This is a genomic window from Paenibacillus sp. MAH-35 (assembly GCF_058135425.1).
Map to the genome: position 1 here is coordinate 16,282 of NZ_JBYUPU010000015.1, position 57,671 is coordinate 73,952.

Below are 57,671 nucleotides of genomic sequence, written 5' to 3' on the forward strand. Positions count from 1 at the left end.
GGAGCTTTGGGAGCTTTGGGAGCTTTGGGAGCTTTGGGAGCTTTGGGAGCTTTGGGAGCTTTGGGAGCTTTGGGAGCTTTGGGAGCTTTGGGAGCTTTGGGAGCTTTGGGAGCTTTGGGAGCTTTGGGAGCTTTGGGACAATCGGATATGGCGGAATAGGACCAGGAATCGCTGTGGGAGGGAGTTTTCCGGCAAAAGCGGAAATCCTGCTTCCGTTATTGTGACTATTGGGGGTAAAAGCATCTGTTAGCGGAAGAATCGCTTCCTCTATTCAGGAAAAAAGGCCGAGTTTGTGTTGAAACTCAGAAATAACGGAAGCCTTTCTTCCGTTTTGCCCGTTCTAACCGTTGATACGATCGAATAAAGGAAGTTACTCTTCCGTTTCATTCTCCAATCTCCAATCTCCGCTATCTAATCTCCAATTTCCGCTCTCTCCCCGCTTTGTTTGTTGATCAGGTGCATCTGAACCCTCCAGAACCGCCCCGCTCGCTGAATCCCCTTAACCGATCCTATGAACTTTCTCATGCGCCGAAATGCAAAAAAACTGCCGGAAAGCCTCTAATCAGGCTTAACCGACAGTTTTCGTTTTTGTTGCGAGTTCCTCCGGAACCGCTTCTGCATCCGGTCAGTTAGCAGCAGCCGGGGTTGCAGTCGTCTGCTTGCGGCGCTTCATTCTGCGGTGAGCCGCCGTGAAGTAGGCATACGTCATCGCCGCACACAGTACCGCGAACACGCCGAGCAGCGCCGCCTGCTTCCACATCGAGCCGAAGTCCCCGCTCGAGATGACGTCCTTGAAACCGGCAACCGAATACGTCATCGGCAGCCAAGGCGTTACGTGCTGCAGCCATCCCGGGATCAGCTCCAGCGGGAACGTGCCGGCCGAGCTCGTCAGTTGGAAAATGAGCAGCACGATCGCGATAAACCGGCCCGGATTTTGCATTGTAGCGACCAGAAATTGAATGAGCATCATAAAGGTAATGCTAGTAATAATCGAGAACAGAAGGAACAGCGGAACGCTCTTCACTTCCAGGTTCAAAATAAGCAGCAGCGCCGCATCGGAGATCAGCGCCTGAATCGTGCCGACCAGGGCAAGCGTCAAAGCTTTGCTCCAGAACCAGCTGCGTCCGTTCGCCGGAACGACGGCCGGCTCGCGAACCGAATACACGATCGTCAGCAGCAGCGCCCCTACGTACAAGCCAAGCGACAGGAAATAAGGGGCGAAGCCCGTGCCGTAGTTGGGCACCTCATTAACCTTCTGGACGTCCAGCCCTACCGGTTCGGTGAACAAGTCGTACATCGAGTCGTTTACTTGAAGTCCCGACGTTTTGGCAGCCGCCTCGCCCAGCTTATCGGACAGCTCATGCGAACCGTCATCCAGCTGCAGCAGTCCCGAAGCGACCTGCCGGGCTCCGTTCTCCAGTTGGGTGGAGCCTTCTACGAACGGCCCGATGTTCACAGCCAGCCGGTTCAGACCTTGCTGAAGCTCCGCAGCGCCCCCGGCCAGCTGCCCGGCTCCCGCCGCCAGCTCGGCTCCGCCGTTTTTGGCTTCGGCCAGCTTGGTACCGAACATCGTCATGCCTGCCGTCCACTCGCGGGCGCCGGCCGACAGCTTCTTTCCTCCGGCGGCGAGCTGCTGCCCTCCGGCCTGCGCTTCCTTCAGCTTGCCGTCGAATGTGGCCATGCCGCTCTTCATCTGATCGAGACCGGCGTGCAATTGCTCGGCTCCGCCGCTTAGCTGCTGCTGCGCCGCCTTGGCTTCGGCCAGCCCCGCCGAAAGCTGCTTGCTTGCCGACAGCAGGCTTTGGAAGCCGGCGTCCTGCGCCAGCCGCGGGTCGGCCACGGCGAGCTGCTCGAGGCCCTTCGCCAGCCCGGCCGCGCCTTCCTCCAGCTTCGCAGAGCCTGCAGCCGACTGCGCCAATGCCGCCGCGAGCCGGCCGGACGCCTGCTCCGTCTGCGCAGAGCTTGCCGACAGCTTGCCGCTTGCCTCGGCCAGCTGCATCAGCCCGCCGCTCAGGCTCTCCGAGCCGGAGCGCAGCGATTCCGCGCCTTCGCCGATCGTGGCGGCGCCCGCGCCAAGTTCCTGACGGGCCGCGTCCAGCTTGGCGAGCCCGTCCGCCAGTCCGGCTGCGCCTCCGCCGAGCGCGGCGGCGCCGTTATTAAGCTGGCCGCCTCCCGCCTGGAGCAGGGAGACACCTTCCTTCAGCGCGACCGAACCGCTGACGAGCTTATTCAGATTTTGCTCGATCTGCACCGCTCCGTCCTTCGCTTTCGTCGTGCCTTCGGCGAGCTTGCCTGCGCCGTCGCTCGCCTGGCCGATGCCGTCGACGAGCTGCTCCATTTGTCCGAATACCGTTCTAGCATAAGCTTCCGTCACTTCTTTATTCAGCAGAGCCTTCATCTTCTCTACGGCAGTATTGCCGATTTGCGACGCCAGGAAGTTATAGCTTTCGTTCGGGAGAAATGCCAGCTTCGCCGCCGCAGGATGATCGGACGTGAGCGTCGTCGTTTTCTCCGAGAAATCTTCCGGAATCTCGATCGCCATATAATACGTATTGTTCTTCAGACCGGCGTCCGCTTCTTCCTTCGTTACGAACCGCCAGTCAAACTGCGGGTTTTTCTTCAACTGCCCCTCGAACTCCTGACCGATCTGCAACTGCTTGCCGTTAAACTCGGCGCCCTTGTCGGCATTAACGACAGCAACCGGCAGGTCGCTCAGCCGGCCGTACGGGTCCCAGAACGCTCCAAGAAACATCGCCGTATACAGCACCGGGATCATCAGCACCGCAATAACCGGAATCAACACCCTGCGGTTGCGCATAACGGCGGTCAGTTCTTTGCCGAACTGCTTCCAACTTTTAAACATCGTTCCCCACTCCTATAGCTGAATATATATAGTCGGACGAATTCATCCGTTTCACCCAATAAACCGACGCATTTTCCTCACTTTGTCCAATTGACCATTTTGGTCATTTAGTCATTTTATCGATAAAAAAACGGCATCCGGCTTAGTCCGGAGCCAGTCCTTCCTGTAAGTAAAACCGAAGAAGCTCGGCCACACGCGTTTTGTCCAGCGGGGGGTGCGACTTCTTCCAGTCGGCCGTAAGCGCCATGTACAGCTTCAACATGACGAACGCAGTCATCTCTGGATCGCACGGCTTGATCTCGCCTTTATCGACAGCCGCCTGCACCTGCTGCTGAATGTAGCCGACGACCGCTTTCTCGATCTGGTAGATGCCGTCCTGCGCCATCTGGGTCCCGATCTCCTTCACTTCCTGGGATAGCTTGATCGCCAGCTCATGCTCCTCGCGAAAATCGAGCAGCTGATCGAGCACGAGGTTCAAGTTATCGAAAAACTTGCGGCCCGGATCGACCACCTCCTCGGCGACACGCTTCATCTCCCCGATCAGCCTGTTCATAATTTCCTGAAACAGCTCTTCCTTGTTCGAGAAAAACGTATAAATCGTCCCTTTGCCCACATTGGCGATCTTCGCAACCTGATCCATCGTAGTGCCTTTATAACCGAATAAAGCGAAAGACTTGGCCGCAGCATCGATGATCAATCTTCTCCGGTCAATAGACATCAAACTCACCTCCCGACCGATTGACCAAAATACCATTTTAGTCATTTCGTCAGAAATTATTCTATCACGCTCTTGCGCGGATGGCAAGAGGCACGTTTCAGCCTTTTACCGCCAAAACAGAAATAGCCCCATCTGCGGCACAGCAGACGAAGCTATTTCTTGAGTATTCGATTCACTGGTCTTTCGTCTTTCCTTTCATCCAACATGCTTGGCACGCTTTATTTTTCCAATCCTTTACCTTTCCCGTTCAGAAGATTGTGCTGCAATTCCTTTACAATCCGGTCGGTTGATCAAATTGGTTCACGATTCTCTGAGGTCCCGCATACCGTGACGATTACGGATAAGCTCGTCAGCTTCCCTTGGATTGTAACCGATGCACGATTATGCTTCGCTTACCTTCTTCATTGGACTATCCCCTCTCTGTGTTGTACCCTCATTATACTTGCCTGCACATGTTGTGTAAATATTCTGATTTTTCTGTTATTTAGGTTTTGTCCATGTTTATCTCGGGTTTCCTTAGGCATTCGCCGGAATTTACAATTTTTTAACGTTTTTCTCCTTTTCGTTCGAACGTCCGAACTTGAGTCCCGAATGGCCCAAAAACTTTTTTGCAACTAATCCCCCGCTTAAACGTATGAATAAGAGAGTATGCCTTTTTTGCGAAAAAGAGAAAAGAGGATGCATCATATGAATCCGAAGCAAATCATCATAGCCGGTACAATCGCTATCGTCATATCCATAAGCACTGTCTTTCAAAATGAAGAAGCCAATGCCTCCTTGGGCTTGCCGGGTCAAGCCGATCCTGCCGTCCATACCCGGGATTCCTCGCGTCCGGAGACCGTCGCCTCGCTGCAGCATGTGCTCGGCGGGTTGTCGGACGAGGAGATTCACGACGCCCTGTACAACGGCCGCACGCTGGCCGACCTCGCCGAGGAGCAGCGTGTGGATGTGGAGGACGTCATCGATCTCCAGGTCGCCGAACTATCCCAGCAGCTCACGTCGCGCCTGACCAGCGGCAGCATAACCGCCGAACAGTACGAGACGCATCAGGCCGAGCTGCGCGAGATGATTACAAGAAGCGTGCACGGCTTGTCCGGCTAACCGAGAAACGCCGACCTTCTCCAAGGGGTCGGCGTTTCTCTTGATCGATCAGAACGTTTCATCATCGCACTAGAGTGCAGGGACGGGGCCTCCTTCCTTGTCGAGTCGGCAAGGGGCGCTAATCGTCCGTCGCCGGGCAGCCTCGTTTGGAGCTTCTGCCCTGGTTCAAGCAGGGATGGAACCGAATAAGAGCGGTTCGTGAGGCTGTCGATTCATTGTGTAGAAGTGTTATCAGTCCGTTCCAAGTGAAAAGTTACCTTCTTCTGCTCAAACAGGTTGTCCGGAATCCCTTGATTGAATAAGGATTGTAAGGTAGGGGATTCCAGACAAAACTCGCCAGAAGCTAATCTTTTCCCTTTCCACTTGGTTGTCCACATTGAATCGACAGCCTAGTTCGTACCCTTTATTTTGTCCGAAACCCCGCTGGGACACGGAATAAGAACGGTTTGTGGCTGTTATTATCCGCGAAAAGGGTGCAGACGCGATAAGTTGGTGGAAATAAGGGGTGCAAACCGCCTCTATTCGTGCCAGTCCGCCCAACATGCCCAACATAGAAGATACCAAAGACTCCTATTTTGCTCAGAGCCCGCGTGCATACGTTTTGACGAAGGCGAACATAACCTGCACACAATAACCTGCACCCAAGAATGAGGGGAACGGAAGCAGGCAGGGCTGCTTTGCCAAATGCAAAAAGCCCGACCTCGTGCGGCCGGGCTTCTTCATGAATCTCCATTTTATTTTTTGGATGAATTGGGGCTTGTATTAGCGATCACAGTGATCATCTTTTCGCTTTTCGCCATGGCGGATTGACATTGGGGACAGATCGGCTGATTCGAAAAGGAGAAGTTATCTCGAATCCAACCGTTACACTTTTCGTTCGTACAAGACCATACGAGCGTTAGCTCCTGTGGAATTTCATCCAGCGGCTTTCTGCGTGAATAGTACATGACGTCCCTCTTTTCCCTCTTTTTGTGATCCCTCGCCAGTATGAGAAGCTCCGGTTTACCACTCATTACAGCTCGCTTTGACAAGTCACCGCTTATCGAACTACAGATCGCAATGAAGTAATAAAGCCCCAAACGCAAGGTTCGGGGCTTTATGGGTTCGTGCTTCTTACAGCTTAACTACGTTCTCAGCTTGCGGTCCGCGGTTGCCTTGAACAACGTTGAACTCTACGCGTTGGCCTTCGTCCAGCGATTTGAAGCCGTCGCCAACGATTGCGCTGAAGTGAACGAATACGTCGTTTCCGCCTTCAACTTCGATGAAGCCGAAACCTTTCTCCGCGTTAAACCATTTTACTGTTCCTGTTTGCATATTGAATTACCTCCTAAATAAATTACATGACCTTTATTTTGCTTTAAAATAAAAAATCACATATTGGACAAGGTTATTCACAGAAAATAATAACCCTCTACAATATGTGAGTTCAGGTCAAAATTTCAGTATCTACATCATAGCACATGCGATTTCAAAAAGCAAATCCGATTTATCGCCGCACCCAAACGAATGCAAAAACGACAAATCGTTGGCAGTTGGCAAAATCTATAGACAAAAGCCCGACAATGAAAATATGATGGTACCATACCTAGATTTTACATGACGAATGTCCTACAGGAGGCTACAGCTATGCGTAAAGAACATACCGTTTACTTTAAAATTTTCCGTAAGGACGAAACCAAACTGCTGCGCGGACTTATTTATTTGGAACCCGGTACGCAGCCTACGCTTCAGGATTTCGAACAATGCTTGAAGGCTTGCGGCCACAATGTGCGTATCGAAGATACGGAAAAATTCATTTTTAGAGCGACCGAGGCCGGTGAAGAATATGTGATCGATGTGCTGGAGGATTACGAGAAAACGAACCGGGACCTTCATATTGAAAGCTTGGCCAAAACCTTCATCAAAAACGACATTCCCCTTTAAAGATACAATTGTCCCGGTTCGCCTGCCGGATCTTTCGTGTTAACAATTCAGCCGGCTGAACCGATCGCAGAACGATTTTCCGCAGCCTGCCTACACTTTAAACTTGCCCATCAGCCGCTCGAGCTGCCCCGTCATCCCGTTCATCGCCTCCAAGGACCGCGAGATCTCATCCATCGATGCAAGCTGCTCCTCCGAGGCGGCAGCCGCTTCCTCGATGCCGGAGGCGGATTGTCTGGCGATTCTGGCAATTTCCGTGATGGAGGCGGCGATCTGCTCCGTTCCGGCCGACAATTGCTCGGACGCGGCCGATACTTCCTCGATCTGGGCCGTTACGTCCTTCGTCGAGGCTACGATGCTGGCAAACGTGCGGCCGGCCTGCTCCACCCGATCGACGCTGATGCGGACCTCCTCCATCCCTTGCGTCATCTTGGCCGCTGCGCCTGTCGTAGCCGTCTGCATCCGTTCGATCAGCCCGGTGATCTGCTCCGCCTGCACGCCGGCCTGCTCGGCCAGCTTGCGCACCTCGGCAGCGACGACGGCGAAGCCTTTCCCGTGCTCCCCGGCTCTAGCCGCTTCTATGGCCGCATTCAAGGCCAGCAAATTCGTCTGCGAGGAGATGCCTTTAATTACTGCGGCTATCTGCTCCACTTCCGCGGAGAGCCGGGTCAGCTCACGGATGGCTTCGGATACGTCCGCGATGGACCGGCTCATAACCTCCATCTGGGTGACGGCGGTTTGGACCGAGTCGTTGCCGGCGTCCGCATGCCGTACCATCTCGCCGGAGGCTTCATTTACGTAGGAGGCCGATTCGGCGATTTTCTGAATGCCGGACGCCATCTCTTCCATCGCCCTCGCGCTTTCATCCGCGGCCTGGACCTGAACTTCCGCACCGGAGGCCATGCCTTGCATCGTATCCGTAATATCGGTGGCGGACGCCTTGGTTTGCTCGGCGCTGGCGGCGAGCTGAGCGGAGTAGCCGGCTACTTGCCGGACCGCCTGGTGAATATGTCCGATCAACTCGCGCAAGCTGTCGATCATCCCCTGAACCGAGCCGTTCAGCTTGCCGATCTCGTCTTTCGAGCGCAGCGGATCGGTCTTCGCCTGCAAATCGCCCGACGCCACTTGGGCGGTTACGTCGGCCAGCCTCGTGAGCGGCCTCGTAAACTTGCCGCTGCCGAACCAGACCAAGACGACCAGCACGATTACGCCGAGCAAGCCCGCTGTGATCATGTGGCGGAGAAAGCCGTGCTGCGCCTCCTCGAAGATCCGGTTCGGGATGCCGATGAACAAAATGCCGATGGCCTCTCCTTTTCCGTCCAGGATCGGCTCATAGATCGCCTGATAATCCGCCCCCACAACTTGAGCGAGGCCGAGAAACCTCCCCTTCTCCACTAACGTCTTCTGCCTCACCTCATCCGACACTTTCGTGCCTACCGCCCGCTTGCCGTCTACCGTCACATTCGTCGAGACGCGGGTATCGCCGAGAAATACTGTCACCGCCGCCTCGTTGCCCAACAGCTTGGCAAGCTTGTCGACGAATACGAAGTTGTCGTTCAGCAGCGTATGCCCTTTATATAAACCGCCGTCCTTCTCGCTCCATTCTCCGGGGACGTCCTCCTGCAGCAGCACTTTGCCGATCTCGAGATCCGCTTCGAGCTGCTTGGTCACAATCCCGACCACTTCCCGGTTCATCGAAATCGACGCATAACCCGACAACGCTACGATGCCAAGCGCAACGATGACGGAGTAAATCAGTACAATTTTCCAGCGAATGCTTAGATTCATGGCTGCACCTCTAGTCTCAGAACTGATGGCCTTTGAAGGAATATATACCAAAACACGTTACATGCCCAGGTATTTATTAGGAAATAAGCACGATGTTCGGAGTTTCGACACACAATTCGTTCCGCAAAGCTTCCGCGTAAGAGCAGACCCATTCGGCCAGGCCCCCCATCAGCCGCGGCCGATGGCCTTGCATGACTTGCGCAGCTGCACAAAAAGACGCATGCGCTCCTGCGCATACGTCTCTTGTGCCCCTCTCAGGCCCATCCCGGGTTCCGGGCGGGGCTAGCGCTAGGGCAACTGCTTGACCGCAAAATGCACGACAGCGGTGTACAGCATCTTGTCGGCTTGCGGGTGAAACGTCGCCTGATGCTGAACCGACTTGACGTCCAGCAGCAGCGCCTTGTTATTATGAATCTGCTCCTCGATCTTCCTCTCCAGCGTACGAAGATCGAAAGCTTCGAAAAATTCGATTTTGGTCTCGATCCGTTCCACGATAAAGCTCATGCGCCGCACCTCCCTCCGTTTACCGGCCGAGAAGCTTTACAGCAGCTCTTGGCGAAGCTGAGCCCCCGATTTTGGAGACAAATAGCTGAACGGAATATCGAATACCGTCTTCGCCCCGATAAAGCCTTCCTTCGCATAACGGTGGATCGCTCTCGCGTAAGCGACCAGCACGCTGCCCGTAAATTCGGGGTTGCTGTCCAGCTTCAGGCCGAATTCGATGATCTGCTTGCTGCTCTCGCCGGTTTTGCCGCTGCGGAATACGAGGCCGCCGTGCGGCATCGCCGAATGATTCTGCTTCAGTTCCTCTTCGCTGATGAAGTGAACCCGCGTCTCATAGTCGGCAAAGTAGTTAGGCATCGTCGTAATCTCGCGCTCGATCCGCGCCAAGTCTTCGCCCGGCTCTGCCACGACGAAGCACTCTCTCAGATGTTTCTCCCGGGTGGACAGCTCCGGATTTTCTCCGTCTCTGACCCGCTGGACGGCCTCGTCGCTAGGAATCGTATACTGCACGCCGGCCTTCACGCCCGCTATGCGGCGGATCGCGTCGGAATGTCCTTGGGAAACCCCTTTCCCCCAGAACGTGTAGTCGTTTCCTTCCGGCAAAACCGCTTCGGCGAGCAGCCGGTTCAGCGAGAACAAGCCCGGGTCCCATCCGGTGGAGATGACGCTGGCGTGTCCGCCTTTGCGGGCCGCTCCGTCAACGGCGTCGAAATACTCGGGGATTTTCGCATGGCGGTCGAAGCTGTCTACGGTGTTGAACATGGACGCGAGGAACGGCCCCTGCTCCGGCAAATCCGTAGCGGAACCCCCGCACAAGATCATAACGTCCACTTTCCCGATATAGCTCTCGATCTCGGACATATGAACCATCTGAACGGAAGACTGGATGCCTTCGGGCTGACGTCTTGTGAAGATTGCTACAAGCTCCATATCCGGGTTTTGCACGATCGAACTTTGCACACCGCGGCCCAGATTGCCGTACCCTACAATGCCTACTCTGATCTTTTCCACGAAAATACCTCCATCGTATGTATACCGTATAGGGTTTAAGTATAGCAAACTTGATCCAACTATCAAAAAAAAATTGTCGTTACGCGGCCGTGCCAACATGTGAAAAGCACCGCCCGGGCGTCGTTGGGAACGCTTGGATGGACGGTGCCGGTTCAGCCCTATTTCTCGCTGGCGCTGCGGTGAGACAGCTATTCGGATTCGGTATCGGAGGCGGATTCGACCGCTGCCCGGAGTACATGAACTTTGCTAATCCGCTTCTCGTCGACTTCCTCGACCTTAAAGATCAATCCCTCGTACTCCACGACCGGCCTCTCGTCCTCAAGCGGAATTCGGCCCAGCTGGCCGACTACGAAGCCGCTGACCGTGTCGTAGTCTTCGACCGGCAAATGAACGTTCAGCACGTCCTTCAGCGTCCGCAGACTGAGACTTCCGTTGATGACGTACGTACTGTCGTCCATCTGCTCGAATTCTTTCTCTTCCTCGTCATGCTCGTCGAAGATGTTGCCGACGATCTCCTCGAGCAGATCCTCGATCGTGACAATACCAGCCGTGCCGCCGTACTCGTCGATGACGACCGCCATATGCACCTTGTTTTTCTGCAGCTCCTTAAACAACTCGTCGATCCGTTTGGATGTCGGAATGAAGTAAGGCGTACGAATAATGTCGCGAATGACGAACGTCTCTTCGCTGCCTTCTTCGATATATTTCATGATGTCCTTCACGTGCAGGATGCCTACAATATTATCGATATTGTCTTCGAATATCGGATATCTCGAATATTTCTCGATATTAACCATCCCGGCCACTTCTTTCAGTGACAAATTCAGCGGAAGGCCGGTTACCGAGCTGCGGTGGGTCATAATATCCGAGACCGCCTTGTTGTCGAATTCGAAGATGTTGTTAATCATCATTTTCTCGGTTTCCTGAATCGTCCCGTTCTCGTTGCCGACATCGACCATCATCCGGATTTCTTCTTCCGTCACCTGTTCCTTGTTCTCATGAGGGTCGACCCCCATGAGACGGACGAGCAGATTCGTCGAGTGAGTCAGCAATTTGACGAACGGCGCCGATATTTTCAGCAAAAACGTAAGCGGTGTGACCGCAAACATGGAGATCGATTCCGACTTCTGCATCGCCAGCCGCTTCGGGACGAGCTCGCCCAGGACAAGCGTAAAATAAGACAGAAGCAGTGTAATCAGGATAACCGATATCGTCTCCAGCATGCTTTGCGGCAAAGGGACTCCCGCCGAGTACAAGTACTGCGCCATTCTGCCGGCAAAACTTTCGGCCGCGAAAGCGCTCGCCAAAAATCCGGCTAGCGTAATCCCGATTTGGATAGTGGCCAAGAAACGGCTCGGTTCGCTCAGAAGGCTCTGCAACAGTTTCGCTTTTTTGTGCCCCGCGTCGGCCATCGATCGGATCTTGTTATCGTTCAACGAGATCAAGGCGATCTCCGAGGCTGCAAAAAACGCATTCAGCACAATGAGTACAATAAGAACCAAAATTTCTGTAAACAAGCTGCTCCTCCTCCATCCCGGTAATCAGGTCATTGTCTTTTCCTGCAGCTCCATGAATAGCCGGACGAAAAGTCAATCCCGAGGATAGTAACTTGTTTTCCCGTAAATTTTGATTTTATTATGCAACCCTGCCGACTGAATCCTATCGCCCGCTTCCTCTGGCTCATCGTCCATAATCTCAGTCACCTCCTTGAACCGTCGAAGTATACACCTATTCCTCATTATATGGAATTATGCCTTCGCAGGCAAAAGGCGGTTGATCGGCTTTCGGCAAAAAAGGCGGCAGGCCCGCCGTCTAGCGGAACCATTCAATCATCCACGGGGCGGCGCCCAGCGTAACGAATGCCGTCAGCAGCATAGCGACACCCGCGATCGATCCGGCTGCCGTGCCATACTCCGACGCCCTGCTGATCCCGGCCGAATGAGCGCTTGTCCCGAACAGTATCCCTTGGGCAATCGAGTTCCGGATCCCGCACCATTTTACGATGAGCGGTCCGATCACTAAACCAAGCAGCCCGGTGATAAGCGTTGCTACGGCGGCAATAGTCGGGATGCCGCCGATCAGCCCGGTTATCGACACCGCGATCGGCGTCGTCGCGGAACGGGGAGCGAGGCTGCCGATCAGCTCCGAGGTCAGGCCGAACAGACGGGCCAGTCCCGCCGAGGTGACGATTCCGGTCAACGCCCCGCAGCCGACGCTGACTGCGATGACGAAGGCGTGCTTTTTCAGCAGATCGATATGCTTATACATCGTGACCGCTAATGCGATAGTGGCCGGTTCGACCATGTTCGAGAGCCAGACGCCTCCCTCGTTGTACGTTTGGAACGAAGCTCCGCTAATCGCTAGCAGGCCGATCAGGACGACCGGCGTAAGAAGCAGCGGCGACATATAGATTTTCGGATATTTCTTGTACAGCCGTTTGGCCGCCCAGTAAACCGCGATCGTACAGCCCAACCATAATACCGCGTCCATCATGACGCCTCCCTTTCCTTGCGCGCGGCGATCCGTTCGCCGATATAACCCGAACATATCATGACAGCCGCCGTACTGATTACGATCGTGCCTACAATCCGGAGTCCGCTCGTCATAAACATGCTTTTATAGTTCATAATGCCGACCGTAGCCGGTATAAAAAACAGCAGCATCTGGGCAATCAGCCAGTTGGAGCCCTGCTCGATCCACCCGAGACGGACGATCTTCAGCTTCAGCAGAACAAATAAAAGAACGATCCCCACAATACTTCCCGGTACCGGGATAGGAAGGATCGAAGCGAGAACGTCCGCGATTTGGGCTATGCCTACAAAAAATAAAATTTGAAGCGCGATCCCCGCCATTTTTCTCATGCTGTCCAGCTCCTTTGTAAAAAGTATACAAGATCGCCTTTCATGCGTAAAATCAATATATAGAATGGTTTTCATTCCTTCTATCTATGGAAAGGAGCAACCACTTTGGACATCCGCCACTTGCAATACATTACCGAAATCGTCAGGCATAACAGCTTTACGAAAGCAGCGGAGGCGCTGCACCTGACCCAGCCGACGATCAGCAAAATCGTTAAAAATTTGGAAAATGAGCTCGGAGTCGAAGTATTCGTCCGGGAGGGCAGGCATATCAAGCTGACGGCCGCCGGAGAAACGATCGTGAGCCACGCCGGGCCGATTCTCCAGCTGTTCGACGGGCTGGAGGCGGCTCTGCATGATCTGACGTACCTGAATACGGGCAGCATCCGGCTCGGCATTCCGCCGATGGCGGGCTCGAGCTTTTTCCCGCAGGTGATCAAGCAGTTTCGGGAGCAATACCCGAACATAGCAATCAAGATGATGGAGAACGGGGCCAAGCGAATCGAGGAAAGCTTGTCCGAAGGCATTCTCGATGTCGGGGTCGCGCTGTGGCCGATCGATGAGGTCCTGTTCGACTCCTTCACCCTGGTCGAAGACCGGTTAAAGGTCATCCTGCCCCCTGCCCACCCGCTGGCGGATCGCGAGCAGATCCTGCTGGCGGAGCTTGCGGGGGAGCGGTTTATTTTGTTCAACAGCGACTTCGCTTTGCACGACCGGATCATCTCCGAATGCCGTACGGTCGGCTTCGATCCTCATATCGTCTATGAAAGCTCCCAGTGGGATTTTATCGGAGAGATGGTGGGCGCCGATCTGGGGATCGCCATGCTGCCCGAGACGATGTGCCGGCAGTTGAATCCGGGCAAGGTGAGAGCGGCCGTCCTGACGGACCCGGTCATCCCTTGGCGGCTCGATATGGCCTGGAGGCGGGAAGGGTATATGTCCCATGCAGCCAGGGAATGGATCAAGTTTACGAAGGAGCTGTTCACACGCGCCGCCAGGCGATGACAGTCGCAGAACCTGACCGGTGCGGGACAACGCCTGAATACGATGGGCAGCCGGGGCTTGCGGGAGAGCTTCGCGTCCATGGACTTGTGGGACCGGAATTAAGCCGAGGCGCTCGGCAGGAACCGTTTACAGCATGAATAATCTACGGTAATCTATGGGTACTGGAAGGCGGCGATTTGAGTTGAGTTTAATCAAGATCCTCTTGCACCAGCTTAAGCGCTATAAGCTGCTGAGCGGCATTTTCATATTCAGTATTTTTGTCGAGGTCGCCTATTCGGTTGCAGCCCCCCTGAGCCTCAAATATTTAGTGGACGAAGCGTTTACGCCCAAAGATTTTCAGGTTTTCCTTCTCATCATGAGCATCTTGATCGGCGGCGGGCTGTTCAACATCGCGGCGGGCCAATTCGGGGATTACTCGCTCGGGAAGCTGAGCGGCGGAGTGATCCGTCAGCTCAGAACCGACTTGTTCGCGCATCTGCAGAAGCAGTCCCTTCCCTTCTATCAGCGCTATAAAGTCGGCGATCTGGTCACCCGCTTCTCGTCGGATATGTCGTCCATCGAAAACGCCATTCGGTTCACCAGTCCTTTCTTCCTGAAGGAATTGTTAAATATTCTGCTCGGCCTGGGCATGCTGTTCTCGATCGAATGGAAGCTGACGCTGGCCGTGCTGGCCGGCTCTGCACTGATGTTTGTCGGCCCCCGGCTGCTTCAAGGACGTGCCGAAGCTGCCAACCGGGACTACAAGGAAGCTCAGGAGCGCTTCTCCAATACGATCGACGAGATGGCCAAGGGGCATCGGACCATTAAAGGGCTGCATCAGCAGCAGCGGTTCCGGGAGCGCGCGCGGGGGCAAATTCTCGAGCTGTTTTCGTTCGGCCTGCGCTTGCACGTAACCAACTCTCTGATGGAACGTATGCCTTTGACCGCTTTGCTGATTTTGAACGGGATTATGATGGGCCTCGGCGGTTATTTCATTTTCCAAGACGAGATGACGATCGGCGGCTTTATGGCTTTTTTCACGCTGTTTATGAGCGTCGGGCAGGCCGGCTCCAACTTATCGTTTCTGATTCCAAATCTGATTGATTCGAGCACCAGCTTCCGCCGGGTCGGAGAACTGCTCGACCATCAGCCGGACATCCCTGAAGCGGCCGGAGCCGTAGAACTGCCCGCCTCCGTCTCTTCGGTCCGGATGGATCAGGTCACCTTCGGCTATACCGAAGAGTCCGATCAGCTCCGTAACGTCAGCCTGCACATCCCGGCCGGCAGCTACGTGGCCTTCGTCGGGCCGAGCGGCTCCGGCAAAAGCACCGCTTTGCAGCTGCTGTCCCGTTTCTACGATCCCGGTCAAGGGACGGTGACGATTAACGGTCACGACCTGCGCACGGTCAGCGAAGCTTCCTTAAGAAAGCTGGCAACGCTCGTCACTCAGGAAACGTTTCTGTTTAACGCGACGGTTCGCGACAACTTGCTGCTGGATAACCTGGATGGAGGCGAAGAAGCGATGATCGAAGCCGCCAAACAGGCGAAGATTCATGATGTCATTACCCGCTGGCCGTCGGGGTATGAGACATGGATTCATCAGGAAGGCGGCACGTTGTCCGGCGGCGAACGCCAGCGGATCGCGCTTGCCCGGGCGCTGCTGAGAAAACCGAAGCTGCTGCTGCTCGACGAGGTGACGTCGGCGCTCGATCCTGCGACCGAAGCCGATATTAATGAGCTGATCCAGCAGATCCGCCAAGAGATGACGATTATCTCCGTCACCCACCGGCTGGCCTCCGTCGTTCATGCGGACCGGATCTACGTGTTCCACGAGGGCCGGATCGCGGAGTCCGGCACCCACGAGGAGCTTGTGCAGCACAGCGGATTGTACCACAGCCTATGGGAGAAGCAGCACGGCTTCCATCTGTCCAGCGACGGGCTTCATGCTACCGTGGAAGTTCAGCGGCTGGCGAAGCTGCCCTTCTTCGACGGCATCGACCGGCGGCTGCTTCAGAATATCGCCGGCTTGTTCTCGACCGAGCTGTGTCAGGAGGGGGAGGACGTCGTTCGCGAGGGCGAGGAAGCCAATAAGTTTTACATCATCGTCCGCGGCAAATTTGAGGTCCGGAAGCAGTTCCCCGGTGAAGGAGAGAAACAAGTTGCCGTTCTGCAGGACGGCGACCATTTCGGGGAAATTGCGCTGCTCAAAAACATTCCGCGCACCGCTACAGTAAGAGCGTTGGCGCCTTCCGTGCTGATTGCGGTGAGACGGGAGTCGTTCGATCGGCTGACGGCCGAATATCCTCAAATTCTCCAGGCGCTGGAACAAACGCTGAAGAAGCGATTATGACGGCTCGGCCGGAAAGGAAAGCACGATGTCTGCACACTTCCAACATTGCGTCGCTGATGACGATTATGCCAAAATCGGGTTGTTTTTACTGCAAAACAAACAAGACGTACACCCTTCCTTTACAACGCTGGATGCAATCTCCCTGCTTTATTCCTATCTGACGGACGGGCATCTGTATCTGGCTCTCGATACCGACCAGCGGGTCATCGCCGCCTCCGCTTATTATCACGGGACTGCGGAGCAGGAGTTCCAGGATACAAACATCGCGCTGATCGACATCGTCATTGTAGATCCGGCTTACCGGGGAACCCGTCTGTTTCTGAACGGGTTCCGGCGTATGGTGCACGACATCGCCGCGGCCCATCCGGAAGTAGAGGAAATCCGGTTAGCCGCCTTGGCGGAGAACGAATACTTGTGCAGGCTGTATGCCAGACTTACCGAAAGCCGGTATGAGCGTGAAGGAAACCTCGGCAAAGAAATCGTTTTTTGTGTCAAAATTAACAGAATCAAAGCTATTTTAAATTCGTTTCTCAAGGTATAATTAGGATAATAAACCTATTACATTTCAATCTCATATAGGAGGTGCGGCACATGATTCCACCACTCGGATTTGGCAAAAAACCTACAAAAGGCAGCGGATTCGGCAAAATCGTTATCGCTAACGATTCCCTGAGAGCACAACCGAAATAATGACGTTTCTACTTCGTCCATGCGAACTGGAAATGAACTTTAAGTCGTACATTGAATTTCTGCTCCAGCATCATGCGGAGCTGAACCTGCCTTATTCGTTCGCCATGAAGCTCAGCTTCGTCGGCAGTCCTCTCATCTTCGGCAAAGCTATGCTTGCCTACGAGGAAGAGTCCTACGAAACCGTCGGCGCGGCGGGTTTCGTCTACGGCACCGGTGCTAACGGGTATGAGGATCGGCACATCTGCCAGGTGGAGGTTGCTTTCATTTTGGCGGAATACCGGCGTACCTCCTTGTTCGTACAGGGCCTGCGCGCCCTTATCGATCTGATTCGGGAGGGCAACCCCGAGGTCGAGCAGGTTCAGTTCTGGACTGCCGCGGACCCGACGGATACGGATAAGCTTTTCGCCAAATTCAGCGCGCTGCCTGGCTCGACCCGGTCGGTCGTGAACGAGCTGGCGTTTTATACGATTTCCTTCCGCGAGCTGGAGGCGTACTGTCGTCGATTCGAGAGACGCACGGGGCTCGCGTGAGCGCATCAGGCGACGAATGAAACAGGAAAGGCACCCGGGGGGCGGGTGTCTTTTTTCGTTGAACATGGTCATTCCGCCACTACCCGGGCATGCAAAAAGCACCCTTGCGGGTGCTTCTTGACGCTTACGGCCGTTCCGATGAACGGAGGTGTGCGGCATGATCTTAATAATGATGGGATGCGGGCGGTTTGCTTTTCTGAGCGGCGGTAACCATAAGGAAGATCCCGGAAAGCAGGTGGAGAATCCAGCCTACAAGCGGAATCCAGGCTACCAGCGAGGTGATGATTCCGAGCACCGAACCGTATATGGGCTCGTTATTTTGCTTGGACAGGACCAGGGTCACAATATGGAGAACGAGCATGGCACCGAGTACCGTATAATAACTCCCCATCACCACAAGCGCTCCTAAAATGGGGATGGCCAGAAAAAGTTCCAGCGAACCCGAAACCCATTTTAACACTTTAGAATTTGTCAAAATTCCATTCCTCCTTAATCAGGTCGAACACTTGCTCATTGTAACAAATTCGACATATTTATAATAGTACAATTTGCTCATATAAGAAATATTTATCATTCCTTCTACCGTTTGATACCCGCTTGGCCTCCGATGAGCCCTAAGCTTCTTCTTTCGAACAGAACGTGTTCAGCCTCGCCCAGAGCAGATTATATACGTTCCTGCACAAATAAGATGTCCATGCCGCAGGGCGGCACGGTAACAGAATGAAAATAAACGGTGAACCCCGCAATTAAGAGTCTCTGGCACCCGCTATTTTCGGCATATGGGGACGATAGAGACGAATAGATGCGGTTTGCACCCCTTATTTCAACCCACTCGACGCGTCTGCACCCTTTTCGTCGATTTTAGCAGCTTCAAACCGCTCTTATAGGGTTCCTCCAATTGATTCAGAAATGAAAAACCGCCAGGGAATCCCTGACGGTCCTTCGACGTTTGATGCTGTCCCGATCGCACTAGCGTAGCGATTAAATCAAAACCTTGATTACGATTTTTTTGACGGCTTGAGCCGCCTCCAGCTGAATGGCAGGCATATGCACGTCATGCGGAGCGAACACGGCAAAGTGTCCTTCCCGTAGCGTGAAGAAGTCGCCGGATGCCGAGAATAAAGCGTAATCCCCATCGCGATCATAGGGGCGGGTCACTTCCGTCCGGTCGATCGGGACGTACCCCAGCGCTTCGCAACCTTCCGCCATGTACTGGACGTCCAGATATTGCCGGTGCGCTTCCCACAGCCCCTTCTCCCTCGGCTTCGTCTCGTAGTGCTGGACGAGCGCGTATACATGGTCGCCGTCGATTTCGTATTTGCCCGGCTCAAGCGCCTTGCAGTCATGGGTTTCCAGAAACAACGCCGCCCGCTCCAATCTGGGGCTCACGCTCGAATATTGTCTGATATGCTGCAACGAATCTGTAATCATGCAAGTTCTCTCCCTCTATATAACTTGATGTTCGCGTAGTCGGCACTTTGGTCGCTGATCCTCGCCGTTATTGCCCGTCCAGTTGGCTTGGCGACAATTCGTTCAGCAACGGTTCACCCTGCACAACCCTTCGAACATTTTCAAGAAAAATCGACCAAATTCGTTCCATAAAGTGCGTGCTCTGCGATGACCCGGATATATGCGGCGTCATAATCACATTCGGAAAGTCCCACAGCGGGTGGTCCGGCGGCATCGGGTAATGGTAGTGCGTATCCAGGGCCGCCCCGGCGATCCATCCCTCGCGCAAGGCGCGCAGCAAAGCGTCTTCGCATATAATCGGCCCCCGTGACGGATTCAGGACAAAAGCCGTTTGCGGCAGCGCCCGAAGCTCCTCTTCCCCGATCATCCCCTCCGTATGCCTCGTCAAAGGGACAGCCACGACCAAAACATCCAAATCCCCCAAAAACGCCGCCTCTTGCCCGCTGGTGAACACCCGGTCCGGGAGCGTGCCGAGAGGATCACCCGTTCCGGGAACGCAATACGTATGGCCGCGCTCCTTCACATGATCCCGTACGAGCACTCGAACATTCATGCCCATCGCCTTGGCGAGACGAGCCGTCTCCCGGCCGATTCCTCCGTACCCCCAGATCCCGACCTTGAAGCCGCGTATTTCCGTCTGAAACCGGGCCGAGCGGTCCCATATTTTCTGTTCCTGGTTGCGGAACATCCCGCGCATGTCGCGCGCCAGTTGAAACATCATCGCCAGATTCCATTCCGCGATCGGAACGTCAAACACGCCTTGCGCGTTGCAGACCCTCATGCCCCTTTCCGCCAAACCTATGTTTACCACCTGGTTATAACCGACCGAACTGATCTGAATCATGCGAAGCGCTGCACAATCTTCCATATTCGTCGGCGGAAACGTACAAAACAAAACGTTCGTGTCTTGCGCAAGCTCCTTTGGAATCGGCTCCGGCTTCTCGCGGGGAGGGATTGTTTGTACCCGTACGCCGGGTACGTCTTGCAGCTGCTTCAGCTTCTCGCGGTCTACCGGCATATCGACCAATATGTTAAGCATAAGTTCCTCCAACGGGTTCCCGAAAAGTTGGGGGACGTCTTCGATCCCGTCCATATTCGGAGAGCCCTCCTTCTTCATCTTCAAAACGATTTAAAACCGATTGCCGTGAACGGTAATTCGTCCCCGTTGAGGATTGTACAGGGAAGGCGATCCGGAAATGTTGCGCCACACCTGAAACGTTTCTCCTGAAGCGGTACTTCCGTTATGGCTGACCTTGATCCAATCCCCATTATTCAGATTCGTTGTCAAGTGAAGCGCACGCTCTCCCACCGGAAGATTACGCTTATACAGCAGTGTGAATGTTCCGTCGCTTACCTTAACCACCCTCTGCACATTATCCGATGCGGCCAGCATCGTTGCATCCGCGCCGTTGGCCGTAGTGCTTGCATCGAATACGGCCCAGGCCAGTGCGCCGTTCGTGACAGGCTCGGGATAAGTGAGTTCGGGAACCATGCCCAGACCCGAGCTTGTGATCGCGTAGCCGGTACTATTCCGTTTAAATATATAGGTCGCTCCGTTCGGAATCAGATTGCGGGCCGAGATCTTACCGGTAAACGAACTCCCGGCGGCTATCAGATTCGTCACCGAATTGTAGGAACCGTTGAAAGTGTCGACGCTTAAGGAACCGGCGCCGGACATGACAATCCCATCGCCTACAAATTCGATATGCAGCCCCCGAACGACGGCAGAATCATTGGCCATACGGATGGCGGCCGGGAGCTGGGAACCGGACGATCCGGTTATCGTAGCGCCATCCACACTAAGCACGAACCCGCCCACCAGACTGATCGGATGGACATGTATCCCAGCCGTCGGATTCGTTCCGATGGAGCCGCCGAAAATTTCAATATCTTTCAGCGGCAAATACGCTGCACCGCCGTAGCCGTTGCTTAGTTCCAAACCATACTTCGGAAAGCCGATCAGACACACTCTCTCCAACCCGCAGGTTTCCTGCCAGGCTTGCGAGTAGATGCAACGTCCGTTAGCTCCCCCTTGGCCCCTCATGTCAATGAACAGGTCAACCAGGCGGCTGCCGAACATACTGCTGGTTCCGTTGTGGGCATGAAACATACAGTCGTCTGTGAAGCCGTTCAGCGCCTCAATAACGGTACCGCGACCATTGGCACCGTGGATGGCTACGCGATTCGGCAACAGGACTTTGCGGGACAGTCCTATTTTACCGCGGGGCAAATGAACCCTCATGCCGGAGGCCATATTCGCCGCTGCCGCCGCATACTGGATAGCCGCCTGCAACTCATCCGCATAATCGGCACCGTCATTGCCAACACCGAACCAGCCGGCATCCACCTCATAGTCGCTGTATTGCCGGATCCATTTTCCAACAGTCACGCCGTCGTCATCCGGTGCGGTACTCGAACCGACATACATGAAATTTCCCGCACCGATCGAACTTCCGGCCTGTCTCCCATTCAGATATACAACTTCTCCATCGAAGTCGGGGAGAAGAGTCCGCAATTCGGCGATGGAAGGAACCGTCCTCTTCACAGAAGCTGACATCCGTTTCTTTTCCTCGCTTTCGGCACCCGAAGCGACCACGGATATTCCCGTTCCGATCGTAGCCGCCGTGACGCCGGCCGCACCAAGAGCGAATAACGCTTGACGCCGGTTCACTTTCCTTTTCGCATCGTTCTCCATAGGTGATCCAACCTTTCGTATAAAGATATACTAGCGGGTTTCTGATCAGGTTACTGCTTCTGAAATTCCTGGATTTTCTTCAATGCGTCTTCTTCGGCCTTGCGCAAAGCCGTATTCACATCCAGCTTGCCCTGCATGACCTGGGTGCCGTAACTGCCGTATATGGCCGCGATCTGCACATCATAAGGGCCTTTGTAAGGAACCTGGGCCATTTGGTTGTAGAAAACCGCTCCCCAATTTTTATTTTTAAATACCGTGTCCTGCCCGAGTTCTTTTCGCGTTGCCTCGCTCTTAATTACCGGTATGTTCCCCGTTCTAGCCAATCCCTTCTGGATCTCGTCCGAGAGCATATAATTCAGAACTTTCATGGCGGCATCCTTGTTTTTGGCCATCTTGGTTATACCGTAGTAGACCGAATAAGGCTGCGCGCCGACCCCGGGCGTTTCCTTGAACGTAGGCAGCGATACGATGTCCCAATCCATCGAACCCAGCAATTCCGTCCACGCCGGAATCAAACCGGATACATAGGGAAGCATGGCTACGTCCTTCTGGTACAAAAACTGGTTGACGATATGATCTTTCGCCTGCAGCAAGTAGTCCCTCACTCCCGGTATTTCGACAGGCGTTACAAAAAACGATTGGAAAAACTTTTTCCAGCCTTCATTTTGATAAATGGTGGGCAACGTGGTTTGCTTGTCGATATTGGGAATCGATAACGGATTCATATAGATCATATAATTCGGGAAAGGCGCGTATCCGATATATTGGACATCGCCCTCCTTGCGGGTCATCTTGCGGGACAATTCGTTGATCTCGTCCCAAGTCATGCCGTCCTTCGGATACGGGACTCCGAATTTGTCGAAAATCGTTTTATTGTAATACAACACCATTGCATTCGTCATAACGGGCAAAGCGTAAATCCCGTGGGAAGACGCTTCGACGCCGCTGATCATCGACGGATCGAGCCGATTCAAGTCGACTTTGTGCTTCTTGATCAATTCGGTCATATCGTACTGGAAATCGAATGGAAAAACGTCATATTCATAGTGTCCGACCGATGCGAAGTAGATGTCAAAATGCGTCTTGGCCGCCATCAAGTCCGCCAAATACGTTCCTGTTCCCGTACGTTCAATGAATTTGAACGTATAATTGGGGAATTTTTTCCTCAAGTTGTCTCCGAAAAGTTCGTTAAAACTTTTTTCAGTAGCCCCGTTCTGGGAATAAAATACAATCTCCGCCGTTTCCATCTCAGCAGCTTGATCGAGAGTACTTTTTTCCGTGTCATTGCCGACTTTTTCTTTGTTGCCGCCGCTGCATGCGGAGAGAAGCGAAGCTGCAATGCAGATTACTCCGATTGCCTTTCCTATTTTCGCCATGTACGTAGCCCCCTATATGAAATTACTAAGCCTCTCGATCACAAACGGCATTCCATAAGCGAATTAATTCGTGCAAACCCCATACACCGCATATAATCGGGGGTTGATCCGTTCCGTCTTTTCAAGATGAACCCGAATCCGGACCTGCCGACCGGACAACTGCGTCAGCTCTCCCCCCGGCCATTCGACCACGGAATCGAAACCGTCCTGCCGTACGATCCCGCTGTTGCCTCCGGAAAACTCCGGGATCAATTGAAAACGCTCGTCGGACAGCTCGATCCGGATGCCCGCCGCATCTTCAGCGTTGAGCCTCCACTCGAATTTCCCTTCCGGCAACATTATCGGCACCGACCATACGGAACCTTCCGTCTGATCCGGATACACGTTCAAGGACCCCCATCGGTCGCGCGGAAGTATGGCCAGCGCCACTTCCCCATAATAATCTTCCGTCAAGTCCCCCTCCGGACGCCAAGCGTTCCTCCATCGTCCATGGTAAATCCATGTCTCGTCTCCGATATTCACAATACCGTTCGACTGACACAGCACCGTTTGCAGCTGTTTGCCGGGCACCGGCGTCGCCGGCGACTCCCCTGCATGCAAATAAACATGCCCCTTGACTGGCTCGCGGTAGCGAATGCCATCGTCGCTTAGCACCAGGCCGAAGTCTCCGGAAATGTCCGCGAACGGTTCACGATGGTGCCAAATGCAGTACAGCCCAACCGCCACATTTCCGTACACGAGAGGGGCCGTTCCGAGATGCACCTGGTCGTAGATTTTGGTCATTCCGCGCTGACGGGGATCTTGCGGTTCCTGAAGTGCGAACGACTCCGCGCTTTCCTGCAGCCAATGCTCGAAATCCGGCGATATATGAACGAAGCCTTGCCTGCCCCGGGGGGCCCCGCCTTCTCCTCTGCGGTATGGCTCTATAGACTGACCGTTTACGATATAGTAGCCGTTGTAGGTATAGAAGGAGCAGTGCTCGACGAATTCCCGGACAAGCCCTCTGGGGCCGGCAGTCCAGCGGATGCCGTCCGGGCTTGTCGCCGTGCGCATCGTAGGCGCATTGCGGCTTGACTCGGTATGGATATAATACTGATACACCATTTTGTATCGCCGATTCGGGTCCGGGTCCTGTTCATCTTTAATAATCGTCGGGCAATGGATGAGCGTATCGGGAAGATCGATCGCATTATGGTTGACGCTGCCTCTAAATTTCAATTGGCCGAGATTCGGCTTCACCCAATGAAGGCCGTCATCGCTTTCCGCATAGCAGATCGGCCCCATCATCATCCGTTCCAGGGCGGGCCTTTTCTTCAACCACTCCCGGTCTTCGGAGGGCATGTCGGGATTCATCCCGAGGCTCATCCCCACGTACCACATTCGGAACTTCCCGCCTTCGTGCAGCACGGTCCCGTAAAATTGGGCGGCAATCGAGTCCGGCGCATCGGGGTCGCTAGAAGGAGCCAGCACCGGCTCTTTTCTTACTTGAGGTTTATTGAAATGGAGGGACACATTTTTGCGAAAAGGAAAATAACTGTCGTCCATTCCGAACAAGACGGCCCGATCGGTTTTTATGCCCGTTGAAGGAAAAGTAAACATAGAATCGCTCCTTTTTCGTTACTCTATAAAGTTGAACAACTGCAAATTGAAGCCCATTTCTTTTCTCCACTACACTGGGTTTTACCATCGATGATATTTAGTTCAACTTTTTTACTTCAACTTATATAGGTGTAATTACCAGTTCAACTGCTGGAAGCTCCCGGTTTGCGCAGACTCCCTCGCCTTCAGACACATGTACGCGCTGAGCATTCCGTCATTCAAGGACGAAATCGATCGTCCCTCGCCGCGGATCACTTGAATAAAGTTGCGTGCCAATGCGGCGTCGCCGCCGGAGTGACCGTTTTCGGCTTCCAGCTCGTAAGTATCCACTCTTGGCTTATGATGCAGAAACACTCGAATTTTGCCGGAAAAATCAAATTCCAGCGTTCCCTTGTACCCGATCAGCCGTGCTCCCCGCAATCCCGCTTTGCGGCGGACGAAGAAGTTCTGGGAGTAGGAAACGTGCATCCCGCTCTCATATCGGATCAAAGCGCTGCCCGAATCCTCGTTGCCCGTATCCTCGGCATAACAACACGACTCCCATTGCCGGGCCTGACCTTCTTCGCAAGTATCGTTTTCGTCGCAATCCGGGCACTTGAGTCCGGCAGGCTTGTTGCCTTTAAACACTTGCTTGGAGGTCATCGCGCAAATTTGGGTAGGCTTTGCCTGCAAAATGAAATTGAGATAGTCGAAATCATGCGTCGCTTTTTGCAAAAAAAGTCCGCCCGTCTCTCCTTCGTCCCGATACCAGCCTTTGAAATAAACGAGGCCGTAAGGGACATTGCAATAAGCTTGCGCATGCTCCACGGTACCGAGCTGACCGGAATCGACGATCTCCTTCACCAGACGAACGACGGGTGTAAGCCTTAGCGGGTGGGAGACGACGACCGGCGAGCGGGAAGTCTCGCAGTTGCGGCGCAGGACGATCAAGTCCTGCATTGTGGTAGCGACCGGCTTTTCCAGAAATAGCGGGAGGTTCCGTCCCAGCACCTGAACCGCCATCTCGACATGCTTGGAGCAGCGCGTACCTACCATGACCGCATCGAGTGCAACCGCATCCAGCATGTCAGCCGCCGAGTCGAACATCCGCGCGTCGTGTCCGTCCTCCTGGAGCTTCTGCCTGACATTGTCCATGTCAGGGTCTGCTACGGCCGCGATCCGGCAGCCTCCGAGCTTCACCAATTCCTTAACCATTCCCCTGCAGCGCAGACCATAGCCGATCACGCCGATTTTCAATGACCCCACACTCCCTGTGTTTCCTTTATTCAATCTCCAGTACATTGCAATCATTTTGGAGCGCGAACCTTGCCTTTGAGGAGTGAACCCCACGACGAATTCGCACATCCGGACCGTCCCTGTTACCCAACAAGCGTAACCGCTTCGCTATCGAGCTGCAGTTCATAGATTCCGGCATTAGGGCGCTTGTTGTGGAAGCATCGCGCAATGTGTTATGAAAGCGTTTGCATTCATGTGATCAAGCCACCCCTCTTTCATTCTTGACCGTTTCAACGAAAAACCGGAATGACCCCCTCGGTTTACCGGACCATGGAACCAAAAACAGCATTGCCTCGCTCAACAGCAACTGGTATGACGATCTGCGAAGCCGTACCACCTCCTTGTATGCCGCACTCGCTTCGGCGACTCTCCTCGAGTACGTGTAACACAAGTGTAGCGGACGTAACCGTCAGCCAACAACAAGATGAGCGGACATCTTTTCGCGGAAAGTGTCCCGATACAGGAACGAACGAAAATAAGAAAAGCTTCTAAACGACTAAACGAAGCTTTTCCCACGTCGAATGACCCAGCGTAAGAGGTTGCTTTTCTTAAGAAATGATACTTTCTTTACTCTTAAGAATAATCGGAGCATCCGGACGTCCTTTGTCGTGCAGACCCACACGTTGGGGCGTGGGAGGGGATGGGTACCTACGCTCTCCAGCCGCTCGTAGATGAGATTTTGCAGGAACAACTCGACTCCAAATGAAGCCTGTTCCCCTCCATTTTGTGAGCAGGTTGTGTTCCCCTTCGCCAAACCGTATGCACCGAGCTCTGAACAAAATAGGAGTCTCTGGCGAGGCTGTCGATTCATTGTGGATTTCCCTTTTCGCGGATTTTAGCGGCTTCAAACCGCTCTTATTCCGAGTCCAAGCGGGGTTTCGGACAAAATCAAGGGTACAAACTGCTCTTACTGCGTTCGTTCGCTCCAGCCCAAAAAGCCAAAAGACACCTACCAGGGATAGGCGTCTTTCCAGATTGTGTTCCATAGGTTGGCGCCGTCACTTCCGCACCGCGCTCCGGTACATGAGCATAAGCAGATACGGCGTTCCGAGCAGAGCTACGATAATGCCCGAGGGGATTTCTTTCGGCGCGATGACTGTTTTGCCGATCAGGTCGGCTGCGACGAGAAGCAGGGCGCCGATCAACGCGGAAAGCACGACGGCTCTGCGATGGTGGTGGCCGACCAGCAGGCGGACCGCATGCGGCGCGAGCAGCCCGATAAATCCGATCGAGCCGACGGCGGAGGCCGCCGCTGCCGCCAGCAGCACGGCGATTGCGGTCGCAATCAGACGCGTGCTCTGAAGCTTCAGCCCTAGTCCCAGCGACACTTGATCCCCGAAGGCAAGCAGGTCCATTCTCTTCCCGAGCCGCCATGCGAACGGTCCGAGCAAGCCGACCGCGATCACGAGACGCAGCAATTCGTCGTAACCGCGCGCATAAGTGCTGCCAGCCAGCCACGCCAGCCCCGGCGCCGCGGCGATTCCGGATTTGATTACGAAAAACTGGATGCCCGCCGTCCCGATCGCGGAGACGGCAATCCCGACCAGAATAAGGACGATCGGATTAAATCCTTTCCGCCAGGAAAACGCGTATACGAGGACCGCCGCCATCACCGCGCCGGCGATGGCCCCTACAGGCAGCATCGCGGCCGAAGCCTGCGGCCATAACACGATGACGGCAAGCGCCCCGAAGCCTGCTCCCGAGGTGACCCCGATAACCGACGGATCGGCGAGCGGGTTGCGCACGGCGCTCTGCATCATCGAGCCGGCAATCGCCAGCGCCGCGCCTGCGAACGCCGCGACCAATATGCGGGGAAGACGCAGGTCCATCACGACGCTGCGCACAAACTCCTGGCCTCCGCCCGTCATCGCAAGCCATACTTCGCTTATGGACAGCCGCAAAGTCCCCACCATTAACCCGCCGGTAATCAAGACCGCCAGCAGGAGCAAAGCCCCGGTGACGAGTACCGGATACGGAATGCGCGCACCGGTTGCACCGATACTCATGGACGAGCCGTTTTCCTGAGTCTGCCGGTCCTTCATCACGCGTACGGTAAGCCAGATGAGCCACGGCGCGCCGATCAGGGCCGTAACCGCCCCCGCCGGCAGCTCGCCGATCGAGCTGCGGAACATCCGGGCGATCGTATCGGCGCCGACGAGAATCACCGCCCCCCACAAGGCGCTGGCCGGCAACAAGTACAGATGGCGGCGCAAGCCCATAAGGCGGATCAGATGCGGCGCGATCAAGCCGACGAAGCCGATCGGTCCGACGACGCTTACCGTCACGCCGGCAAGCAGGACAGCGGCAGCAATGCCGGTGAAGCGCGCCGTGTCCACCTTCTGGCCGAGGGAACGGGCCGTCTCCTCCCCAAGCTCCAGCATGTCGAAAGCGCGTGCGCGAAACATCACAAAAACGATTCCGACGATAATCCAAGGCGCGGCATATTGTACGCCGCTCCAGTCGTTCTGTACGAGCGAGCCGGCTCCCCAGGCAAGCAGCTGGGACGCTTCGGTCTCGAACAGCAGCTGCAGCGCGCTTGTGAAGGAAGCGAGCACCAGGCCGACAATCATGCCGGCCACCGCCATTCGCACCGGCGTGCCCCGCTTGCCTCCCGCGATCAAATACGTCATCGCCGCAGCGCCGAGCGCTCCCGCAAGGCCAAGCAGCAGCGGAGCGCCGGCCTTCAAGGCGGGCAGAAATATAGCCGCCGCCATAATCACAAAGTAGGCGCCGGCGTTTAAGCCGAACGTAGACGCCGATGCGAGCGGATTGCGCGTTACGGTTTGCAGCAGCGCACCGCACACAGCGAGCGCGGCGCCGGCGAGAAGTCCCATGACCGCTCTCGGCAGGCGTACGCCCCGCACCATATGATGCGCGGGATTGTCCTGCGGATTGGCGATCGCATCCACCACTTGGCGCAGTGTAATGTCTGCTTCGCCGTACGTCAGACTGACGAAAAGAAGGGCGGCGAGTATAACGAAGCCGCCCCCGAATACGAATGCCGTCGTCCATCCCGCTGGCCGGGCGGCATCCATCATGATCGAATGGGTTCTCATGCTGGTCATTTGGTAAGGGAGTCGGTTACGAGATCAGCGATCGATTTGGCAGACAGAGGTCCGCCGAACGTCCACGTATTGCCCGGCAGCCTGTACGTGCGTTTCTCCTTGACGAACGTCAGTCCGTTCCAGACCGCATTGTCTTTCAGTTGCTTGTCGAATATGTTGTCGTTGTCTTGAACGATATAGATGAAATTGGCGTTCTGGACCGCTGGCAGCGCTTCGACGCTGGTTGTCGAGAATCCGTTGGATTCGAACTTCGACGATTTGAACGCATTTTTCAGTCCGATCCGGTGCATAATCTGCGACAGCATCGAATTGTCGGTAAACATCCGCAGGACGGCGGCGTTTTGCTGCGAATACGCCTGGGTGACGGCAACCTCCGCCCCTTCCTTGCCTTTCGCTTTCAGCTTCGCCTTGGATTCGTCGAACGACTTCTGCAGATCGCTCAGCACTTTGTCGGCTTCCGCTTTTTTGCCGATCAGCTCGGCCACCGTCTTGAACGTTTTCTCCATCTCGTCGTACTGGTTGCCTGCTCCTTCCGCCGGATACGGATTGAAGGCAAGTGTCGGAGCAATTTTACTTAGAGCTTCATAGCTCGACTTGATCCGGAAGTCCGGAGCGATGATCAGATCCGGCTTCAAGGCCGCGATCGCCTCCAGGCTCGGCTCCGTACGCGAACCTACATCAGCTACGCTTGCATCGAGCTGCGGGGGAATGTTCACCCACGTTTTGTATCCTTTAATATCGGCGATCCCGGCAGGCTGAACGCCTACCGCCAGCAAATGCTCCACAAGGGACCATTCCAGCGCAACTACGCGTTTCGGCGTTCCTTTGATCACCGTCGTGCCAAGAGCATGCTGGATCTCTCTGCTTCCCGACGAAGCTTTCGGAGCCGGACTTGGCGCGGGCGTCCCGGATTCCTTGGAAGCGCTGCTTCCCGCTCCGCAAGCGGCTGTCAGGAATACAAGCAGGACACAGGCAAAGACAAGTAGCGGCCTATTCAACCGGTTCATAAAATAAATCCCCCTAAGCGATATGAATAAATTCACTAACTTTACCGATCAATCTACTTACATTAAAATAATTGCTATTCAGTTGAAAATGATAATCGTTATCAAGCAAGTTGTCAATACTTAAAATATTGGGATTTTATCCACCTCCAGGGCACTCCAGCCCTCCTCCCCGCTCCTTGCATTTCCGCAGCCCAACCATACCGCACTTCTCCCCCAGCACGGTGAAAAACGTATGCGTTCTTCGGTTTTAGCCCTTTAAACCGAAAGACACCCTCCCGGGTGTCTTTTGGTTGTACATGAGATATGGCTATTCCGACGCTTTCGAACCTTTATACTCCAGCCCCCATGCAAAAATTTTGACTTCCGTATCGCTTTCCTTGCGCATCGACCAGTCCGAATCCATCGGTCCGCCCAGCAACGTGATCACGCTGCCGCTTCCGGCCCATTTCCCCTGGTACGTTTTGCCCAGATCCAGCCAGGAGTAAGTGCCGTCCTCGCGTATTTCGATCCAGTCTCCGGCGGCTCCCGGGGTGTACGAATGGGTGACCGTCCGGGACCCGTCCCCATGGGTAACCGAACTTGTCGGGGCGTATCCTCCGGGAATCCATAAGTTCCATGTGCCGTAGAAAAAGGATGCATCCTCCGTACCCGCGGCCGAAGAAGATTCGGGTCCTGCCGATGAAGGGGGCTTGAGATCCGCCCCGATTTCAAAATAGGGGTTCTCGGTGTCGGTAATCAAAAGATCGCCTTGATTAAAATAGACGAACATGTTCAAGTGCTCGCTCACAAAACGCAAAGGAATAACCGCAGACTCCTCGTGAATGACAGGCGCCACATCCAGCTCGTAGGTGTTGCCGTTGACGACGGCCTGCTTGTTGTTAATCCACAGCTGGATCGTTATGCCGGGATTGTTCAGCAGCGTGATCGATTGATCTTCCGCTCCCCAGACCACTTTGGCGCCAAGCGCCTCTCCGATGAAGCGAAGCGGAACCATCGTCCGGCCGTCCAGCAGAAACGGCGCGGTATGAAGACGGTAGTCCGTATTCCGGTTGCGCTTGTCGTGAACCGATGCTTCCTTGCTGTCCAAGGTCAAATAAATCTTGAGCGGATACGGGAGCTGCTCCGGCACCGGTACTTCGTAGCTGTCGGACCATCGCGTCCCTTCGCCCAGATCGGGGGCCGTTGTCTGTTTCGGTGCGCCGGCCCCCGAAGATTCGGGTGTTGTGCCGGGTCCGGACTGGCTTTTGCCGCCTTCCGTAGAAGGTGCTGGCGACGACTGCGATGCTTTTGCCTCGGTTACATAAGAGAAAGACGCTTTGCTTGCCGACAACGAGTCGATGCGGATTTTGGCAAGTTGGCCGTCGTGCAGCTTAATCAGATACAGCGCCTGTTCTTCGAGCGTGACCGAGTTCGTGAAGCCGGAGCGCGGACGGTCCGTCGCCTCCTCCAGCTTCTCTCCGGCAAGCTTTAAGATCCCTGCCGCTCCCATCGCGCCGTATTGGTTAATCACGATGTCCGCGTCCTTACTCGACGTAGTGATTTTAAGCGTAGCTAGCGATAATCCCCCGCGGTCCAGCACGTCCCCGCTCCAGTTCAACGTATACGGGTGCAGCCCCTCGTAGATGAACGTTTTCGCGGCGGACCAATGAACCCGCTCCCCGGCTTGATTCGCACTGACTGCACCGCACCACAACATGCTGATCAGACATAGGGCGCATATCGCTCCTACTAACCGTTTCCGTTTCAAGATACGTCCTTCCTCCTTCACTTATTTCCGCTTATTCGCTCGGCTTCTCTACAATTTTCAGGAAAAACTCATCATCCAAAAGCAGTACCCGATTGTTCGCGTCAAGCGTCATTCGGTAGTTCAGAAAATCCATAGGTTCTTTGGCCGCGATGTACCAGATTCCGTCGATGAATTGCGGTTTGGCCGACAGCGGCTTGACCGTGCCGGGGTAATTGATGAAAAACGTCGAATTGTCCACATGAATGGACAGTGCCTCTGTGCCTCTGGTAATTCTCATCGAGCTGGGGTTGCCGCTGAAGGACGCTTTCAACGAACGGAGCGCGCCAGCGTTAATAAACAGTTGACCGTTCTCGATAAAGGCAGGCGTTTTCAACGCGATTTCTTTCATGCCTGCGGGCGGAACAAATGGGGATTCGTTCGGCGTAAACCGTTTGAACCCGATAAACGTCATCGCATACCCGTAAACTTTCAACGTTCCATCCTCGATAAAGTCCAGGTTCCATCCGTAGTTATTAAATCCGTTCGTCGTCCTGGCCAATCCTTTCGTATCGGAGCTCATCATCCACCGGCCCCGGTTCACCTGGACGCGGTCATCCCATACCATCGTACCGTCCTCCCGGATCTCCAGCGTCCCCCAGCTCTCCTGCACCGTATCGGACAATCCGTGACGGAACACATCCCATGTGCCGATATATTGTCCCCGCCATAGCTGCTCCTGCCGGTTCCAGTGATCGTCGTATACTTTAAAATAGTACTTGGAGCCCAGCGTAACGACCCGGTCTTCCGGCCTCCATTCGGCCTTGTAGCCGAAATATTCGGTTATCCGGCTGTCCAGGGGAACGTACCAGCACGAATAATGACCGCTGCACCCTTCGTTCTCGAATACCGGCTCAGACAAGTCGAAACTCGTTCGGGTATAATCGTAGGTCCAGCTGGAACGGTACACCTTGGGATCTCCATGCTTCAGGTAGAGGAAGTCCCTCATGTCCGTGCCTTTGTAATACCTTACGGCACTCTTCATGTCGTCTTCCTTTTGGTCGGATATCGCCCGGATGACGTAGGTTAACGGAATGTACACGGTGTCGTCCTTCTGATAAGCATGCCGGTACAGTTCAATCTCCGTCATGCCCGGCGGGGGAGTAAACGCGGCCCGGTCTCCCTGCTGGTTATTGTTCTGTTGGTTATTGTTTTGCTGGTTGTTGTTCTGCTGGTTGTTGTTCTGCTGGTTGTTGTTCTGCTGGCCGCCTTGAGGAGCCGTACCTGATTGGGTGCCGGTTCTCCACTCTACACCGAGACCGTTGCCGCCTCCGGTACCTGACGTCCCGCCGTTCGCCGGCGTGGTTCCCGGGTTGCCCGTCTGCCACTCTATTCCCAGCCCATTGCCGCTTCCGGTACTTGTCGTTCCGCCGTTCGCCGGCGTCGTTCCCGGATTGCCCGTCTGCCATTCTATTCCCAGTCCGTTCCCGTCTCCGGTGCTTGTCGTTCCCCCGTTCGCCGGCGTGGTTCCCGGGTTGCCCGTCTGCCACTCTATTCCCAGCCCATTGCCGCTTCCGGTACTTGTCGTTCCGTCGTTCGCCGGCGTTGTCCCCGGATTGCCCGTCTGCCATTCCAGATCCGACCAGATCCCGCTGCCAGTCGTGCCGCTCCCATAGTCCGACTCCGACCACAATCCGGCGCCATGAACCGGCAATGGCATCAGCAGCAGAGCGGCCAGCAATCCTTTCACGACCCGCTTCCTCGTAGCAGTCATTCCATCCTCCCCCAAACTCCATTTAGGAAATGCAAACTTTCTCCCATCTTACAACACCCGCTCTTACAAAAAGCTTACACGACACACCTTACGTCCAATGAAAAAGCAGCCCTCGCAGAACGGATCTGCAAAGACTGCTTCTTGATTAAGGACATATACTGTGGTTCAAGCAGATGTACACCGACAATCCATTTCCTTATTCCGTATAAACTAACAGGAGCTTCTGCTCGAATCCTCCACGCTCCACCAGCTTCTGCTTCCGCAGTTGTTCAAAATGTTCCAAAGTGTTCCCGCTGTTCAGCACCAGGGCATGGATGACTTCGACCAGATCTGCCAACTCCTCAAGCTTCTCTTCATGCGGTGCCTCCATATACTCCCGGAGTTCTTCATGCAGTTTCTCATTAAGCTTCGTTTCGTACTCCTCATCCGGCAGTTCCCTAACCGAATACTCAACTCCTCTGGTATCCATCATTGCAGGGATTTTGTCCCGAATCAGCTTGTTGTAATGGATCATTCAGCTTCTCCTCCACTTCGTTTATTCCGACAATTCCTAAAGATGGATTGAAACTCTCCCTCTTCCATAACATGACGAATTATTTCCTCGATACATTCCCGGCTGCATTCCTCGACCAGCAGCATATCTTTTCCCCAAAAATATTTCCCTCCTAGCTGTTCACCCGTGTTCTTATTCTTTTCAGAGAGTGTCATTATATTTTTATAAGTGTAAATCGTAACAGTCCATTGCGAACCATCACCAAACTTTACTATAACATCCGTGTTACTGTCGAATATATCCCATTGACCTGCTGCCCACTCTTCGGCTTCAATCCAGATCGTATAAACGTACATCCGCTCCCAACAAGCCTAACAGGCTATAATTTTCAAATAAATAAGAATTTGGGCAGGATCGCTTAAGAACAGAAGGCCCCGGCCTTTCATCTATCTCTGATATAACTCTTTCGTTTTACTGCTCCACTTTTATCGTTGTATCCCCATTCTATCAAATTTACATCATAACGAGCACGAAACCGTAATCTTCACACATCCCAAAAAACACAAAAACCCGCAATGAATGCGGGTTTCAGTTCAACTTCTCTCCAATTACATTATCGAATCCGCACCAAATTCCGCTGCAGCACGGTATCCCCTTCCTGCGGCGTAAACGGTGCGTTCGTCACACCGAATACGTTCGCGATCAGCTTGCGGTCGGCCCGCAAAGTCAGGCGAACCTCGTATTTGAACCTGACTTTCGATACGTCCGCGTATAAGAAAACGGATTGGCCGGCCCTTACTCTTACCGTACACGACCTGCTGCCGCATGGACTTACTCTCAGAGGAACCGGCGATCCGTTAGACCAGTCGAATACCTCCACCGTCACAAGTCGTGAGCCGGCAGCATGGAGGTTCACGACATCGATCAGGGCGAACTTCGTTTTCGGCGGCCTGCGCAAAATCCCCGTTGAATACGTGGCTCGTCTCGCTCTCACCTTCATTCACCTTCCTACCGTCTACTAGTAGTAGATGCCGGACAAAGGAAGAAGTGAGAGCGGCTATCCCGCCCCGAAAGCCCTATTTCGGCGCCTCTGCTACGCCGTTCGTACACGTTCCATCAAAAGCGACACATAATGGCGCGTATCCGCTACGCTGGATAGGAAGGTGTCCATCAGAGCCGGGTCCTTCAGCTTTATTCGGTTATACTTTTCCAGCGCCTCGCTTTTTAACGCCGTGAGTCTGTACGCTAATTGCATAAGCTGCTCCGCCTCGAGACCGCCTTGTTGTTCAAGCGCTCCGATTTCTTTCTCGATAGCGGATACCAGGGCGATGTACTCCTTAAACTCCAGATCGTCGTCCAGCCTGCCGCCCTTCAGCCATTTCAGCACGATTAAGGAGGAGGAACCAAGCGTGAACAGCAGGCCAAGGAGATTTTTCAACTGCTCCATCGTTTCCTGGGAGAAAAAGGATTCGTTTCTTTTTAAATACGCCACGGTTCCCCTGGAGATCGGATAACTGGCCGCCGTTGTTATGTTCGACTCGTCCACCTTCTGATTGATCCGGTTCACCACGGTTGGGCTGTACAGCACTTCCAGAAGCTTGGAGACCGCCTCGGGCTTTACATTCGAATTCGCGATCATCTGCAGATTGACCCCTACGGCGGCTATATCTGCAGCAGGCACCGGCGGAATCGTGTTGTACGTATAGGCCAAAATCTTCGCCCCGTCCCCCACCCAGCCGTAACGGAGAGCCAGAGACGGAGGGAACGGCAGCTCGAGCACCGTATACCCTCTTTCCTTCACCAAATAATCCGCCACAAAAGAGGGCGAGTAAGAAATGTTCACGATCGCGTCCGGAAGCTTGTCCGCCTTCATCTTCACCAGCTGCTCGAAGCTGTAGTTGGTCTCGATATAATCGACGCCGGCCTCCAGATTGGAGAAATCGAGCACCTGCTTGGTCGTTAGCCGGGTGCCGTCCGATTTTGAGCCCGTATTAATCACTTTCCCCTTCAAATCCTCAATCTCCCGGATATCCGGCTTCACCAGAAAATGAGTAACCTCCGCAGGCAGTGTGGCCACATGCTCGACATTCGGCAGCTTATCCTCCAGCCCGCTCTGCACAAGGGCGATATCCAGCTTCCCCTCGCTAACGCGCTTAATCGCCTCGACGGAACCTTCCGTCGGCTGAATAACCAGATTTACTCCGTATGAGGCCGCCTCATCCTTAAACACCTTGGCTATCAAATGCCGGTTGCCGAGGATATCTCCCCCAGTAATGCTTAATGTGTACTGCTTCGGGATCAGTCCGTATACGAAATAACCCGTTAAAGCGAGAATCAGCCCAATCAGAACGACGGCGACCGTTTTGCGAAACCAGGCTTTCTGTTGAAATTTGGACATCGCTTCGCTGCTTAAAAGTTGTTCGGCTTCCATGGCTTTCCCTCATTATTCTGTCAATTTTCACAATCTAATGGAGAGGCAGCGCCCCTTCTTTCTGCAGCAACGCCTGTCCGTCCTTGCCCAGAACAAAGTCCACAAACTTGCGGGTCAGCTCCGACGGCTCCGATCTGACTACGAAGTAGATCGACCGGGTCAACGGGTATCTCCCCGAATAGATCGTAGTCCGGTTCGCTTCGACGTTATTTACGGTCAGAGCCTTGACCTTGATGTCCAGATCCTTCGTTGCGACAATCCCGACAGCCTGCTTGTCCGCTGCAACGGCGTCCACGACTTCCTTGCCCGTAGCCTGGGTCGCCGCTTTGGCGGCCATCGCCTCGCCATCCATCACCAGATCGCTGAGTCCCCCGTACGTATCCGATGCCGTCCCCGTAAAGATTAATGCAATCGGCATATCGGGTCCCCCGAGCTGCTTCCAGTTATCCGCCTTGCCGGTGAGTATACTTTTCAATTGGGCAATCGTCAGATCCGCGACCGGGTTGCCCGGATGAACGATCAGATGAATCGCATCTTTGGCGGCCAGATGGCTTTGCGTCCATTTATCGTCTTCATTCTCGTTCAGATCCCGGGAAGCGATCGCCACATCGATCGCGCCGTTACGGAGAGCGAGGATGCCGGGGGTCGTATCTCCTTCCTGAATGACAACCATCGTATGCTTGTGCGATTTGGTAAATTCCGTTTGGAACAAGCTCGAATAACCGGAGAACTGTTTCGTTCCGGCAATCAGCAAGCTGTTGTCCTCTTTGGCCGTATTCAGCAGTCCGCATCCCGCAGTGAACAGGGATATACTTAAGAGCATGGCGGCCCCCACGCCCGCTTTCCGTCCGATTGGTCCCATCTCGATCCTCTCATCCTTTGGCCTTGTAGTTTACGGCTTCGGCTCGTTAGCCTTTGTCTGCACGTATTTGACAAAATCTTTGACTTCCTGGGGAGCCCCCTCCAGCGTATACAAAGCCAACGAGCGCTTGATCTGAAAAGTCGAATCCCGAATCGTCCGCTCGTTCGCCTCAATTCCGTCGACAATCACTTTTTTGACCGATGAATTGCCGGTGATGTTCGTAAAACCCGAATACGCGATCGTCCCTTCGTTCGTCTCCGCAGATTTGACGGCGCTGACCGTATCCAGAAATGCGGCATTCTTTGTAACCATCGCCGTTCCTTCGAGCACGATTTTGCTCCACGTTTCGTACGCTCCCGTATTCCCCAGCTGAGAGACGACATGGATCGGCATGTCCTTCCCTCCGACCTCGCTCCAATTGCGGATTTCTCCGGTATAGATCTGCTTGAGCTGCTTCAGCGTCAAGCCCGTAACCGGGTTACCGGTATGGATGATCGGGACGACCGCGTCATTCTGGACGATATCGCCAACGACCTTCGCGCCTTTTTTCTCCATCAACTGAATATGGACTTCATCCGGCTCCGACGAAGAACCGCCGATGTCCGAAGTCCCCTCGATAATCGACTTGATCCCCCGGTACGACCCGCTCTGCGAGCCGGTTACGGAGATGGCGATATCCGGATGCCGCTCCATGTAGCTCTCCGCCGACGTCCGGAGCAGGGCAAGCATCGAGGATGCCGCTCTGACTTGTATGTATCGTTTGGCTTCCGTGCCCTCTGATTGAGCGAGAGCCGGTGTTATACTCAGGACAAGCGCGACTATCGCCAGTATCCGAAACAGTTTCATACCGACATCCTCCCCGAAAAGTTTCTCTCATCCATCCGTTCACAAAGCCTAACCGCTCGTATTATGACGTTTTCTGGCCGTACCGACATAACGTCTTAGGTCCGGCTCTGCTTATGACGCTTCGACCTTTGCTCCGACCCGGTCCGGTTATCCTGCCCGATCCTGCCGATACTGCCGTTCTTCCAGCAGCAGTTGCTTCAATCCCTTCACTTCTTCCCGAAGCAGCGCGATCTCGGAGGAGTCCGCTTTGATCTCGTGAACTTCCTTTTCGATCTCCTGCACTTCGTTCTGGATATTGGCTGCATTGTTTACAATCTCCCCGACTACCAGGTTGAGCATGACGAATACGGCAATGAAAATAAACGTAACGAAATAAATTAAAGAGAAAGGCGTAGTCTCGGCGATCGGTCGGTAAATATTAGCCCAGTCGTCGAACGTCGCGATTTGGAACAACGTAATGAGCGATTTGCTCAAGTCTCCGAAATAAACCGGCGAAATCTCCGCGAAAAACGTAGCCCCGATCACACCGTATATATAAAACACGATGATCATAAGCAGCGCGATACTCCCGATCGTCGGAATGGCCATGAAGAGCGAGGTAATAATTCGGCGCAGCGAGCGGATTGAGGAGATCGTTTTCAATATCCGCAGCACCCTTAAGATCCGAAGCACGCTAACAAATTGAGAACTGATGAAGAGCAGGCTTGCCGCAACAACGATAAAATCGAACACATTCCAGCCGTCCTTGAAATAGTTCGTCCGGTCTGCGAATATCTTCAATACGACTTCAACCGTAAAAATCATCAAAAATACGAGATCCAAGCTTTGTAACAACGCCCCGTACGCCGCATTTACTTGCGGGTAGCTTTGAAGTCCGATCACAATCGCGTTCAGGAAAACGACTGTCAAGATCAAGCTGGTGAATGATTTGCCGTGAATAAAAGCTCCGAAACGAAACGACTGACTGGTGCTCATCCGATACAAACGACCTTTCCTTATTGGTTATGTACGAAAACTATCGTCAACCTGTCTTCTCAAAACCTTCGCCTGGTTTGGTCAAACTTCCAATCTCCCCCAACATGCTTTTAATCAATTCTTTCGCTTAGCTGACATTGATTATAGAGAATAACCTGGTTCCAAAGTAGTGATCGGTGTCATGAGTTTGTCACATGACAACCGCAACAACTTTATTTGTTGACCCGGTTTATGATTAATCGCCTAGTACAGTTTAGGCCGTTAAACAATTCGCTATTTGACAATCATTTATTTAGTACTGTATAGTACTAATATGAACAAACAAACGAAACGTTCCAACCGTGATATCGTCCTGCAAACGGCAACCGTCCTTTTTCTGGAGAAAGGCTACCAAGTGACCAGCATGGATGAAATCGTCACGGCCAGCAAAGTATCCAAAACGAACATTTATTACCATTTCAAAAGCAAGGAGGAGCTGCTGGCCGCCATCGTCCGCCAGATGACCGGGACCTACAACCAGATCATCGAAGAAATCGCAGGCCAGACCGAGCTGACTGTGACGGAACGAATCGGCCGGTTCGCCGAGGTGCTTTCCGAGCAGCAGCCCTACAGCCTGGGCGGCTGTCCCTTCCTTACGATTTATGTCCAGACGTCGCACGAATCGGATTTCGTCAGAGAGGAGATCGCCCGTTTTTTCCAAAACCAAATCTTCACGCTGGAGAAGCTGCTGCAGGAAGGCATCCATAGACAAGAATTCAAGCCCGGGCTGCCTGTCTCGCGGATCGCAGAGCTGATCGTCTCCACGATCGAGGGCGGGTTATTTCTGCAGCATACCCATAGAGACTCCGCCTTCCTGCCCAACCTTTTACAAACTTTGGCCTATATGCTGAAGTAATTTTTTTACCCACAACTAGTACTAATTAGTACTATAAAGGAGTGCATAATGATGAGTTCGATATTCATAACAGGGGGCAGCGGGTTTATCGGGCGGCGCGTGGTCGCGGCCTTGGCGAAAGCGAAACATCGCCTCTACGTGCTGGTCCGTTCTGAAGCAAGACTGGCTGAAGCGATGAAGGAGGTCGGCTGCAGCGACATGTCTTCGATAACGGCGGTGCGCGGCGATCTGACGAAACCTTCGCTCGGCCTCGGTCCGGAGGATCGGCAGCTGCTCCGCAACGTAGACACCATCATACACGCCGGCGGGCCGATGGATATTCTTCTGCAGGAGGAGGAAGCCCGTCAGCTGTTTGTCCACGCCGCTCAAGAAATCGCCGGTCTCGCCAAAACCGTTCACGATTCGAGCGGGCTCCGGCATTTTATCCACGTCGTCGGCTTCAAGTCGCCTTACTCGGATCGCGACAACGACAGCCATGCCCGTCCATACGACGATCGCTCAGATCCTCCCTACGAGAAAATGAAGTTCGAGGCCGATCTGCTGATCCGTCAGAAGCTGCATGCTTGGGGAATCCCGCTATCCGTAGTGAACCCGAGCGTAGTGATCGGCGACTCCTATACGGGGATGACCGAACAGACCGGCGGGCTCGGCATCCTGGTGAATGCGGTGCGCCGAAATCTGATGGCTCTGGCTCCGGGCGGCCCGGACTACTGGCTTCCGCTCGTGCACGTCGATCATGTCGCGGCGTTTATTTCCGCCTTGGCGGAGGAAGCGAATCCGGTGAGCGATACCTATTATTTATTGGATGACAAGCGGAACAGCCCCGGCATCACCGAGCTGGTCCGGCTCATTGCCAGAGAGGTCCGGGCAGCCGCTCCAATCGGCTCGATCCCGCCCCGCCTCATCAAGAAGCTGCTGAACGCCGGCGCCGACAAACTAGTGCAACTTCCCGGACAGTCCGTGGATTTCATCGTGCAATCCGAATTCCCGACAGCCTCCAAGCGGGCGGTAGAGACGAAATACGGCCTGAACCTGTCCGTAAACGAATCGGCCTTGCCCTTTGTCATCACCGACTTGGATTACCGGCTGTCCCATGGAGCTGTCCGTCTGCCCGAACCGTTCCGATTCCATAGAAGGGCCGGTCTGACCACGATCGAAAGCGAAGGAAGCGGAATCCCGATCGTGATCGTTCACGGCACGTTTAGCTCCTCGCTGGCTTTGCTGCCGATGGCGCAGTCCTTGGCCCAGCTGGGGCATCCGATCTATCTCGCCGATCTTCCCGGATTCGGCCGTTCTCCCTATCACCACCGTAAGGCTTTCGGTCTGCAAGGCTTCGAGCGCGCTGTGGAGGAGCTGATACGCAGCCTGGATTCGAAAGTGATCCTCGTGGGGCATTCGTTCGGGGGATATTTGGCCGCGAAGATGCTGGAGACCGTACCGGACCGCATCGAAAAAGCCGTGCTGCTTCAGCCTGTGCTGAAGTCCATAAGCTCCCGGTATCGTTCTTCATTCCGGACTCAAACCGGCTTGCAGTTCCTGTCCAAATCTTCATTAATGAGAAAAATGCTTCAAACCAAAAGCTTCGCTAACGCCGAAGAAATTCCCGAAAGCTATCTTTCTTATGTGCATAATGAATGTAAGTCTACACGAGTAAGGAAAACGACCGCCGAAGTGATGAGCGGCCTGTCCAGACCTGAACATATAACCGTCCATCCGGCACGCTGGAATCCGAAGCAGATTGCGATTTTGTGGGGAACAACCGATACGGAGCACGCGCTTCCCCGCTCCATGGATGCATTCCGGGTAACACCGCTGCCCTATGCCCACCAGTTCCCGATATCGCATCCGGAAGTAGCCGCACGTTCTATACAAATGGCCCTGAAGCAATAAGAAGAGAGACGGCACCGGATGAATCCGCGCTAAAAAACTCCAAACAGCGCCAAACAGCGCTTCGGGCAGCAACTTCCTCCCATCGGGAATTGAGGTTGCTGCCGAAGCGCTGCTCCACTTAATCCATGCCTATGGACGGCCTGGTATCAAGGGAAAGGCGCTGCCGCGTAAGTTTGAGCCGTAAGCGGGATGCGGAACGCGCTGCCAGCGGCTATATCATACAAGAACCCTTGACTGAAATCCGCCGCGTTGACGTAGGAACGGACAAACGTCGCATCGCCCACGGACAGTCTGTACAAGCTGCCGCCAAGCGGCGTCACATCCTTGATTTCGTACGCCGCGTTTCGGACGCCGTCGTTGTCGACGAATATCCATTTTCCGATCACATCCGGCGCGCCGCCTCCGTATACCGCCATCTGAACGTCCATATGGTTGCTGACGGACAGTACGCGCGTGAAATCGACCACGGTCCCTTCCAGCCGGGCCGCAGCAGCCGGAACAGCCGGTGCGCTCACCGGGATCATATAGGCGCTGTCGTGGATGTACCCGTACACTTGCTCGCCATCCAACTCGGAATACACGCCGAGGAATCCTTTGAAGCGGATTTTGCCGTCGATCGTATATTCCGTATCCGGATTCAACGAATAGATGATATAGTCGGTTCTCCCGTCCGCAAGCTCCACCTTGACCGCCTTCACGTCAGGCGAATCGACAATTGCTCCCCCTTCGCGCACAACCGCGCTGCCGATCGAGCGAATGAATCGCTCGTTCTTGTACGGCTCCATAACGGAGGCGAACAGACTGTCCAGATACGTCCCGCTTCGGCGGGCGATCAAGTAACGAAGCGTCTCGGGATTGCCCGGTTTGTTTTGCGGCGGCACTCCGTCCGCCAGCGCTACTTCGTCCAGATCACCAAGCATCGTTAGACGCAGATGAATGTCTTCCGGCTCGGACAGCACGTTCCAGGTGTCCTCCACGGCCCAGTCCGCACTGAACGAACTTGCCGGATTTGCATCTCGGGACACGTTTTTCAAATAATGAAATCCGCTGCCCATATAGCCGCGCCCGTCGACGTCGTCCACCCGTTCGCCATAGCCGACATTCGGTCCCGCATACGTTCCGGTCGGCTGTCCGACCATCGCAAGCCCTTCCGTAGCGACCGTCCCTTCGGCCCCATGGAAGCTGAAATGGTGGTCGTTGCCGCCACTCACCCGGAAAAAGTCGACGGCATACGAAGCTGTGTCGTACACCTGAATCATAACCGTCGTCCGTTTGTACAGATCCGTCTGAGGGTACGCGTCGGGCGCTTCCACATCAATCAGCTTGACGCGCTCCGTGTCGTCGAAATGTTTCGGATCGGCTACCCACTGCGCCTCCTGCTTCCTTTTGTCGACAACTACGGTGTTGTGACTGATCGTATTGTTCACCCATTGGTGCCGATGCTTATCGAGGTTGTCGGCGAATTCGGGATAGCCCAGATCCGGAGCCAGGTCGAGACCGAAGGCATGAACACCCACATTCAGCGCGTCCCGGTGTCCGTGTCCACTCGTCCGTCCGTAGTACATCCAGAAATCGCGCAGCGTATTGCCTTGCGCATTCGCCTGATCCCGCAAGGCGCGGGCTTGCTCGTCAAGCAAACTGAGCGTGCGGACGCCCATCTTGTAGTTGCCGGCCGCCGGGTTTTTGCCGATGCTTTCAAATGTAATATGATGCGTCCCCGCCGTCAGCGTCATCCTGACGATGGTCTCGAAATCATCCGTGCGGCCTCCGTAGAAGTCCAGTTCCTTCACCGGCTGCCCGTCGATCGAGATGCGGTAGATGCCGTACGTTGCCACCTTGAACGGAAGCAGATCGATATCGTATTCGTCCGTCGCGGGCACCTGGAAGCCGAATGTGATCGTCGCTCCCGGAGCGGACGCTTCCAACTGGACCGTGCCCGATTCCGCAAACAGCTTGTGCGGCGTATTGCCCGCCGTCACGGGCATGAACGGAAACTCGTACGGTATGCCGAACCGCTGGTTATGGCTTTGCCCGTCGCGCAAAGCGGCAAACCCGTAACCGCTTAGATGGCTGCTCTTCAAATCAAGCGGCCCGTGCTCGGCGATGACGCTGCGGATCTGATCGCTCACTTGCTCCGGATTATTCGAGAATACATCCTTATGAATCCCGTCGGCTCGATTGTAATTCAGAAAATAAGCCATCTGGGCAAACACCGGGTCTCCGAACCGATCGAACGCCTTGACCATATCGGACAGCTTGACGCTAATTCCCGGGTTGCCGGTATAACCCGAGTCGCCGATATTGGCCGTGTACGCTTCGCTCAGCGTAAGCGGATACAGCGCGGAAAACATTTTGCGGAACTTGACGTTTTGATACAAATCCCCGACCTGGTACAGATCGTATCCGTCCAACAGGTCTGCCGTAAGCTGGTGCCGGGATAACCACAGCGCATTGTAACCCGGAGCCGCCTCATTCCCGCTGCCATCCCGGTCCACGTTCGAGACAAGCGAGTTCCAGATGTTCCCGCCGGTTACCCGATACGGATTCGTCAGCAGACCGCCCGACCGGAACGTAAAATCGAGCCATTCTTTCGTGTGCGGCAAAGTGTCGTAAACGACGGCAGCCATCGCCAGAGCGCTCTGATGCATCCCGTCGTTGCCGTGAATATGCGCCGACTTGACGGAAGGATACACTTGCTTGACAATATTGTCTTCGATATTGCGCCGGATATCGCCGCCGCTGCTCTTCGGATTGGTCAGCCGGTACATCTGCGATTTCGCGCCCAGAAAGGCGACGGTTTGCGGATCGCCCGCTGCCGGATAGAAGGCGTCATAGGCGCCGATAAACTCTTTGACCAGCTCCGTCTCCCAGATGGAGCCGACCGCCTTGCCGCGGCCCGTCCCGCCGTGCGAATTCAGATACAGCGTCCGGTTGTAAACCGATACGTCCAGCTCGGGGTACACGTCCGCAACCCGATCCAGCATAATCGTCCCGGCCCGAGCATACTTCATATCGCCGGTATACAGGTAAGCATCCTTGAATGCGGTCAACGCATCCTGAATCATTCCCGTTTTGTACCACAGAAACCAATGCACGTAATAAGCGATAAACGTGTAGCGATTGCCTTGATGGTCCACCCAGCCGAAGCCGTCATCGACGCCCCAGCCCGCCCCTTTCTCCGGATACAGCGTATTGACCAGCAGACCGCGATCGGCCAGTTCAGGCCGAAACACCCCGTGTTCATCGAGCCCGCTGGTATAATAAGCCCCGAAGTCGTTCGTCGGGAACGTGTAGCCGCTGCTCGGGTCGACGATTTTCCATGGCTGCTGAACCGGGTCGGCCGTATAAGGATAATTGCCGTATTGGTCGATCGCTCTGCCGGTAATCGGACTGCCGAGCTGCTGATTCACTCCGTAGCTGCGAGGCAGCGTCTGGGCCGGAACGGAGTTCCACAGAAATTCAAGCCCTCCCGACAAGTAACGGTCGGCTTTCGTCACGGCGTCGTCGCGCAAAGTGGTCGCCCATGCGTATTGCTGAACGTTGCTCCGTGCTGCGGCAATCTTATCCGGCGTATAATAGGTAGCTCTTGTCTTGCTGCCTGCAACCGGGCTGTTCCTCCTGAGAGAAGCATCGTCGAAGGAAGCGACGCCCGCCTGATCCCGACCGATGCTGAGCTGCAAGCTGGCGTAAGCCGCGCTCTCCGGCGCCGTTCCTTCGGCAGTCAGTTCCTCCCATAGATGAAACGCGGCGCTTTCCGACGGAAAGCTAAGGAGAGCATTCATGTTCGCGTCCCAAAATTCGAGCCTCAGCTCGGCCGTCCCCGAAGCGGCGTTCGCGAATACACCTGCCTTATAATCCACTCCCGCTTCGACCGGAACAAGATGGCTGCGCAGCGCAGCTTGACCGGAAGAACCGGTGTCCGTAAGTTGTACGCTGTTCACGCCGCCATGCACGACGCTGTTCGATACCGCGACACCGCCCCCCGTCTCGTCCCAATGATTGGGCTTGCCGCCCGTCACAAGCTCGAACGCTCCGTTCATCAAGTCCCGATGCAGATCGTTCGGAACGGCGCGGAACGTCGCATCGTCGAAATAAGCGGTGCCCACGTTGCCCACATGCAAATAAAGCCGCAAGCTCGCGTAAACCGCCCCGTTCGGCGCCGCCCCGCTAGCCTGGATTTCGCTCCACTGGCTCAGTGTCGTGTTCGAGGCCGGGAACGTAGCGAGCAGCGTGCTCCCCGCGTCCCAAAACTCGATATACAGCTGAGAAGTGCCCTGCACATTGAACGATTGAACACTCGCTTCGTATCTCTGTCCGGGGACGATCTTCATCCGGTTGCTGCGCAAACTGACAGACGAGGCATTGCTGGAATCGACGAGCTTTACGCTATTCGTGCCGTTATATGCTTTCTCGCTGGTCGAATACCCTTCTCCCGCCGCCAATCTCCAATGAACCGGCAAACCGTCCGATACCAGTTCCAAGTCTCCGTTTTGCAGCGGATCGGACACATTCATGATGCGGAAGGCGGCATCGTCAAAATACGCGGAGCCGACATTCGTTTGATGAAGATAAAGCCGCAAGCTAACTTCCACGGCCGTCTCCGGAACTTGCCCATATACCTTAATCTCCTTCCAACGGTTCAACGTCGTATTGCTTTCGTAGGGGACTGTCAGCAAATTGCCGCCGGCATCCCAAAACTCCACGAACAAAGCGGACGTCCCTTGTACATTGTAGGAATATACTAACGCTTCATACGACTGCCCGGCTTGCACCGGCAGCTTCGCACTGCGCAATCGTGCCGATGTGACGTTGCTCGGATCGGTCAGCTTCACGCTCCGCAAGCCGGTGTGCTCCTGCTCCGCAGAGGACTCCGCGATCCCGGAAGCCGTCCAGTGCTGCGGCTTGCCCGCCACCGTGTCTTCGAACCCGGCATTGGGCAAGTCCGCCCACGATGCCGAAGCCGTCCCTGCAACGCCGAAGCCCGGCATGACGGGAAGTCCCGATACAAAAAGCAGCAGGATTAGGCCGATTGCCACCCGTTTTCTCATTGCCCGCCCTATTATTCCACGCACGCTTGTTCACCTGTCCTATAAGAGGTTGTTCAAAAAGTCCACTTTTGATCACGAAGCCGATCACGAAGCCTGCTCGACATCGAATATGGAATTCAGCCGGAACTTCCGGTGCTCACAAAAGCTCCACTACGCTCCGCTCCTCATTTCCTAGCTTCATCCCATCTTCTCGGTGCTGAAAACCGGACTTTTTGAACTCGCACTATAAACAAACTGGTACGATTTCACCGGGTTGCCCGCTCCACTTCTCTGTCTAATGTATCGTTTTCCTTCGCTTGTCCGTCTGCTTACTGCGTCTTCTCCCGAATTTTTTTGTCCAACTGCTCCGCCGCATCGCGAAGCGCCGTGTTCAAATCTTTCTCTCCCAGCATGTGGCTGAGGAACGCATTCTGAAACTCAACCTGAGCGTCATTGGCGAAAGGCGTGTAGTTCATCGGAGCGGAAGACTTCTTCGGAAACATCGCCGACACGTTTTTCCCCTGGAACTTGGGCATATCTTGTCCGTACTGCTTCTTGATTTCCGGGTCCTTCAACACGGTCGCATACCCGGCCCGGTTATGCGGAATCTGGAACTGCTCCGAGGTGAGGAACGCGATAATATCGAACGCCGTTTCCTTCTGCTTGCTGATGGACGCGACATACCAATAGTTCGGGTACGGCTGCGGGCCGACCCCCGGCGCATTCGGCAAGGAAGGCACTTGCACGACATCCCAGTTCATCGTCTCAGGAGGAGTGCCGCCCGTGAAATTCGTATACATCGCCGCCCGCGATTCTTTCTCGAAGAAATTGCGGCTCTTCGCAATGTCCAGTTCATCCTTCGTATAGGTCAAGCCCGCCGCCTTATACAGATCGACGATATTCTGCATAAATTGCTTCCAGGGCTCGGAGGTCAAATTCGCTTTCATCGTCTTCGGATCGACCGGATCAAGCCCCAACTGGTTCGTCGACATCTGGGCGCCAGGCGAGGTGACGTAACCATAATACTGGATGCCGCCCTCGACACGGGTCATCGCCTTGGACAAGCTCGCCAACTCTTCCCATGTCATCCCGTCCTTCGGATACGGCTGGCCGAACTTGTCGAACAGATCTTTGTTGTAGAACAGCCCCGATGTCGCCGTCCATACCGGCAAGCCGTACAATTTCCCGCCGCCCAGCTTCCGCTGAAGATCAACCATAGTCGGCTCCAGCTTATCGAACGAGTAGCCGCGCGACTTCGCCAGTTCGCTCAAATCGTACTGCAGCTCGAAATCATAGAGGTGGGTAAAAAAGGTTCCGATCGAGCCAAACATAATGTCAATCGGCACTTTGGCGGCGATCGTATCCTTCAGAACATCGGACGTAAAGGTCAGTTTGACGTTCGGGAACTTGCTGCGAATGGCGTCGCCGTATTGCTTGTTAAACGCTTCCTCCGTCATTTTGTTGTTGCTGTACACCGTAATCGGTACCGGTTCGCTCGGTACTTTCAGCTGCGTCCCCTCTTGCGGGGCGCTGCCTTGCGGAGCGCTTCCCTCCGGCGCCGCCGCTTGTTGTCCGCCCCCGCACGCCGATAACACAAGCGCCAGCATCAACGGAGCGACGATGCTCCTTCTGCGTATCCCTTTCTTTTTCATAGATGAACCCCTCCTTATGGAATTGGCTTGCCTGATGCGGTCATATTAGGTTGCCGCGGCTTCTCCGCCTGCCTTATAATGACCGTATACCTAATTATAAGAGCCCCAAAATAGTAGCTGTATGTCCCCATTTATCCGATTTATAACGAATTTTGTTCAGCAAGGGGCGTGCGATGAATATGTACGATGAGCCGATCTACTATCAGGACAACATGCTGCGGATCAAAACTTTACAGCATATGAAAATCAGGGAGCCGTTGCAAAGGAAGTGGCACTACCACCGGGAGCTCGAATTTTTGTACATTCAGGAGGGCGTGCTTCAAATTCGCGTACAGGAGCGCGTATTCACCCTGGAGCCCGGAGACGTCCTGCTGATCGGCGCCTCCCAGCCGCATGTCACCTGGTCGGTGCTGTCGGAGAAAGTCGTGTACCTCATTTTGCATTTCGATATGCACGCTTATTCCGATCCCTCCGTCATGCTGTATTACCGGACATTTTATGAAATCGACGGTCCGCTCAGCCGATACAATGATTGGTTTCAGACCGATCCCCAGTTGAAGTCGGATATAGGCGATGCCATTACGTGCATTCACCGGGAAATGGAGAGCAGACGCAGAGGATACGAGATCGCAATCGACCTTCATGTGAAGCGGCTGCTGCTTACCATTGTCCGAAGCGAGCAAAATGACATGGAAAATTGGAACGAGCCCCCGTCCGCCTATAATCTGCACCCGGTCTTTGATTATGTCGACAAGCACTTATCCGGCAAAATCGAGATGGAGACGATCAGCAAAATGACGAACATGAGTTATCATTATTTCTCCAAATATTTCAAGAAGATCATCGGCGTATCGTTTGTCGAATACGTCAACATGCAAAGAGTCAGAAAAGCGGAAAGACTGCTATTGACCGAAAGCGTTAATATAACGGAAATCGCCGAGAAAGTCGGCATCAGCAACATGACGCATTTCTACGAGCTGTTCAAACGTTATAACCGCTGCTCTCCGAAAGAGTATATACAACGGCTTACGCCGTGACCGAAAGCCGATCAAGCGGCGATTTTTTGTAACCGGTTTCAAAAATACGCGGTATGAAGAACAGCAAAAGGCATTCCGCTACGAAAAGCGGAATGCCCTTGGTACGTTCGTTCCCTATTATGTCGGATCGGGGAAATACCGTTTTGCGAAGCAACCTGGATTCCGGACGACCACGATCTTCGACTACCCGTTCGGCAACCTGATTCCTTTCCCCAGCCGCAGCGCCTCCCGCACGTAATAAACGGCGATCCCGATATCGAACACGGCGAGCCCCATCGGGTTAAAAAACACCGGCTCCTCTTCGTCCAGCGAGTCCAGCCCTTCCCTGCAGACAACGTCCGCGAACGTAAGGACGTCCGTTTCCTGCAAGCCGCGATAGAGAAACAGCTGCTCCACGTCGGTGTTCTCCCGGCATACTTCCCGCCAGTCGTCCACTACAATTCCCTTCGCATGGGTTACGCTTTCCGGCTTATAGTCCCGAAGAGAGATGTTCAGCAGCAGCGTCCCTTCCGGCGGCGCCTCGTCGATATACCGTTGGGCGGATACCGTACATGTAGCAAAAACATCGGATCCGCGATACACCGGGCGCCAATCGTCCGCTATGTCGGTTATACCGCGAACCGCCTCGGGTACGGTTGCCCGGTCGATTCCTTTCAGATCGTACAAGGTTACCCGCTCCAGCCGATCCCCTAATAAAGAAGCGCACATGTCCAAGTGAAGACGCCCGATCCGCCCCCATCCGACAATTCCGACCCTCAGCTTAGCCGGATGTCTCGCCGCGATGTACGCTCTAAGCATAAGCCCGCTGACTGCCGCCGTCCTCAACCCATTCAGCAATCCGCTGTGCAGAAAAGCGACGGGCTCGCCGGTTGCCGCATCATTCAAAATAATCGTATTATGCGCTCTGGGCAGTCCGAGACGGTGATTGTCCGGAAAGCTGGCGATCCATTTAATCCCCGCCATAGAGACACTTCCGCCGACGAAAGCCGGCATCGCGATGATCCGATTTTGCGGCTCCCGGAAACGCAAGTACGGCTTGAGCGGATGAACGCAATCCCCGGCGTCCTTTAACCGGATTATCTCTTCCACGATCTCCGTCAGCTTCCCCCAGTCGATCCCGATCTCGCGGATATGACCGTCATGTAAATAAATCATGCGCTAGCCTCCCTGCGATACACGTACCGGATCGTATGAAAGCTCCCTCCGCACCCATTCGTCATCGTACACGGTGTCCAAGTACCGCTCTCCCCGGTCCGGCAATATAGCCGCACAGACGGCCCCTTCGGGTATGCAGCCGGCCATTTGACGGATGGCCGTAATGACGCCCCCGGACGAAGCTCCCGCCAAAATCGACTCGTACCGGACCAAATCCCGGCAGCCTTGAATACAATCGATATCCGATACATATTGGACATGGTCGGCTACATCCGGCCGGTAAAGATGAGGCGTCACCCCCGCTCCCAGCCCCGGCAATCTCCGGCTGCCTTTCTCCCCGCCAAAAATTACGCTCCCGGCAGCGTCGACCGCTATAATCTTCGTAGCCCAGCCCCGGCTGCGGACATACTCCCGGCATCCCCGTATCGTTCCGCAGGAGCTGACCCCGCAAAATAAATAATCGACCTCGCCGAGCCGTTCCCCGATTTCCTTCATCGTCGTTTCCTGATGGGCCGCATAGTTATCCGGGTTCCCGTACTGGTTCGTCCAATAAGCATGAGGCAGCTGCCGGAGCAGTTCGCCGACTCTCCGGATACGCGCCGGCAAATATTCGCCCGTCTCCTCATCCGGCTTGTCGACCAGATCGATCTCCCCGCCAAAACAACGGATGATCCGCTTATGCTGCTCGGTCGTGCGGGGATCGATGACGCAAATGAACCGCAGCCCCAAATAACCGCACAATTGCGCAAGGCTTATCGCCAGATTTCCCGAGCTTGATTCTACGACAACCGTATCGCCGGTCACGTCTCCGCGGCGAATCGCCTCCCGAAGCATGTGCAGCGCCGGCCTGTCTTTGGAGCTGCCTCCGGGGTTCATCCACTCCAGCTTTCCGTACACCTGGAGCGGCACATCGGCGAATAAACGTTTGAACCGGACTAACGGTGTACCGCCAACCGCATCGGCTATCCCACCCTGAAGTTCCACTTGCATCCCTTCTTCACTCGTAAACGATTTTTTTGTTTTTGACGGTGCCGCGGTATGTCTCGTCTTCAAAAGCGCCGCCAAGCACCTGAATCCGATCCAGGAGGCCGGAGCTGATCATCGTCCCGATCTCCGGAATCCGATGCTCCAGGTCATGCCGGATCTGTTCCAATTGCTCCGCCGCCGGTTGCGGCCCGTGAATATATACGATCAGAGCGTTGCCCGCTACCTTCACCCGAACGCTCGCTTGCTCCAAATGCCGGAATACGACGCTTTCTATATCGTAAATGCTGATTTTCTCACCGTGCTTCAGGTCCGGGCCGATCCTTTTCACGATACTTCGGAAGCTTTGCCGCCAAGAGCCTTCCGCCCAAATCGGACGCAGGTCGCGTACGACATCGTAAGTAACATAACGCACGGCGGGAAAAGCCTCTCTAACCGTGGAGGTCAGCACGAGCACCCGCTCCTCGTCGTCCGCCAGCGGCTCCAGATCCGCTCCGATCTCTTCCGGACGCTTCCCCTCCGCCACGAGTCCTTCCGCCAGCAAATACCGTCCGTGTTGATGGGAGAAGTAAGCGATCGTACCGATTTCAATAGAGCCATACGTATCGGTTATACACGCCTTGCCGATCCCCAGCCGGTCGGCCGTCCGCTCGATCCACGCCGGGGCAGCAATCTCCCCGACCAGAATCACATGGCGAATCCCATAAGACGCCGGATTTTCGGAAGCATGGAGAATACGTTCCAAAATCGACGGCATCGTATACAGCACTTCCGGCTTGAAGTCCGATAACATCTCGATATGCCGCTCGACCGGCAGCCGAAATGACACCGATTCCACTTCCATCCCCAGACGACGGAACACTTCTACCGCTGTCGCCTCGGCATGCCCCGTCCCCATATCGGCCACAGCCGTCCGGTAACGGGACGAACCCAGAATCGTCCGGAACACGTCCAGCTTGATGCGGATATAGTGCTCCTCGTCCGGCTCGGAGTAATAGATCGATTTGCGCCGGCCGGAGCTGGTGCCGGATGTCTGATAACCATGTACGCCGTCACGCCCGGCCAGAGGATTGCGGTCCGAATAGTAATGGGTTTCCAGCACAGAAGCCGTTATCAAGGGCAGGCTTTCCCAGTCCCGATCCTTCGCCTCCTCCACCTGCCGGGAGCCGAGCAAAGGCAAGTACCAGGCAAAACGCAGCGCCATCTTCTCGATCGCCTGACGGCTTGTGAGCCGCTCCATGCGCCTTCCCCTCCTCCGCTGCTTGACCGGGCGGGCATCGCATCCCCGTTCCCCCGGTTCCTATAACATATGCCGGCCGCCCATACACGTTCGTTCCAATCCAAAAAAGGAATAGCTCCCGGCGAATCCGGTTATCACCTATACCGTGCAGCCCCGTATGCTGTAGAGAATCCGGAACCAAGCTTTCCGCCTGAATCTGCTTGAAAGGAGGAAACCGCGTATGAAACATTTCCAAAGTATCGTTACAAGCAAGCTGCTGAAAACAAACCTGCTGCTTCGTCACCCGGAGCTTGCCAAACATATTCCCGCCACCTGCCCGTTCACACGAAGCGGTCTGCTTCGTATGCTGAAGCGTTATCGTATGGTATACGTAAAGCCGGATCGCGGTTCGCTCGGTATCGGGGTCATGCGGGTAGAGAAACGCAGATCTTCGTACCGGTATCAAAGCGGCGTCCAGCTTTTTACGTTTCCGACCTATGAGGAGCTTTTCCGGTCCGTCTCGAAGCGCATTGGGGGCAAGCGTTATTTGATCCAACAGGGGATTCATATGCTGACCTATAAGAAATGCCCGTTCGATTTCCGGGTCATGATTCAAAGGAATCCGTCCCGTAAATGGGAGCCTACCGGAACGGTCGGACGCGTCGCGCATCCCCGGAAGGTAGTTACGAACGGGAGCCAGGGGAGCACGATTTATCCGGCAGCCGATCTGCTTAAGCCGCATGCAAGAGACGGAAAAACCGCGGGACTGCTGCGCAAGATGAACCGGATCGCCCGTTTGACCGCCGCCCAGTTCAGCCGCACCTATCCGGCCATGAACGAGCTTGGACTCGATATCGCCATCGATCGCAGCCTCACTCCGTGGATCTTGGAGGTGAATACCCGGCCCGACCCCTGCCCGTTCACCAAACTTAAGCAGCGGCATACCATCAATAAGATCGTAGCCTACGGCAAAGCTTACGGGAGACATTACTGCCTGACCTGCTCCAAGGCGAAAAAAGGGGCCGTGAAATAAACCGGACTGCTGTGCCCTTGATCTGCGTTGGAACGAACAAAGAGCACCTTCCGCAGGTGCTCTTTGTGTAACCTTACTCGATTACGGCTTGATCAGGCTTAACAACTCATCCCGCAAAAGCCGTTCTTCCGGGATAGGTCTCCAGCAGCAGCTTCGTCATGTTTTGTGCCGCTTCACTGCCGGCTGCTTGGTGAAGCATGCGGATGACCCGGCACACATTTGTATACTCTTTTCTATTAGTCGATTGCTCCGCCAACGCAACAATGTAACTATGGAATAATTCGAGGCTGTCGATTCATTGTGTAGAAGTGATAGCAGGCCGTTCCAAGTGAAAAGTTACCTTCTTCTGCTCATACAGGTTGTCCGGAATCCCTTGATTTCATAAGGATTGTAAGGTAGGGGATTCCAGACAAAACTCGCCAGAAGGTAATCTTTTCCCTTTCCACTTGGTTGTCCACATTGAATCGACAGCCTCAATTCCGCCACTAGTTTGAGAGGTGCAGCTGGCTTTTCCCATATTGCGCCGCCTGCTCATCCCCTTCATAGCTTTGGATCAGCCGATAACGGATCATGGCTATTCGCTCGGCAACATAGCCGCTCTCCCTCCCGGTTTGCCTCGACACGAGGTCGGAAGCGCGTTGCTCCCATTTTTGCCGAAGCTCTGCGTTCACAGCCAAGCGGGAAGCCGCTTCGATTAACTCCAACTGCTCATCCGACCAACCGTCATAACGCCGACTCTGATTCATTCAGCAGCGTATGAAACAGCCGTGTCTTGTCTTCCGGCGAGAGTGGATCGGACTGTGACGTTATCTCGTAAATCCCTTCCAGACTTTGAGCAATGACAGCCCCGATCGTACCGGAGGAATCGTCCGAACGTTCGTTCAGTTCAACCATTCCCTCCACCACACACAGGTGAAGCTCAACCGCCCGAACCCATTCTTCGCGCTCCGCCGCCTCAAACGCCCTTTCGGCTACCTTTTCCGCCCCTTCAACCGCGCCGTCAACACTTCTCCAATCGATGAAGCCATGACGGTCCGCATTGGCATCGATCGTCAAGCGGATCATCTTTCGGCAGTTATCCAATTCCGCAGCCCCTCCCGCCTTGGCAACGTGGAGGTTAATACGTTGCTTCACCACTTTGGAATCGGCTGCAAGAGACAACAGCAATCGAACCAGGCTTTCTTTGCTTTCCGCTTCCAACAGCTGCTCTAAGCTTTCCTTTGCTGTCCGCTGATCGGCTCGCTCCGGCTGCTCGGCCAACTGGTCCCGCAGCTCGATCAGAGCCGCGGCCTGGTGCTTGCAGACAGGTCCGTAATCATAAGGGCAATCGCATTCAGCGGAAACCACATTCCCCGACTCGTCCAGTTCCACATAAACTTCGTAGAGCTCGCTTCCTTCCACCTCCGCATCAAAAGTGCCGTCCTCTTGTTCCTCTATCGAAAGTACGGAACCTTCGTCTGCATAAGCTTGCCCTCGGGCCAAAATAACGGGGTCAATCCATCTGTCCAGATTGTTCAGATTCAAGCCGTGACGCCTCCATTTCAGTCAGCTCCTCTTTATACTTTGAATTCAATTCTTCATAGTCCAAGCCCTCTTCTGCTAACCACTCCCGGATGACTTCCTCCGCCTGTTTCTGCTCGAATTGATTCCACGGGTCCCACAGATTCAAATCGTACAGCGTATCCTTGAATCCCCGGAAAGGCCTGTTCCGGTCAAGGGCGGCGAGCAGCAGGTTGTCCGGGTCCGATTCCGTAGTCTGCGCAAACCTGGTCATCACCGCATACGCTTCTCTCGAACCGATTTTCGGAATATTCACATACCTTCCTTCGCTTGCTTCGTCATCCCAATCAATCCCCGGTTCCCCTGTATCCTTTTCATCCAGGTCCAGGATGACTTCTCCGGTCTGCAAATCCAAATAATACGGATGTTCGAGATCACTATCCAAGTAAGCATCGATTAGCTCGTCCATCAGTTGCATGCGCATAAGGAATCGCCCTCTCATCGATTTTTTTTTTCATTTTAGCAGATCGGCCTTCAAGCTACACTTCCCCTTCTACGATTCGCTTGAATCAAAAAAAGCCAAAATTGACATTCTAAATCCATATGGCGTCCAGGAGGGATGAGGATGAAAAAAAAGCTATCGGTTCAGACGCTGGCAATCGGACTAGGGTGCAGCTTGGTACTCTTGTCCGCTTGCTCGGCCAATCGGGAGGTGCGCCCCCGATCCGTTACCGAACCTGCTCCGATCATTCGTTCGGGGGAGCAAGCGGACGATCCCGATTTGTACTTCGGCGATCTGGGTGTCGAGCAGCAGTTCAAAGAGCATCGTATACGGAGTCTCGCCATCGCAGATCCGAACCGGAAAACGCTGGTGGACCCGAATGGATTTCCGCTTATCCGGCAGCATCCCAAACCATCTACGCCCCCGGGCCCCGGGAACCATGTGGAACAGCTCCTTGCAATCGCCGAGTCTTATATCGGTACTCCTTACTTGTACGGTTCTGACCGGACCGAGCCTTCCACGTTCGACTGTTCCGATTTTACGCGTTGGGTGTTCCTGACTTCGCTCGGAATGGACTTGCCGTGGGATTCGAGAAGTCAAGCGGCTTATGTGAACGCCTTCTCCAAAAAAACGTACACCTCCTTAAAGGAGGCCAAACGCGGCGATTTGATGTTTTTTTCCAGCTTCAGAGGGAACAAGGCGGCCGACTACAAAAATTTGAAACCGGCAGATCGGATCGTTACTCACGTAGGCATCTATATGGGGAACGGGAAGATCATCCACTCCCCTTCTAAAAACAGCGGAGGCGTCCATATCGGACCGTTGACCTGGAGGCAGCTGAACAACCGGTTTATTATGGGAGGAAGCATTCTCGACTAGATTTCGTTCGAGTTTATTCTCCCTTAACAATCAGGGGTTATAGTGAAGCTAAGCAGCCGAGTTATATACTCTCATCGAAGAAAGGAATTCAGACCTATGGGCATTCATACGTATTTTCAATCGTTAACCGATCTGGAACGGATTATTCGCTGCCCAGGCAAGTTCAAGTTTCAGGAGCATAGCGTATCGGCCCACTCCTGGAAAGTCGTTCAATACGCCAAAACGCTCGCGGATATCGAAGAAAGCAACGGCGTCACGGTGGATTGGAAAAAGCTCTATGAAGTCACGAGCAGCCACGACTACGGCGAAATTTTTATCGGCGACATCAAAACGCCTGTAAAGCATTATTCGCTGGAGCTTCGGGCCATGCTGCAGCAGGTCGAGGAAGGCATGGTCGCCCATTTCATCAATGAGCATATTCCGGAGGAGTTCAAGCCGATCTTCCGCAGACAGCTGCGCGAAGGCAAGGACGATTCGGTGGAGGGGCAGATTCTGGAAGTGGCGGATAAGATGGATCAGATCTATGAAGCGTTTGCCGAGATGCAGCGGGGCAATACGGAGAAAGAGTTTATTGTGATGTATCGCAGTGCTCTAATTAAAATTAAAGGAATCAAGCTCCATTGCGTGGACTATTTTCTGCAGCATATTTTGCCCGACATGGTTAGAGAGGGTTCCCGATCGCCGATCGATATCGAGAAGATTACAAATGAAGCTTTGGCGTCGTAGATATCACCACCTACTAGACGTACTATATTTCTCTGATCCCATAACATCGCTATTTTAACCATTTTAACTTTAAAAGTTATGACACCGAACGTCACTCCGATGTCTGTTGACTAGCGCACTTTTATTTTCAATGCCGCGGTATCGATCTGAGCACCGACTCGCTTCAAGAAGTTGAAGCCTATTATTCCGTGAATGTCCATGCCATAATCCATACTACCAATTTCAACTTGAAAGTTTTTAACTATAGCTTCTCCGATTATAACG

General features: G+C 54.4%; 49 protein-coding genes (1 of these 49 running past the window's edge). 12 read left to right on the plus strand and 37 right to left on the minus strand.

Annotated features, from left to right (window positions below; all coding sequences use genetic code 11):
- Positions 1–625 precede the first annotated feature (625 nt).
- Both AC3Y2E_RS17380 and AC3Y2E_RS17385 read right to left on the minus strand, forming a co-directional pair.
- A complete protein-coding gene (locus tag AC3Y2E_RS17380) occupies positions 626–2,863 on the minus strand; it encodes a YhgE/Pip family protein (RefSeq protein ID WP_379212516.1) in 2,238 nt (745 codons plus the stop codon).
- A gap of 142 nt (positions 2,864–3,005) precedes the next feature.
- Positions 3,006–3,581, minus strand: coding sequence for a TetR/AcrR family transcriptional regulator (locus AC3Y2E_RS17385; protein WP_332075260.1), 576 nt, complete (start codon positions 3,579–3,581; stop codon positions 3,006–3,008).
- 687 nt (positions 3,582–4,268) lie between these two features.
- Between AC3Y2E_RS17385 and AC3Y2E_RS17390 the strand changes: the two genes are divergently transcribed.
- Positions 4,269–4,682 (plus strand): hypothetical protein, encoded by a 414-nt coding sequence (locus AC3Y2E_RS17390; protein ID WP_379212518.1) that lies wholly within the window; start codon positions 4,269–4,271, stop codon positions 4,680–4,682.
- A gap of 734 nt (positions 4,683–5,416) precedes the next feature.
- Here the strand turns inward: AC3Y2E_RS17390 and AC3Y2E_RS17395 are convergent.
- Both AC3Y2E_RS17395 and AC3Y2E_RS17400 read right to left on the minus strand, forming a co-directional pair.
- Positions 5,417–5,695 (minus strand): cold-shock protein, encoded by a 279-nt coding sequence (locus AC3Y2E_RS17395; RefSeq protein WP_379212520.1) that lies wholly within the window; start codon positions 5,693–5,695, stop codon positions 5,417–5,419.
- A gap of 100 nt (positions 5,696–5,795) precedes the next feature.
- A complete protein-coding gene (locus AC3Y2E_RS17400) occupies positions 5,796–5,996 on the minus strand; it encodes a cold-shock protein (protein WP_040951936.1) in 201 nt (66 codons plus the stop codon).
- 312 nt (positions 5,997–6,308) lie between these two features.
- On the opposite strand from AC3Y2E_RS17400, the gene AC3Y2E_RS17405 reads away from it, so the two are divergent.
- Positions 6,309–6,605 carry a hypothetical protein gene (locus tag AC3Y2E_RS17405; RefSeq protein WP_379212522.1) on the plus strand — a complete coding sequence of 99 codons (297 nt, stop codon included), beginning with the start codon at positions 6,309–6,311 and terminating at the stop codon, positions 6,603–6,605.
- Positions 6,606–6,695: 90 nt separating this feature from the next.
- On the opposite strand, the gene AC3Y2E_RS17410 is transcribed toward AC3Y2E_RS17405, so the two are convergent.
- The 6 genes from AC3Y2E_RS17410 to AC3Y2E_RS17435 form a co-directional block, all read right to left on the minus strand.
- Positions 6,696–8,390 (minus strand): methyl-accepting chemotaxis protein, encoded by a 1,695-nt coding sequence (locus AC3Y2E_RS17410; RefSeq protein WP_379212524.1) that lies wholly within the window; start codon positions 8,388–8,390, stop codon positions 6,696–6,698.
- Positions 8,391–8,678: 288 nt separating this feature from the next.
- Positions 8,679–8,894, minus strand: coding sequence for a DUF2536 family protein (locus AC3Y2E_RS17415; RefSeq protein ID WP_379212526.1), 216 nt, complete (start codon positions 8,892–8,894; stop codon positions 8,679–8,681).
- A 36-nt stretch (positions 8,895–8,930) separates the two neighbouring features.
- The gene (locus tag AC3Y2E_RS17420; RefSeq protein ID WP_379212528.1) at positions 8,931–9,905 is read right to left on the minus strand and encodes a diaminopimelate dehydrogenase; all 975 of its coding nucleotides are present in this window, start codon (positions 9,903–9,905) and stop codon (positions 8,931–8,933) included.
- 188 nt (positions 9,906–10,093) lie between these two features.
- Positions 10,094–11,422, minus strand: coding sequence for a hemolysin family protein (locus AC3Y2E_RS17425; protein ID WP_379212530.1), 1,329 nt, complete (start codon positions 11,420–11,422; stop codon positions 10,094–10,096).
- A 295-nt stretch (positions 11,423–11,717) separates the two neighbouring features.
- Entirely contained in the window at positions 11,718–12,398 is a 681-nt protein-coding gene (locus AC3Y2E_RS17430; RefSeq protein WP_379212532.1) for an LrgB family protein, read from the minus strand.
- Positions 12,395–12,766 (minus strand): CidA/LrgA family protein, encoded by a 372-nt coding sequence (locus AC3Y2E_RS17435; protein ID WP_379212534.1) that lies wholly within the window; start codon positions 12,764–12,766, stop codon positions 12,395–12,397. The genes AC3Y2E_RS17430 and AC3Y2E_RS17435 overlap by 4 nt, the downstream gene beginning before the upstream one ends.
- A 105-nt stretch (positions 12,767–12,871) precedes the next feature.
- Between AC3Y2E_RS17435 and AC3Y2E_RS17440 the strand changes: the two genes are divergently transcribed.
- From AC3Y2E_RS17440 to AC3Y2E_RS17455, 4 genes are all read left to right on the plus strand, one after another.
- Positions 12,872–13,768 (plus strand): LysR family transcriptional regulator, encoded by an 897-nt coding sequence (locus AC3Y2E_RS17440; RefSeq protein WP_379212536.1) that lies wholly within the window; start codon positions 12,872–12,874, stop codon positions 13,766–13,768.
- Between the two features lie 181 nt (positions 13,769–13,949).
- The gene (locus AC3Y2E_RS17445) at positions 13,950–16,097 is read left to right on the plus strand and encodes an ABC transporter transmembrane domain-containing protein (protein WP_379212538.1); all 2,148 of its coding nucleotides are present in this window, start codon (positions 13,950–13,952) and stop codon (positions 16,095–16,097) included.
- 25 nt (positions 16,098–16,122) lie between these two features.
- Positions 16,123–16,638, plus strand: coding sequence for a hypothetical protein (locus AC3Y2E_RS17450; protein WP_379212540.1), 516 nt, complete (start codon positions 16,123–16,125; stop codon positions 16,636–16,638).
- 181 nt (positions 16,639–16,819) lie between these two features.
- Positions 16,820–17,317 carry a hypothetical protein gene (locus tag AC3Y2E_RS17455; protein WP_379212542.1) on the plus strand — a complete coding sequence of 166 codons (498 nt, stop codon included), beginning with the start codon at positions 16,820–16,822 and terminating at the stop codon, positions 17,315–17,317.
- A gap of 163 nt (positions 17,318–17,480) precedes the next feature.
- On the opposite strand, the gene AC3Y2E_RS17460 is transcribed toward AC3Y2E_RS17455, so the two are convergent.
- The 18 genes from AC3Y2E_RS17460 to AC3Y2E_RS17545 all read right to left on the minus strand — a co-directional run bounded on the left by AC3Y2E_RS17460 (position 17,481) and on the right by AC3Y2E_RS17545 (position 38,908).
- A complete protein-coding gene (locus AC3Y2E_RS17460; RefSeq protein WP_190930225.1) occupies positions 17,481–17,792 on the minus strand; it encodes a hypothetical protein in 312 nt (103 codons plus the stop codon).
- 506 nt (positions 17,793–18,298) lie between these two features.
- Positions 18,299–18,748: a NanQ anomerase/TabA/YiaL family protein gene (locus AC3Y2E_RS17465; protein ID WP_190930226.1), complete on the minus strand. Its 450-nt coding sequence runs from the start codon at positions 18,746–18,748 to the stop codon at positions 18,299–18,301.
- Between the two features lie 67 nt (positions 18,749–18,815).
- A complete protein-coding gene (locus AC3Y2E_RS17470) occupies positions 18,816–19,826 on the minus strand; it encodes a D-2-hydroxyacid dehydrogenase (RefSeq protein WP_379212545.1) in 1,011 nt (336 codons plus the stop codon).
- A 90-nt stretch (positions 19,827–19,916) separates the two neighbouring features.
- On the minus strand, positions 19,917–21,482 hold the full coding sequence (locus AC3Y2E_RS17475; protein ID WP_379212547.1) for a putative phage tail protein: 1,566 nt from the start codon (positions 21,480–21,482) through the stop codon (positions 19,917–19,919).
- Between the two features lie 50 nt (positions 21,483–21,532).
- Positions 21,533–22,858: an ABC transporter substrate-binding protein gene (locus AC3Y2E_RS17480; RefSeq protein ID WP_379212549.1), complete on the minus strand. Its 1,326-nt coding sequence runs from the start codon at positions 22,856–22,858 to the stop codon at positions 21,533–21,535.
- 63 nt (positions 22,859–22,921) lie between these two features.
- On the minus strand, positions 22,922–24,457 hold the full coding sequence (locus AC3Y2E_RS17485) for a hypothetical protein (protein ID WP_379212552.1): 1,536 nt from the start codon (positions 24,455–24,457) through the stop codon (positions 22,922–22,924).
- A gap of 135 nt (positions 24,458–24,592) precedes the next feature.
- Positions 24,593–25,702, minus strand: coding sequence for a Gfo/Idh/MocA family protein (locus tag AC3Y2E_RS17490; protein WP_379212554.1), 1,110 nt, complete (start codon positions 25,700–25,702; stop codon positions 24,593–24,595).
- Between the two features lie 1,028 nt (positions 25,703–26,730).
- Positions 26,731–28,788, minus strand: coding sequence for an iron ABC transporter permease (locus AC3Y2E_RS17495; protein ID WP_379212556.1), 2,058 nt, complete (start codon positions 28,786–28,788; stop codon positions 26,731–26,733).
- 5 nt (positions 28,789–28,793) lie between these two features.
- Complete coding sequence (locus tag AC3Y2E_RS17500; RefSeq protein WP_379212558.1) at positions 28,794–29,804, minus strand: ABC transporter substrate-binding protein; 1,011 nt, start codon at positions 29,802–29,804, stop codon at positions 28,794–28,796.
- 307 nt (positions 29,805–30,111) lie between these two features.
- Positions 30,112–31,551, minus strand: a complete 1,440-nt coding sequence (locus AC3Y2E_RS17505; protein WP_379212560.1) for a copper amine oxidase N-terminal domain-containing protein — start codon at positions 31,549–31,551, stop codon at positions 30,112–30,114.
- 31 nt (positions 31,552–31,582) lie between these two features.
- Positions 31,583–33,301: a hypothetical protein gene (locus tag AC3Y2E_RS17510; protein WP_379212562.1), complete on the minus strand. Its 1,719-nt coding sequence runs from the start codon at positions 33,299–33,301 to the stop codon at positions 31,583–31,585.
- A 196-nt stretch (positions 33,302–33,497) separates the two neighbouring features.
- Positions 33,498–33,815, minus strand: a complete 318-nt coding sequence (locus AC3Y2E_RS17515) for a nucleoside triphosphate pyrophosphohydrolase (protein ID WP_379212564.1) — start codon at positions 33,813–33,815, stop codon at positions 33,498–33,500.
- Positions 33,812–34,150 (minus strand): hypothetical protein, encoded by a 339-nt coding sequence (locus AC3Y2E_RS17520; RefSeq protein WP_379212566.1) that lies wholly within the window; start codon positions 34,148–34,150, stop codon positions 33,812–33,814. Before AC3Y2E_RS17520 ends, AC3Y2E_RS17515 begins: the two co-directional genes overlap by 4 nt.
- A 257-nt stretch (positions 34,151–34,407) precedes the next feature.
- Positions 34,408–34,788 (minus strand): hypothetical protein, encoded by a 381-nt coding sequence (locus tag AC3Y2E_RS17525; RefSeq protein WP_379212568.1) that lies wholly within the window; start codon positions 34,786–34,788, stop codon positions 34,408–34,410.
- A 99-nt stretch (positions 34,789–34,887) separates the two neighbouring features.
- Entirely contained in the window at positions 34,888–36,225 is a 1,338-nt protein-coding gene (locus tag AC3Y2E_RS17530) for a TAXI family TRAP transporter solute-binding subunit (RefSeq protein WP_379212570.1), read from the minus strand.
- 34 nt (positions 36,226–36,259) lie between these two features.
- On the minus strand, positions 36,260–37,087 hold the full coding sequence (locus AC3Y2E_RS17535; RefSeq protein WP_379212572.1) for a phosphate ABC transporter substrate-binding protein: 828 nt from the start codon (positions 37,085–37,087) through the stop codon (positions 36,260–36,262).
- Between the two features lie 30 nt (positions 37,088–37,117).
- Positions 37,118–37,933, minus strand: coding sequence for a substrate-binding domain-containing protein (locus AC3Y2E_RS17540; protein WP_379212574.1), 816 nt, complete (start codon positions 37,931–37,933; stop codon positions 37,118–37,120).
- Positions 37,934–38,080: 147 nt separating this feature from the next.
- Complete coding sequence (locus AC3Y2E_RS17545) at positions 38,081–38,908, minus strand: ion transporter (protein WP_379212576.1); 828 nt, start codon at positions 38,906–38,908, stop codon at positions 38,081–38,083.
- Positions 38,909–39,221: 313 nt separating this feature from the next.
- Here AC3Y2E_RS17545 and AC3Y2E_RS17550 point away from each other — a divergent pair, with 313 nt between their 5' ends.
- Both AC3Y2E_RS17550 and AC3Y2E_RS17555 read left to right on the plus strand, forming a co-directional pair.
- Complete coding sequence (locus AC3Y2E_RS17550; protein ID WP_379212578.1) at positions 39,222–39,803, plus strand: TetR/AcrR family transcriptional regulator; 582 nt, start codon at positions 39,222–39,224, stop codon at positions 39,801–39,803.
- 48 nt (positions 39,804–39,851) lie between these two features.
- On the plus strand, positions 39,852–41,693 hold the full coding sequence (locus AC3Y2E_RS17555; RefSeq protein WP_379212580.1) for an alpha/beta fold hydrolase: 1,842 nt from the start codon (positions 39,852–39,854) through the stop codon (positions 41,691–41,693).
- A 146-nt stretch (positions 41,694–41,839) separates the two neighbouring features.
- Here the strand turns inward: AC3Y2E_RS17555 and AC3Y2E_RS17560 are convergent, their stop codons facing one another.
- Together AC3Y2E_RS17560 and AC3Y2E_RS17565 are read right to left on the minus strand one after the other, a co-directional pair.
- Positions 41,840–46,741: a heparinase II/III domain-containing protein gene (locus AC3Y2E_RS17560; protein ID WP_379212582.1), complete on the minus strand. Its 4,902-nt coding sequence runs from the start codon at positions 46,739–46,741 to the stop codon at positions 41,840–41,842.
- A gap of 308 nt (positions 46,742–47,049) precedes the next feature.
- A complete protein-coding gene (locus AC3Y2E_RS17565) occupies positions 47,050–48,372 on the minus strand; it encodes an ABC transporter substrate-binding protein (RefSeq protein WP_379212585.1) in 1,323 nt (440 codons plus the stop codon).
- A gap of 173 nt (positions 48,373–48,545) precedes the next feature.
- Here AC3Y2E_RS17565 and AC3Y2E_RS17570 point away from each other — a divergent pair, with 173 nt between their 5' ends.
- A complete protein-coding gene (locus AC3Y2E_RS17570) occupies positions 48,546–49,409 on the plus strand; it encodes a helix-turn-helix transcriptional regulator (protein ID WP_379212587.1) in 864 nt (287 codons plus the stop codon).
- Between the two features lie 183 nt (positions 49,410–49,592).
- Here AC3Y2E_RS17570 and AC3Y2E_RS17575 read toward each other — a convergent pair whose 3' ends face one another.
- From AC3Y2E_RS17575 to AC3Y2E_RS17585, 3 genes are read right to left on the minus strand one after another with little or no spacing between them, the layout of a single operon-like run.
- Positions 49,593–50,564: a 2,3-diaminopropionate biosynthesis protein SbnB gene (locus AC3Y2E_RS17575; protein ID WP_379212589.1), complete on the minus strand. Its 972-nt coding sequence runs from the start codon at positions 50,562–50,564 to the stop codon at positions 49,593–49,595.
- A gap of 3 nt (positions 50,565–50,567) precedes the next feature.
- Complete coding sequence (gene sbnA, locus AC3Y2E_RS17580) at positions 50,568–51,554, minus strand: 2,3-diaminopropionate biosynthesis protein SbnA (protein WP_379212591.1); 987 nt, start codon at positions 51,552–51,554, stop codon at positions 50,568–50,570.
- A gap of 7 nt (positions 51,555–51,561) precedes the next feature.
- Positions 51,562–52,788, minus strand: coding sequence for a phenylacetate--CoA ligase family protein (locus AC3Y2E_RS17585; RefSeq protein WP_379212593.1), 1,227 nt, complete (start codon positions 52,786–52,788; stop codon positions 51,562–51,564).
- Positions 52,789–53,008: 220 nt separating this feature from the next.
- Between AC3Y2E_RS17585 and AC3Y2E_RS17590 the strand changes: the two genes are divergently transcribed.
- The gene (locus AC3Y2E_RS17590; RefSeq protein WP_379212595.1) at positions 53,009–53,800 is read left to right on the plus strand and encodes a YheC/YheD family protein; all 792 of its coding nucleotides are present in this window, start codon (positions 53,009–53,011) and stop codon (positions 53,798–53,800) included.
- Between the two features lie 485 nt (positions 53,801–54,285).
- On the opposite strand, the gene AC3Y2E_RS17595 is transcribed toward AC3Y2E_RS17590, so the two are convergent.
- Genes AC3Y2E_RS17595 through AC3Y2E_RS17605 form a run of 3 tightly spaced genes read right to left on the minus strand, consistent with a single transcriptional unit; the run spans position 54,286 to position 55,784 of the window.
- Positions 54,286–54,504: a hypothetical protein gene (locus AC3Y2E_RS17595; RefSeq protein WP_379212597.1), complete on the minus strand. Its 219-nt coding sequence runs from the start codon at positions 54,502–54,504 to the stop codon at positions 54,286–54,288.
- A 19-nt stretch (positions 54,505–54,523) separates the two neighbouring features.
- Positions 54,524–55,324: an SWIM zinc finger family protein gene (locus AC3Y2E_RS17600; protein WP_379212599.1), complete on the minus strand. Its 801-nt coding sequence runs from the start codon at positions 55,322–55,324 to the stop codon at positions 54,524–54,526.
- On the minus strand, positions 55,293–55,784 hold the full coding sequence (locus AC3Y2E_RS17605) for a UPF0158 family protein (protein ID WP_379212601.1): 492 nt from the start codon (positions 55,782–55,784) through the stop codon (positions 55,293–55,295). Before AC3Y2E_RS17605 ends, AC3Y2E_RS17600 begins: the two co-directional genes overlap by 32 nt.
- 141 nt (positions 55,785–55,925) lie before the next feature.
- On the opposite strand from AC3Y2E_RS17605, the gene AC3Y2E_RS17610 reads away from it, so the two are divergent.
- Positions 55,926–56,681, plus strand: coding sequence for a C40 family peptidase (locus tag AC3Y2E_RS17610; RefSeq protein ID WP_379212603.1), 756 nt, complete (start codon positions 55,926–55,928; stop codon positions 56,679–56,681).
- 96 nt (positions 56,682–56,777) lie between these two features.
- Entirely contained in the window at positions 56,778–57,407 is a 630-nt protein-coding gene (locus tag AC3Y2E_RS17615) for a YfbR-like 5'-deoxynucleotidase (protein WP_332075293.1), read from the plus strand.
- 110 nt (positions 57,408–57,517) lie between these two features.
- On the opposite strand, the gene AC3Y2E_RS17620 is transcribed toward AC3Y2E_RS17615, so the two are convergent.
- Positions 57,518–57,671: the final stretch of a retroviral-like aspartic protease family protein gene (locus AC3Y2E_RS17620; protein ID WP_379212606.1), read on the minus strand. Its footprint extends 227 nt past the window's final position; 154 of the gene's 381 nt are visible here — the last part of the coding sequence; its start codon lies off the right edge, out of view; it ends in the stop codon at positions 57,518–57,520.

Coding starts and splice junctions, on each gene's coding strand:
- AC3Y2E_RS17545 (WP_379212576.1), bottom strand. CDS start 38,908: ATGAGCACCAGTCAGTCGTTTCGTTTCGGAGCTTTTATTCACGGCAAA.
- AC3Y2E_RS17570 (WP_379212587.1), top strand. CDS start 48,546: ATGAATATGTACGATGAGCCGATCTACTATCAGGACAACATGCTGCGG.
- AC3Y2E_RS17465 (WP_190930226.1), bottom strand. CDS start 18,748: ATGATTACAGATTCGTTGCAGCATATCAGACAATATTCGAGCGTGAGC.
- AC3Y2E_RS17575 (WP_379212589.1), bottom strand. CDS start 50,564: ATGATTTATTTACATGACGGTCATATCCGCGAGATCGGGATCGACTGG.
- AC3Y2E_RS17450 (WP_379212540.1), top strand. CDS start 16,123: ATGTCTGCACACTTCCAACATTGCGTCGCTGATGACGATTATGCCAAA.
- AC3Y2E_RS17560 (WP_379212582.1), bottom strand. CDS start 46,741: ATGAGAAAACGGGTGGCAATCGGCCTAATCCTGCTGCTTTTTGTATCG.
- AC3Y2E_RS17475 (WP_379212547.1), bottom strand. CDS start 21,482: ATGGAGAACGATGCGAAAAGGAAAGTGAACCGGCGTCAAGCGTTATTC.
- AC3Y2E_RS17540 (WP_379212574.1), bottom strand. CDS start 37,933: ATGAAACTGTTTCGGATACTGGCGATAGTCGCGCTTGTCCTGAGTATA.
- AC3Y2E_RS17480 (WP_379212549.1), bottom strand. CDS start 22,858: ATGGCGAAAATAGGAAAGGCAATCGGAGTAATCTGCATTGCAGCTTCG.
- AC3Y2E_RS17585 (WP_379212593.1), bottom strand. CDS start 52,788: ATGGAGCGGCTCACAAGCCGTCAGGCGATCGAGAAGATGGCGCTGCGT.
- AC3Y2E_RS17455 (WP_379212542.1), top strand. CDS start 16,820: ATGAACTTTAAGTCGTACATTGAATTTCTGCTCCAGCATCATGCGGAG.
- AC3Y2E_RS17435 (WP_379212534.1), bottom strand. CDS start 12,766: ATGAGAAAAATGGCGGGGATCGCGCTTCAAATTTTATTTTTTGTAGGC.
- AC3Y2E_RS17405 (WP_379212522.1), top strand. CDS start 6,309: ATGCGTAAAGAACATACCGTTTACTTTAAAATTTTCCGTAAGGACGAA.
- AC3Y2E_RS17605 (WP_379212601.1), bottom strand. CDS start 55,784: ATGCGCATGCAACTGATGGACGAGCTAATCGATGCTTACTTGGATAGT.
- AC3Y2E_RS17610 (WP_379212603.1), top strand. CDS start 55,926: ATGAAAAAAAAGCTATCGGTTCAGACGCTGGCAATCGGACTAGGGTGC.
- AC3Y2E_RS17565 (WP_379212585.1), bottom strand. CDS start 48,372: ATGAAAAAGAAAGGGATACGCAGAAGGAGCATCGTCGCTCCGTTGATG.
- AC3Y2E_RS17390 (WP_379212518.1), top strand. CDS start 4,269: ATGAATCCGAAGCAAATCATCATAGCCGGTACAATCGCTATCGTCATA.
- AC3Y2E_RS17515 (WP_379212564.1), bottom strand. CDS start 33,815: ATGATCCATTACAACAAGCTGATTCGGGACAAAATCCCTGCAATGATG.
- AC3Y2E_RS17590 (WP_379212595.1), top strand. CDS start 53,009: ATGAAACATTTCCAAAGTATCGTTACAAGCAAGCTGCTGAAAACAAAC.
- AC3Y2E_RS17410 (WP_379212524.1), bottom strand. CDS start 8,390: ATGAATCTAAGCATTCGCTGGAAAATTGTACTGATTTACTCCGTCATC.
- AC3Y2E_RS17495 (WP_379212556.1), bottom strand. CDS start 28,788: ATGAGAACCCATTCGATCATGATGGATGCCGCCCGGCCAGCGGGATGG.
- AC3Y2E_RS17415 (WP_379212526.1), bottom strand. CDS start 8,894: ATGAGCTTTATCGTGGAACGGATCGAGACCAAAATCGAATTTTTCGAA.
- AC3Y2E_RS17535 (WP_379212572.1), bottom strand. CDS start 37,087: ATGGGACCAATCGGACGGAAAGCGGGCGTGGGGGCCGCCATGCTCTTA.
- AC3Y2E_RS17520 (WP_379212566.1), bottom strand. CDS start 34,150: ATGTACGTTTATACGATCTGGATTGAAGCCGAAGAGTGGGCAGCAGGT.
- AC3Y2E_RS17500 (WP_379212558.1), bottom strand. CDS start 29,804: ATGAACCGGTTGAATAGGCCGCTACTTGTCTTTGCCTGTGTCCTGCTT.
- AC3Y2E_RS17400 (WP_040951936.1), bottom strand. CDS start 5,996: ATGCAAACAGGAACAGTAAAATGGTTTAACGCGGAGAAAGGTTTCGGC.
- AC3Y2E_RS17380 (WP_379212516.1), bottom strand. CDS start 2,863: ATGTTTAAAAGTTGGAAGCAGTTCGGCAAAGAACTGACCGCCGTTATG.
- AC3Y2E_RS17530 (WP_379212570.1), bottom strand. CDS start 36,225: ATGGAAGCCGAACAACTTTTAAGCAGCGAAGCGATGTCCAAATTTCAA.
- sbnA (WP_379212591.1), bottom strand. CDS start 51,554: ATGCAAGTGGAACTTCAGGGTGGGATAGCCGATGCGGTTGGCGGTACA.
- AC3Y2E_RS17395 (WP_379212520.1), bottom strand. CDS start 5,695: ATGAGTGGTAAACCGGAGCTTCTCATACTGGCGAGGGATCACAAAAAG.
- AC3Y2E_RS17615 (WP_332075293.1), top strand. CDS start 56,778: ATGGGCATTCATACGTATTTTCAATCGTTAACCGATCTGGAACGGATT.
- AC3Y2E_RS17385 (WP_332075260.1), bottom strand. CDS start 3,581: ATGTCTATTGACCGGAGAAGATTGATCATCGATGCTGCGGCCAAGTCT.
- AC3Y2E_RS17510 (WP_379212562.1), bottom strand. CDS start 33,301: ATGACTGCTACGAGGAAGCGGGTCGTGAAAGGATTGCTGGCCGCTCTG.
- AC3Y2E_RS17555 (WP_379212580.1), top strand. CDS start 39,852: ATGATGAGTTCGATATTCATAACAGGGGGCAGCGGGTTTATCGGGCGG.
- AC3Y2E_RS17485 (WP_379212552.1), bottom strand. CDS start 24,457: ATGTTTACTTTTCCTTCAACGGGCATAAAAACCGATCGGGCCGTCTTG.
- AC3Y2E_RS17430 (WP_379212532.1), bottom strand. CDS start 12,398: ATGATGGACGCGGTATTATGGTTGGGCTGTACGATCGCGGTTTACTGG.
- AC3Y2E_RS17470 (WP_379212545.1), bottom strand. CDS start 19,826: ATGCTTAACATATTGGTCGATATGCCGGTAGACCGCGAGAAGCTGAAG.
- AC3Y2E_RS17550 (WP_379212578.1), top strand. CDS start 39,222: ATGAACAAACAAACGAAACGTTCCAACCGTGATATCGTCCTGCAAACG.